47 protein-coding genes (1 of these 47 only partly in view) are annotated in these 57,671 nt (G+C 29.8%); 9 read left to right on the forward strand and 38 right to left on the reverse strand.

Features of this window, described 5'->3' with window-relative positions:
- Nucleotides 1-482, forward strand: partial view of a Kdo domain containing protein gene (locus tag C4S75_RS02200; protein ID WP_105296695.1) — the 3' portion only. 274 nt of this gene lie to the left of the window's left edge; only the last 482 of its 756 coding nucleotides appear in the window; its start codon lies off the left edge, out of view; it ends in the stop codon at nt 480-482.
- 7 nt (nt 483-489) lie between these two features.
- On the opposite strand, the gene C4S75_RS02205 is transcribed toward C4S75_RS02200, so the two are convergent.
- From C4S75_RS02205 to C4S75_RS02215, 3 genes are all read right to left on the reverse strand, one after another.
- Nucleotides 490-2,145 carry a glycosyltransferase family 39 protein gene (locus C4S75_RS02205; RefSeq protein WP_105296696.1) on the reverse strand — a complete coding sequence of 552 codons (1,656 nt, stop codon included), beginning with the start codon at nt 2,143-2,145 and terminating at the stop codon, nt 490-492.
- Between the two features lie 97 nt (nt 2,146-2,242).
- Nucleotides 2,243-2,908 (reverse strand): lipid-A-disaccharide synthase N-terminal domain-containing protein, encoded by a 666-nt coding sequence (locus C4S75_RS02210; protein WP_105296697.1) that lies wholly within the window; start codon nt 2,906-2,908, stop codon nt 2,243-2,245.
- Nucleotides 2,905-3,621, reverse strand: coding sequence for a glycosyltransferase (locus tag C4S75_RS02215; protein ID WP_105296698.1), 717 nt, complete (start codon nt 3,619-3,621; stop codon nt 2,905-2,907). The genes C4S75_RS02210 and C4S75_RS02215 overlap by 4 nt, the downstream gene beginning before the upstream one ends.
- A 156-nt stretch (nt 3,622-3,777) precedes the next feature.
- On the opposite strand from C4S75_RS02215, the gene mdh reads away from it, so the two are divergent.
- Together mdh and murF are read left to right on the forward strand one after the other, a co-directional pair.
- The gene (gene mdh / locus C4S75_RS02220) at nt 3,778-4,716 is read left to right on the forward strand and encodes a malate dehydrogenase (protein WP_105296699.1); all 939 of its coding nucleotides are present in this window, start codon (nt 3,778-3,780) and stop codon (nt 4,714-4,716) included.
- 327 nt (nt 4,717-5,043) lie between these two features.
- Nucleotides 5,044-6,321: a UDP-N-acetylmuramoyl-tripeptide--D-alanyl-D-alanine ligase gene (gene murF / locus C4S75_RS02225; RefSeq protein WP_105296700.1), complete on the forward strand. Its 1,278-nt coding sequence runs from the start codon at nt 5,044-5,046 to the stop codon at nt 6,319-6,321.
- Nucleotides 6,322-6,481: 160 nt separating this feature from the next.
- Here murF and C4S75_RS02230 read toward each other — a convergent pair whose 3' ends face one another.
- The 5 genes from C4S75_RS02230 to C4S75_RS02250 form a co-directional block, all read right to left on the reverse strand.
- The gene (locus tag C4S75_RS02230) at nt 6,482-7,006 is read right to left on the reverse strand and encodes an OmpH family outer membrane protein (protein WP_158254198.1); all 525 of its coding nucleotides are present in this window, start codon (nt 7,004-7,006) and stop codon (nt 6,482-6,484) included.
- Between the two features lie 16 nt (nt 7,007-7,022).
- Complete coding sequence (locus tag C4S75_RS02235; protein WP_105296702.1) at nt 7,023-7,991, reverse strand: OmpH family outer membrane protein; 969 nt, start codon at nt 7,989-7,991, stop codon at nt 7,023-7,025.
- Between the two features lie 99 nt (nt 7,992-8,090).
- Nucleotides 8,091-10,655 carry an outer membrane protein assembly factor BamA gene (gene bamA, locus C4S75_RS02240; protein ID WP_105296703.1) on the reverse strand — a complete coding sequence of 855 codons (2,565 nt, stop codon included), beginning with the start codon at nt 10,653-10,655 and terminating at the stop codon, nt 8,091-8,093.
- An 18-nt stretch (nt 10,656-10,673) separates the two neighbouring features.
- A complete protein-coding gene (locus C4S75_RS02245) occupies nt 10,674-11,423 on the reverse strand; it encodes an isoprenyl transferase (RefSeq protein WP_105296704.1) in 750 nt (249 codons plus the stop codon).
- Between the two features lie 13 nt (nt 11,424-11,436).
- Entirely contained in the window at nt 11,437-12,303 is an 867-nt protein-coding gene (locus C4S75_RS02250) for a DUF6089 family protein (protein WP_146105546.1), read from the reverse strand.
- A 262-nt stretch (nt 12,304-12,565) separates the two neighbouring features.
- On the opposite strand from C4S75_RS02250, the gene C4S75_RS02255 reads away from it, so the two are divergent.
- Nucleotides 12,566-13,543, forward strand: coding sequence for a polyprenyl synthetase family protein (locus C4S75_RS02255; RefSeq protein WP_105296706.1), 978 nt, complete (start codon nt 12,566-12,568; stop codon nt 13,541-13,543).
- 178 nt (nt 13,544-13,721) lie between these two features.
- Here C4S75_RS02255 and C4S75_RS02260 read toward each other — a convergent pair whose 3' ends face one another.
- Nucleotides 13,722-15,767: a S9 family peptidase gene (locus C4S75_RS02260; protein ID WP_105296707.1), complete on the reverse strand. Its 2,046-nt coding sequence runs from the start codon at nt 15,765-15,767 to the stop codon at nt 13,722-13,724.
- Between the two features lie 264 nt (nt 15,768-16,031).
- Here C4S75_RS02260 and C4S75_RS02265 point away from each other — a divergent pair, with 264 nt between their 5' ends.
- Nucleotides 16,032-16,349 (forward strand): heavy metal-binding domain-containing protein, encoded by a 318-nt coding sequence (locus C4S75_RS02265; protein ID WP_105296708.1) that lies wholly within the window; start codon nt 16,032-16,034, stop codon nt 16,347-16,349.
- A 551-nt stretch (nt 16,350-16,900) separates the two neighbouring features.
- Here the strand turns inward: C4S75_RS02265 and C4S75_RS02270 are convergent.
- From C4S75_RS02270 to C4S75_RS02290, 5 genes are all read right to left on the reverse strand, one after another.
- The gene (locus C4S75_RS02270) at nt 16,901-18,295 is read right to left on the reverse strand and encodes a DUF6056 family protein (RefSeq protein ID WP_105296709.1); all 1,395 of its coding nucleotides are present in this window, start codon (nt 18,293-18,295) and stop codon (nt 16,901-16,903) included.
- A gap of 355 nt (nt 18,296-18,650) precedes the next feature.
- Nucleotides 18,651-19,895, reverse strand: a complete 1,245-nt coding sequence (locus C4S75_RS02275; RefSeq protein WP_105296710.1) for an NADH-quinone oxidoreductase subunit D — start codon at nt 19,893-19,895, stop codon at nt 18,651-18,653.
- Between the two features lie 30 nt (nt 19,896-19,925).
- Nucleotides 19,926-20,420, reverse strand: coding sequence for an NADH-quinone oxidoreductase subunit C (locus C4S75_RS02280; RefSeq protein WP_105296884.1), 495 nt, complete (start codon nt 20,418-20,420; stop codon nt 19,926-19,928).
- 17 nt (nt 20,421-20,437) lie between these two features.
- Nucleotides 20,438-20,986 carry an NADH-quinone oxidoreductase subunit B gene (locus tag C4S75_RS02285; protein WP_105296711.1) on the reverse strand — a complete coding sequence of 183 codons (549 nt, stop codon included), beginning with the start codon at nt 20,984-20,986 and terminating at the stop codon, nt 20,438-20,440.
- Nucleotides 20,987-21,024: 38 nt separating this feature from the next.
- Complete coding sequence (locus tag C4S75_RS02290; RefSeq protein WP_105296712.1) at nt 21,025-21,390, reverse strand: NADH-quinone oxidoreductase subunit A; 366 nt, start codon at nt 21,388-21,390, stop codon at nt 21,025-21,027.
- A 244-nt stretch (nt 21,391-21,634) separates the two neighbouring features.
- Between C4S75_RS02290 and C4S75_RS02295 the strand changes: the two genes are divergently transcribed.
- Nucleotides 21,635-24,112, forward strand: coding sequence for a TonB-dependent siderophore receptor (locus C4S75_RS02295; protein ID WP_105296713.1), 2,478 nt, complete (start codon nt 21,635-21,637; stop codon nt 24,110-24,112).
- A 324-nt stretch (nt 24,113-24,436) separates the two neighbouring features.
- Here C4S75_RS02295 and C4S75_RS02300 read toward each other — a convergent pair whose 3' ends face one another.
- The 6 genes from C4S75_RS02300 to C4S75_RS02325 form a co-directional block, all read right to left on the reverse strand.
- Nucleotides 24,437-25,201, reverse strand: coding sequence for a TIGR03915 family putative DNA repair protein (locus C4S75_RS02300; protein WP_105296714.1), 765 nt, complete (start codon nt 25,199-25,201; stop codon nt 24,437-24,439).
- Between the two features lie 16 nt (nt 25,202-25,217).
- The gene (locus C4S75_RS02305; protein WP_105296715.1) at nt 25,218-26,474 is read right to left on the reverse strand and encodes a putative DNA modification/repair radical SAM protein; all 1,257 of its coding nucleotides are present in this window, start codon (nt 26,472-26,474) and stop codon (nt 25,218-25,220) included.
- 249 nt (nt 26,475-26,723) lie between these two features.
- A complete protein-coding gene (locus C4S75_RS02310) occupies nt 26,724-27,866 on the reverse strand; it encodes an efflux RND transporter periplasmic adaptor subunit (RefSeq protein ID WP_105296716.1) in 1,143 nt (380 codons plus the stop codon).
- Between the two features lie 10 nt (nt 27,867-27,876).
- The gene (locus C4S75_RS02315) at nt 27,877-32,184 is read right to left on the reverse strand and encodes a CusA/CzcA family heavy metal efflux RND transporter (RefSeq protein ID WP_105296717.1); all 4,308 of its coding nucleotides are present in this window, start codon (nt 32,182-32,184) and stop codon (nt 27,877-27,879) included.
- Nucleotides 32,185-32,385: 201 nt separating this feature from the next.
- Complete coding sequence (locus C4S75_RS02320) at nt 32,386-32,793, reverse strand: hypothetical protein (protein WP_105296718.1); 408 nt, start codon at nt 32,791-32,793, stop codon at nt 32,386-32,388.
- Between the two features lie 67 nt (nt 32,794-32,860).
- Nucleotides 32,861-34,276 (reverse strand): exopolysaccharide biosynthesis polyprenyl glycosylphosphotransferase, encoded by a 1,416-nt coding sequence (locus tag C4S75_RS02325; protein WP_105296719.1) that lies wholly within the window; start codon nt 34,274-34,276, stop codon nt 32,861-32,863.
- A gap of 147 nt (nt 34,277-34,423) precedes the next feature.
- On the opposite strand from C4S75_RS02325, the gene C4S75_RS02330 reads away from it, so the two are divergent.
- Nucleotides 34,424-35,527 (forward strand): glycosyltransferase, encoded by a 1,104-nt coding sequence (locus C4S75_RS02330; protein ID WP_255410564.1) that lies wholly within the window; start codon nt 34,424-34,426, stop codon nt 35,525-35,527.
- Here the strand turns inward: C4S75_RS02330 and C4S75_RS02335 are convergent.
- Complete coding sequence (locus tag C4S75_RS02335) at nt 35,493-36,566, reverse strand: O-antigen ligase (RefSeq protein WP_158254199.1); 1,074 nt, start codon at nt 36,564-36,566, stop codon at nt 35,493-35,495. The two genes, C4S75_RS02330 and C4S75_RS02335, sit on opposite strands and share 35 nt — an antisense overlap.
- Before the next feature lie 163 nt (nt 36,567-36,729).
- Nucleotides 36,730-37,152 carry a hypothetical protein gene (locus C4S75_RS10005; protein WP_146105547.1) on the reverse strand — a complete coding sequence of 141 codons (423 nt, stop codon included), beginning with the start codon at nt 37,150-37,152 and terminating at the stop codon, nt 36,730-36,732.
- Nucleotides 37,153-37,471: 319 nt separating this feature from the next.
- Between C4S75_RS10005 and C4S75_RS10170 the strand changes: the two genes are divergently transcribed.
- Nucleotides 37,472-37,606 (forward strand): hypothetical protein, encoded by a 135-nt coding sequence (locus tag C4S75_RS10170; RefSeq protein ID WP_255410565.1) that lies wholly within the window; start codon nt 37,472-37,474, stop codon nt 37,604-37,606.
- 177 nt (nt 37,607-37,783) lie between these two features.
- On the opposite strand, the gene C4S75_RS02345 is transcribed toward C4S75_RS10170, so the two are convergent.
- The 9 genes from C4S75_RS02345 to C4S75_RS02385 form a co-directional block, all read right to left on the reverse strand.
- On the reverse strand, nt 37,784-38,845 hold the full coding sequence (locus C4S75_RS02345) for a glycosyltransferase family 4 protein (protein WP_105296722.1): 1,062 nt from the start codon (nt 38,843-38,845) through the stop codon (nt 37,784-37,786).
- Nucleotides 38,842-39,858, reverse strand: a complete 1,017-nt coding sequence (locus tag C4S75_RS02350; RefSeq protein WP_158254200.1) for a glycosyltransferase family 2 protein — start codon at nt 39,856-39,858, stop codon at nt 38,842-38,844. Before C4S75_RS02350 ends, C4S75_RS02345 begins: the two co-directional genes overlap by 4 nt.
- Nucleotides 39,848-41,002, reverse strand: a complete 1,155-nt coding sequence (locus C4S75_RS02355; RefSeq protein WP_105296724.1) for a glycosyltransferase — start codon at nt 41,000-41,002, stop codon at nt 39,848-39,850. The genes C4S75_RS02350 and C4S75_RS02355 overlap by 11 nt, the downstream gene beginning before the upstream one ends.
- The gene (locus tag C4S75_RS02360) at nt 40,984-42,501 is read right to left on the reverse strand and encodes a lipid II flippase MurJ (RefSeq protein WP_105296725.1); all 1,518 of its coding nucleotides are present in this window, start codon (nt 42,499-42,501) and stop codon (nt 40,984-40,986) included. The genes C4S75_RS02355 and C4S75_RS02360 overlap by 19 nt, the downstream gene beginning before the upstream one ends.
- Nucleotides 42,502-42,762: 261 nt before the next feature.
- A complete protein-coding gene (locus tag C4S75_RS02365; RefSeq protein WP_105296726.1) occupies nt 42,763-42,978 on the reverse strand; it encodes a hypothetical protein in 216 nt (71 codons plus the stop codon).
- Between the two features lie 64 nt (nt 42,979-43,042).
- On the reverse strand, nt 43,043-43,897 hold the full coding sequence (gene rfbD / locus C4S75_RS02370; RefSeq protein WP_105296727.1) for a dTDP-4-dehydrorhamnose reductase: 855 nt from the start codon (nt 43,895-43,897) through the stop codon (nt 43,043-43,045).
- A gap of 6 nt (nt 43,898-43,903) precedes the next feature.
- A complete protein-coding gene (gene rfbC, locus C4S75_RS02375; RefSeq protein ID WP_105296728.1) occupies nt 43,904-44,458 on the reverse strand; it encodes a dTDP-4-dehydrorhamnose 3,5-epimerase in 555 nt (184 codons plus the stop codon).
- 8 nt (nt 44,459-44,466) lie between these two features.
- The gene (locus tag C4S75_RS02380; protein WP_105296729.1) at nt 44,467-44,955 is read right to left on the reverse strand and encodes a thioesterase family protein; all 489 of its coding nucleotides are present in this window, start codon (nt 44,953-44,955) and stop codon (nt 44,467-44,469) included.
- A 155-nt stretch (nt 44,956-45,110) separates the two neighbouring features.
- Nucleotides 45,111-46,202 (reverse strand): DegT/DnrJ/EryC1/StrS aminotransferase family protein, encoded by a 1,092-nt coding sequence (locus C4S75_RS02385; RefSeq protein ID WP_105296730.1) that lies wholly within the window; start codon nt 46,200-46,202, stop codon nt 45,111-45,113.
- Between the two features lie 206 nt (nt 46,203-46,408).
- On the opposite strand from C4S75_RS02385, the gene der reads away from it, so the two are divergent.
- Nucleotides 46,409-47,716: a ribosome biogenesis GTPase Der gene (gene der, locus C4S75_RS02390; protein ID WP_105296731.1), complete on the forward strand. Its 1,308-nt coding sequence runs from the start codon at nt 46,409-46,411 to the stop codon at nt 47,714-47,716.
- A gap of 66 nt (nt 47,717-47,782) precedes the next feature.
- On the opposite strand, the gene C4S75_RS02395 is transcribed toward der, so the two are convergent.
- From C4S75_RS02395 to C4S75_RS02425, 7 genes are all read right to left on the reverse strand, one after another.
- On the reverse strand, nt 47,783-49,123 hold the full coding sequence (locus C4S75_RS02395; protein WP_105296732.1) for a quinol:cytochrome C oxidoreductase: 1,341 nt from the start codon (nt 49,121-49,123) through the stop codon (nt 47,783-47,785).
- 7 nt (nt 49,124-49,130) lie between these two features.
- Nucleotides 49,131-49,772, reverse strand: a complete 642-nt coding sequence (locus C4S75_RS02400; RefSeq protein ID WP_105296733.1) for a cytochrome c — start codon at nt 49,770-49,772, stop codon at nt 49,131-49,133.
- A complete protein-coding gene (locus tag C4S75_RS02405) occupies nt 49,756-50,298 on the reverse strand; it encodes a DUF3341 domain-containing protein (RefSeq protein WP_105296734.1) in 543 nt (180 codons plus the stop codon). Before C4S75_RS02405 ends, C4S75_RS02400 begins: the two co-directional genes overlap by 17 nt.
- Entirely contained in the window at nt 50,285-51,685 is a 1,401-nt protein-coding gene (gene nrfD, locus C4S75_RS02410; RefSeq protein ID WP_105296886.1) for an NrfD/PsrC family molybdoenzyme membrane anchor subunit, read from the reverse strand. Before nrfD ends, C4S75_RS02405 begins: the two co-directional genes overlap by 14 nt.
- Nucleotides 51,686-51,704: 19 nt before the next feature.
- Entirely contained in the window at nt 51,705-54,896 is a 3,192-nt protein-coding gene (locus C4S75_RS02415; RefSeq protein ID WP_105296735.1) for a TAT-variant-translocated molybdopterin oxidoreductase, read from the reverse strand.
- A 26-nt stretch (nt 54,897-54,922) separates the two neighbouring features.
- On the reverse strand, nt 54,923-56,245 hold the full coding sequence (locus C4S75_RS02420; RefSeq protein ID WP_105296736.1) for a c-type cytochrome: 1,323 nt from the start codon (nt 56,243-56,245) through the stop codon (nt 54,923-54,925).
- Between the two features lie 260 nt (nt 56,246-56,505).
- Nucleotides 56,506-57,636: a DNA polymerase III subunit delta' gene (locus tag C4S75_RS02425; protein WP_105296737.1), complete on the reverse strand. Its 1,131-nt coding sequence runs from the start codon at nt 57,634-57,636 to the stop codon at nt 56,506-56,508.
- Nucleotides 57,637-57,671 lie beyond the last annotated feature (35 nt).

Consider the following 57,671-nt stretch of genomic DNA (forward strand, 5'->3'; position numbering starts at 1 on the left):
AACCTCTGGCTTATATTGAAAATTTTGATATCATGGGTATAACTTCCAGTTATTACATATCAAAATACGTTTCCTATGATTTTACCTTGCGAGAATTATACGATCAACCGGATGGTTTTGAATGTGTGAAAGCCTTTGCTCGGTTTTCCTACTATGTTCATACTAAAGGGGTTTATATTAAAGATAATACACCCGGAAATACTCTTATTATCCGTAAAAATAATGATTACGAAATGTATTTGGTAGATTTAAACAGAATGGAATTTCATGAAGAGTTATCTTTTGATATTAAGATGAAAAGTTTATCAAATAATATTAAGGAGCAACCCTATTTAGACTTATTAATTGAAGAATATTCTAAAGTTTCCGGATATCCTTTACATGAAGTAAAATCTAAAATTGCTCATTATCAGAAAGAATTTAATCGTAAAATTGAATCCAAAGCAAAATTTAAACGTTTTTTAAAAAAAATATTTAAATAGTTATTATTTATTCTTGATTAGGATTTGATTTTTTATAAATAACAAGGAAGTCACGAGCTAATCTCTCTTTGTATGATTTGCCGGAAGGAGCCACAGTATTTAAATCAACATACGAAACTTTTTTAACGTTATAAATTGAGCTTAATTCTTTAATTAAATTTTCCGTATCTTTTTGAAAGCAAAGGACTCCGACATAATTTTTATTTTTTAATACCAATTGATCTCTAATTCCTGCCTTGTCAATAGATGGAATCTTATCATCGTAATCCCAAACAATTTCGGGTGACATGTATTTATAATCATACAAGGTCATTTTATTTGCAGTAAATCTATGCAAATCTTTTACAGACTTATAATTGGGATTATACAAAAAACTCTTGGCTAGAGGGAAAACAAAAATTATAACCACACATTGTAATAGTATAATTGAATTAAATACACGATACCAAGATTTTTTAATAAGGAAATACATAATACTTATTCCTACTATAAATAAAACCAGGGATGAGTATAATGCCCAATCGGATTGTCGCGTAATTTTTTCTTTAAAAAATAAATATATTACCAAAGGATAAACAACTCCTACTAAACCTAATAACCCAAAGTTTATCTTAATCAACACAGAATCTTTTTTATTTTTAATTCCCTTAAGAATGAATTCTATATAGAATCCTGTATTCAAAGCAAGGGGAATTAAGGTGGGCAAAATATACCGTACTTTTTTTTCCGGAATAAAACTGAGTAAAAGCAAGGAAAATAGTGTCCACAGTAAGGTAAATTGATAGGCTTTAAGGTTGGAAACCTTATTTTTCATATAAGGATAAAAGAGAGCTACTAAGGAAGATATAGTCCATACTCCGGATTGAGTAAAAAAGCTCCAATAATAAAAAAAGGATTTGGAGTTATAATCATTAATCCATCGGGCCGTTTCTTTTTTTGCCATTGAATTCAAATGTTCCGGATCCATCCAATGTACATAAGCCGACCAGGAAAGGCCTCCTATAAGACCAATAAGCATATATATACATAGTGGTTTTAAAATCTTTTTATTTTTAAAATTAAATTTGTAAATAAACCCATAAGAAATTAAAAACGGAAGAAGCAATGCATATAATGAAACTGGACCTTTACTAAGCATGGAAAAGGCAAGAAAAATTCCTCCCGGTATTGAATTTTTTATTGCACCGTTTTTCAAACGTAACAGATTCCATAGATAAAATATGGAAACAATCATAAAGCTGTGACAATAAATATCCCATTGGTTATCTCTACCTGCAAAATAAACGTAAAAAGAAGTTAATAAAATTAATCCGTTTTGAAAACCGGTTTGTCCCGTAAGCCCTAATTTCAGTGAAAATTTATAGATATAAAATACGAGGAGCATGGTCACAAGAACTACGGATATACGTAAAATTGCCACCGAATGAAATCCGAATAAATACCCAAAAAAAGCAGTCATCCAAGTTGGAAGAGGTGGTTTTTCATACCTTGGTTCTCCGTTTAATGTAGTCAAAAACCAATGTCCGTCTTGCACCATTTCTCTTGCAGTGATAAAGTTTCGTGCCTCCATTATATTAACCGGCATGACTCCTAAGTTTATCCCTAATATAATCAGAGAAGTGCAAAACAATATTGTTATATGCTTAGTGTTATTATTTTTCATGCATATTTTATTTTATTTAAAATGATATTTTTAAATAAAAAATTTTCATTACTATATAATCGAAAAATAGTCAAATATATTTTATTAACTATTTTATTTAACTATCACTTTTCTTCAAAATAATTATGTTTCTTGTATAAACAATAATTCCTATGATATGCCCGGCAAATAAAACAGGGTCTTTTCTGATAATTGAATAAATAAAGATCATCAATGATCCGGTAAGGCTTAAAATCCAAAAGCCCATAGGTAATTCCGATTTCTTAATTTTTTCCGAATAAATCCATTGATAGATAAATCGCATAGTAAACAAAACTTGTCCGAGGCTTCCCCATATAAGTAACCATAAGGGTATATTTTCCCTGCTAAAAAGTTTATGTAAATCAAAAGCACTGTTCCAAAGGCTAAATATAATTGCCACTACAGGAAATAAATATAAAATATATCTAAAAACTACATGATATTTCATCCAGGCATCATGAAGCTGAATATTCCTAATGTAAATGTAATAAGTTATCAACTGCCCTAACATAATTGAAAAATCATGTCTTAAATATCCGTAAACGAATAAAAAGAAGGAAGCAACAAGACTTACCTGCCAAAAGATGAGATCAGAAGTAACCTTTTTATTTTTTTCTGCTGAAATCCATTGAATTATCATTCTACTTGAAAAAAGTATTTGTGCAAGAAAACCTAAACTTAAGGTAAAATACTTTGCAAATAGATCATTAAAAAAAAGATTCTCAGCTAAGATATTTTTCATATTTTTTTCTCAGCTACTTTATAATTGATATATTTATTTTTCATCCAAATGTAAGCAAAGCAATCACTTAGAGGCCCAATCAGACGATTCCATAAATGAAATTTGGATTTACCGGCAATTCTTTCGAAATGCTGTACCGGAAGTTGTTTAATTTTACCGTTTTGAAGTAATATCATTGCCGGAAGAAAACGATGCAATCCTTTAAACATCGGAATTTTTTTCGCATATTCAGTTTGAATAATTTTTAAAGGACACCCCGTATCATCCATCCCGTCATGAGTAAAAGCACGTCGGATTCCATTCGCAATTTTCGATGAAAGATTCTTAACTTTACTGTCTTTCCTGTTGGACCGAACTCCTGTAACTAATTGGTATTGATCTGCATAATCTAAAAGAATGTTGAAATCCATGGGAGATGTTTGAAGATCTGCATCAATATATCCGACCCAATGAGTATCGGCATAATCAAATCCGGCCTTTATTGCGGCACTTAATCCATAATTTTTATCGAATGATATATAAAAGAATTCTTGATTCTCGTTGCAAATTTTTTGAATTACCGAAAGACTTGAATCTTTAGAACCATCGTTAACAAAAAGTACTTTTGACTTTTTCTTAGCAGCATGTAGAAATGCCAACATTTCTTCTTTAACTCGTTCAAGATTATCTTCTTCATTAAAAACCGGTATTATTACCGTTAATTCATATTCCATGTATGTGGGATGTAAAATAATTATCAAATTTATTAAAAAAAATAGTGAATTTAAAATTGGAGAGTTATGTTTTAAAAGATGATAAACGACATTTTATTATAATTAAACTTATTATACCTTTGAGAAGATTATTAACAATAAATTAAGTATAAAAATATGAAAGTAACTGTAGTAGGCGCCGGAGCCGTAGGGGCTACTTGTGCTGATAACATTGCAAGGAAAGAAATAGTTGACGAACTAGTAATCGTTGATATAAAAGAAGGTTTTGCTGAAGGTAAAGCTTTAGATTTAACACAAACCACATCACTTTTAGGATTTGACACTACTATTACGGGAAGTACTAACGATTATTCTAAAACTGCCGGATCTCATGTTGCCGTGATTACTTCAGGTATTCCCAGAAAACCGGGAATGAGTCGTGAAGATCTTATTGGTACTAATGCAGGAATCGTTAAAGACGTTGCAACTAATATATTAAAATATTCTCCGGAAGCTATATTGGTAATTATTTCGAATCCTATGGATACCATGACCTATTTAGCTCTTAAATCTTTAGGATTACCTAAATCTAGAGTTATTGGTATGGGAGGAGCATTGGATTCATCTCGTTTCAAAACCTACTTATCTTTAGCTAGTGGAGCTTCTCAAAACGATATTCAAGCTACGGTTATAGGGGGACACGGGGATACAACGATGATTCCTTTAACTCGTTTTGCTTCTTGCCAAGGGGTACCTTTTTCAAAAATATTATCTGCAGATAAATTAGAAAAAGTTGCTTCTGATACAATGGTTGGTGGTGCTACATTAACTAAACTATTAGGAACTTCAGCATGGTATGCTCCCGGAGCTGCCGGAGCTGCAGTGGTTGAATCCATTATTAGAGACGAGAAAAAAGTAATTCCTTGTTCCGTTTACCTAGACGGTGAATATGGTGAAACCGATATTTGTATTGGAGTACCTGTAGTTTTAGGTAAAAACGGTATTGAAAAAATTGTTGAACTAGAACTCAATGACACTGAAAAAGCTAAATTTAAAGCTTCAGCTGATGCGGTAAGGAATATGAATAATGTTTTATACGAAATGAAGGTTCTATAAAGTTGTAAAAACTAAATATGTTTAAAACAGCTTATTATTAGTAAGCTGTTTTTTTATTATATCTCCTTTCACATTAATTTTAAAATTAATCCCTACATTACAAATTAGAAAATTTAACTTCAATTTAATTAACCGTTCTTTAACTTCATAAACCTATTTATTTGAAATTTTTGATTTTTTTTAAATAAAACATATATCAAAAACGACTTTTGTTTGTTCTGACTATATTTATATAATTGAATTATTAAAGATTGATTATTGATCTATGTAGCTAACAATTATTTATTTTTGTATAGTAAATTTCAAAGTAAACCAGGAAGATTATATATGACAATTATTGAATTATATTCCATTTTTTTGCAATCTTCAGGAATTGCAACGGACACCAGAAAAATTGAAAAAGGCAATTTATTTTTTGCTTTAAAAGGAAATAATTTTGATGGAAATAGATTTGCTGAACAAGCAATAAAAAATGGCGCTTTAGCTGCCGTTGTAGATGATATTGATGTATCAAATCCTGAAAAAGGCATTTTCTATTTTGAAAATTCTTTAGTTGCTTTACAAAATTTAGCAAGATATCACAGAAATCAAATAAACATTCCTGTTATTGGTTTAACCGGAAGTAATGGTAAAACTACTTCTAAAGAACTAATAGCTTCCGTTTTAAGTGAAAAATTTAATGTTTTATACACACAGGGCAATCTAAATAACCATATTGGAGTGCCGCTTACCATCTTATCTATAAATCCCGAGCATGAAATTGCTATCATTGAAATGGGGGCCAATCATCTTAAAGAAATTGAATTATTAAGCGGTATTTCACAACCAACTATTGGCTATATAACAAATTTTGGTAAAGCTCATTTAGAAGGCTTTGGAGGAAAAGAAGGAGTAATTAAAGGAAAATCAGAACTTTATGCTTTCTTGAGAGAATATAAGAAAACAGCTCTGATAAATACCGATGATCCTTTACAAGTTTCCTTGAGTCAAGGAATAGAAAAAATAACTTTCGGTTCTCATGGCTCATATACTTTCTCTTTATTAGAAAATAACCATCGGGTTAGTATTCAATATAAAGACCTTGTAATTAATTCTCAACTTACCGGTCAATACAATTTTACAAATATTTGCGTTGCTTTTTCCTTAGGGCTTTATTTTGGCATAGATACGAATACGATTAAAAAAGGGATTGAAAATTATACCCCTCAAAATCAACGTTCACAAGTTGTGGAAAAGGAAAACGTAGTTTTAGTAGTAGACACCTATAATGCTAATCCGAGCAGTATGGAAGTATCCTTAGAAAATTTTTCTCATTTTAAAGGAACTAAATCTATAATTATTGGAGATATGTATGAATTGGGCAGCGAATCGGTTTTAGAACATCAAAAGATTGTAAATCTTGCAGAAAAGTTAAATTTTGATTTTATTTATTTAGTTGGTGAAAATTTTTATTCAACCAACACGACGACTACCAGAGTTCAAAAATTTCATACGACTAATGATATGAAAGAATATCTTAAAAGCCATACCCTACCAACGCAAAATATTTTATTGAAAGGTTCTCGCGCCATGGCTTTAGAAAGGCTCATCGATTTTTTACCTTAAAATTTTTTAGGTGTAATTTCTAGGGTAAATTATTATCATATAAAGTGTTTATTACATCATAAATTTTTTACCATTTATTTAAAGTTTTAATCAATTTTTTTGTTTTTATACATAAAAAAAGAGGCTAATAAGCCTCTTTTATCTTGTTCTATCTTAATTCTTATTTTATTCCTAATTTAGCTTTAACATCATTTAGAATATTTGGTCCTTCAGCATATAAAAGAGATGGTTGAGAAGTATCAAAAACATAAAGGTAACCTTTAGCTTTAGCAACACTATCAATCGCATCTTGTGCTTTTTTCATGATAGGCTCATATAAATCTGCTTGTTTTTTATCTAAAGCTTTTGCTGCTTCTTCTCTTAAAGCTACTAGACTTTGTTGATCTTTTTGGAAATCTTCTTCGTATTTTTGAAGTTGATCTTTCATCTTTTCAAGATCAGCTTGTGATTTTCCTTGCAAATCTTTTTGAATTTTTTCATACTTAGCAGAAAAACTGTCTTCTTGTTTTTTAATTTCTGCCTTTTTTTGGTCTGCTAATGTTTTTAATTGATCATCAGCTGCTTTTTTTTCCGGCATCAGGCTTAATAATTCCATTGAATTAACATGAGCTATATTTTGAGCTTTAACTAATTGAAAAGCTCCAACAAATGCAGTTAAGAGGAATACTAATGTGATTTTCTTCATTTTTATTCTAATTTTATTATTTACTTGTTTTATCATTAGTTTGATTATTATTTTGAGTTTTTTTCTTAGGTATATATTTACTACCATATCCTGATTTTGGTTGCGATTTAATGGTAGTTTTAGATTCTTTATTATTTACTGTTTTACTTTCTTTATTCTTAGGAGCCGGTGCAGTTATTTCATGTACATCTTCCTCCTTAGGATAATCTTTACTTTTTACATTATTTATATTTTTTTCCTCTGAAACTTCATTTACTTCCTCTTTTTGAACATGTTCCTTTTTAGTTTGTTTGTTTTTAGGAACATACTTTCTTCCCCATCCTGATTTTTGTTGCTTTTTAGTAGATTCTTTATCTTTTTTATCTATTGCATTTTCATCAGAATTCTTAGCATTTTTAATTTTAGCTTCTTTATCATCAACTTCATCTGAATTGGATATCATAGAAGATGATTTACCATTTTTATCCTCTTTCTTTTTGGTTGCAATTCCTAATTGTTTCAACACTTTATCTGTGATGTCATATTTGGAATCTGTATAAACCATAATTAAATCTGACGATTTGTCTAAGATTAAATTATATTTATCTTTTATGGCTATGGCATTTATTGCGTTCCAAATTTGATCTTGTATAGGTTTAACCAAATTAATTCTTAGATTGACTGATTCTCCTTTTGATCCGAATTTTTTTTCAATAAATTCATGGAGCGCCTTATCTGTACTATCAATTGACATCAACCTTGACTTTTGCTGATCCTCTGTTAATAAAACTTTTTCGTTCTCATACTCAATACGAAGTTTTTCTAACATGGATTGTCTGTTAACAATCTCTTCCTGCCATTTTTTAACTTCATGGTCAAGTCTTTGTTCTGATTGTTGATATTGCGGCAATTGTTTTAAAATATACTGCGTATCTACGTAAGCCATTTTTTGAGCAATGCCAAAACTAAAAAGCAAGAGCAGAGCATATGTCAATGTTTTCTTCATGGTAACTATATATAAGGCTTTTCTAAAATCATACCAAGTTTTTATAAACTTTATTTTGCTATAAATATATTATTATAATTCAATATAAGCAAAAATCATCTAAAATTGTTGACCAAATATGAAATGGGTTTCCCATCCATTGGCACTGTTTGAATTAATGGTTGAATCAAATCCTTTAGCAAAATCAAAACCTAACATTCCGAATTGTGGCATAAAAATTCTAATACCAAAACCGGCAGATCTTTTTAGCTCAAACGGATTAAATGATTTATTATTGCTCCAAGTATTTCCTCCTTCCGCAAATGTTAATGCATAAATTTTCGTAGCTCCTCCTAATAATACCGGATAACGCAATTCCAACATAAACCTTGAATATGAGGTACCCCCTCCTAATGGGGTAATGTCTTCACCGGAAACTCCTCCGAAGGATGTAGCATCTCTATATCCACGTAAAGGGATAATTTCTCTACCATCAAATCTATTTCCGTATAGTCCGGTTCCTCCTAAATAGAATCTTTCAAAAGGAGGAATTCCTACTTTGGAATTATAATTACTTAAAAATCCGAATTCTCCTCCTGCTTTTAAAACAAATTTACCTACTAATTCCTGATACCAATAGGCTTTCATCTTTATTTTATAATATTCCAGCCATTTGTATTTTTCCTTATCGGTTTTTTTGCTGTAATCTTCATTGTTAAATGCGGAATATGGGGGAGTAAATTTTACTGAAAGCTCAAATTCAGAACCCATTGTAGGGAATATAGGATCAAATCCTGCTGAATATCTACCTAAACTTGCATAAAAACTGAAATTGTTACTTTCTCCATTATCCCATGTTGTATATCCTAAGGCATTTTCATCTGCTATATTAAACGGATAATTTCTAAAAGAGTATAATTGATAATTGATACCATAGGATAGTCTGAAATAATTATCCGGCCAATTTAAACGAGTGGTTAATCCCACTTGACCTCCATATATATTTAGTTTGTTTCTTCCTTCTGCATAATAGTTATTGTAATTCAATATCGTGCTGTAAAGAGAAACAGTCATGGAAGTAGGCCTTTTACCTGTAATCCATGGCTCTGTGAATGAAATGCTGTAATTCTGATAATTACTTCCTGCTTGAGCTCTTAAAGATATACTTTGTCCATCGCCGGAAGGAATAGGTTTCCAAGCTTTTTTCTTGAAAAAATCATTAAATGAGAAATTACCAAAAGTTAAGCCTAATGTTCCAATAAAACGATTTCCACCATAACCTCCTTGTAATTCTATTTGACTGTTTGTTCCTTTTTCTTCTAATTTATAATTAACGTCTACCGTACGAGTTTCAACATTCGGTGTAATATCAGGGCGCAAAGTCTGTGCTTCAAAGTATCCCATTTGGGCTAATTCCATAATGGTTCTTTGTATATCTTCTTTTGAGAAAAGATCTCCGGGTCTTGTGCTCAATGATCGTTGGATCACGTGATCGTGGGTTTTGGTATTTCCTGAGAAAGTAACTTTGTCCCAATAAGCCTGTTCTCCTTCTCTTATTTTTATTTCTATATCTATCGTATCATTTCTAACTGCTTTTTCAATAGGAACTACATTGGCAAAAACATACCCGTTATTATAATATAGTGTTGAAATATCATCGTTTTTTTCTGATCCTGATACTTTTTTATTGAAACCTACCGCATCATAAGGTTCTCCTTTTTTATATCCGATAACTTTTGAAAGTGTCTCACTAGAATATGCAGAATTTCCTGAGAAAGTTACATTTCCCAGATAATATCTTTTTCCTTCTGAAACATGAACATCTATATCAAAATTCTTTTTATTGGCTCTGAGTACAGTATCTGAAGTTATTTTTGCGTCTCTAAATCCATAGGATTGAAAAGTTTCAACAACTCTATTTAAATCTTCCAGGTATTTTTCAGGGACATATTTTGACTTCTTCCAAAAGCGATAAAATCTTTTTTGTTTAGTATTTTTGAAAGCTCGTGATCTGACGGTTGAAGCTTTTAATACTTTAGTACCTTCTATTTTAATTGTTTTAACTTTAACTCTAGGACCTTTATCTATGGTTACATTCCAATTGACTAAGTTAGGATCTGTTGGATTGGTCGATTCTTTTATAATTGCTTTGGCATCCGGAAATCCTTTGTCTGTATATTCATTTCTTATGGAGTTTTGAAGTTTAGAACGCAGATCATCGGTAATTTTAGCCTTTGTTTTAAGACCATTGTCTTTTATTAATTTTTCGCCTTTAGATTTACTGATTCCATGAAATTTTACAGTACCTAAATCCGGAAGTGCTACCAAATTTATACGAAGGTACACCTCTTTGTTGATTACTTTAGTTAAAAAAATTTCTACGTTTGCGAAAAGCTTAGAATCCCAAAGTTTTTTTACAGCTGTATTAATTTGCATTCCCGGTATTTCTACAAAATCTCCTTCATACAACCCCGTGTATCTCATGATTTGATTCTTAGAATATTTATCGGTTCCGGTAATTTTGATTTCTTTAATACGTAAAGCAGAATCGTCTTTTTTAATAGGGTCTATATCTTTTTGAACATCAGCCTTTGGTTCTTGTGGTGATATCTGAACACTGTCTGCAACCTGACCAAATATAAATATGTTTACTGAGAATAAAACGGCCGCTAATAATTTCTTCATGTACACTTTTTACTTCTTTTACTTTACTTTTAATTGTTCACTTATTTTCCCGAATCTTCTTTCTCTGCTCTGATAAAAATCTATTGCTTTTAAAAATTCTTCTTTATTAAAATCAGGCCATAATGTATCTGTAAAATATAATTCTGCATATGCTATTTGCCAAAGTAAAAAATTACTTATTCTTTGCTCTCCACTCGTTCTAATGAGAAGATCTACATCCGGTAGATCGTTTGTATATAAATATTGATTAAAGGTATCTTCATTTAATTGTTCCAAAGATATTTCGTTATTTGAATAATCCAGAGCAATTTTTTTGGCAGCATCGAGAATTTCATTTTTAGCCCCATAACTTAATGCCAATGTCAATGTGCCCCTTTGATTATTGCATGTATCTGTAGTAAGCAGGATTAATTCCTCTCGGACGTTAGTTGGAAATTTATCAATATTGCCGATAACTTTAACTCTAATACCTTTTTCTTTTAATTTTTTTGTTTCTTTTTTTATAGTGTTAATCAATAGACTCATCAAAGAATTCACTTCTAATATGGGTCTATTCCAATTTTCTGTTGAAAAAGCATATAAGGTAAGATAGGGAATATTTGCATCATCACAAAATTCAATCGCCTCTCGAACTGCTTTAATAGCATTTTGATGGCCAAGACTACGAATCATACCTCTTTTTTTAGCCCATCTTCCATTACCATCCATAATAATGGCAACGTGTTTAGGCATTTTATTTTCTTCTATAAATATATCTTTTTTAGACATTAATAATTATAATTTAATAACAATAACATGGAGGTCTTCCAAATGTGTAAGTAAGATTTATCCCCCATATTAAATACCAATCGTTACTTTTATATGTATTACCTGTTTGATGTTTTCCTATGATTTTAGCATTTCTTCTATTTATCTCATCCTTAAGCTTAGGGTCTACAGTACTTATATTGTTTAATTGAGGATCTATGTTTATAGTTATATTTTTGTTTTTTATAGAACTATAATCAAGATTATCCTGGAATGTATATCTTGCTCCTATTTCAAGAGATAATAACCAATCGTATTTAATTTTAAATTTATATCCCACGCCAAAAGGAATATTAAAATCGAATTTCATAGATTTCTTATAATTTTCTTCTGTTACAAAATCCTGAAAATTTAAAGGATCCCTGTAAGAACCATTATAATCTTTAGCTCTCGTATGATTGATTGTATATTTCCTGTCATAAAACCCATATCCGCCTACTCCGGCAAATATATATGGAGAAGAACCAGAATATTTTATATCATTGATATCAAAGAAATAATATTCAAATAAAACTGAGGTTTCAAAAATGGTATTACTTCCTGATATTTTTCTTTTAAATCTATAATCTTCACTTGCTTTCTCATCGTCAAAATAGACTCTGTTATAAATTAAATTTAAACGTAAACTTTGTCTATTATCTAAATTATACCTATAAAGTACTCCTAATGAAATTGGAATTCTATACCTATCCATAGGAAATATTTCAATATAATCGGTTTTACCTATATCACCAATTATATTGGCTCTTCCAATAGATATTCCTACTTCATTACGTTGAGCTTTTATATGCATTAAACAACAAGTACAAATCAGAATAATCAGTAAGAAAACTTTTTTCATTTTAATTTAATATTATTTCACGTAATTGCATAATTGCTTTAAACGTGAAATAAAGTCATTTTGTTGCATTATCCTCTGCAATATTATGTATCTTCTCAAGCAACAAAGATAATAATTCTTTTTATGTTTATACTCTTTATTTTGTTATTAACTTATTTTTAGTATATAACCTTTATTTTAATTATCTTTTTACCTCTTCTTTATAAAATAAAATGGAAATTTCAAATTAAAATATGTAAAATTTGATTATTTTTGAAACCTAATGTCCAAAGTTACTGAACAAATTAAAATTCCAATAGCAGATGAAATGAAGCTTTTCGAAAAAAGGTTCTATGAATCCATGAAAAGTAAAGTTCCGTTATTGGATAGAATCACCCAGTTTATAGTTAGAAGAAAAGGTAAGCAAATGCGTCCCATGTTTGTTTTTTTAACAGCTAAGCTTACGGGTACTGTAACGGATAAAACGTATCGGGCGGCTTCATTGATAGAACTTATCCATACAGCCACTCTTGTTCATGACGATGTAGTAGATGAAAGCTACATGAGACGAGGTTTTTTTTCAATAAACGCTTTATGGAAAAATAAAATTGCTGTTTTAGTGGGCGATTATCTTCTATCAAAAAGTGTATTATTAGCTACTGATAATCAAGATTTTGATTTATTATCTATTATTTCCAGAACTATACGAGAAATGTCTGAGGGAGAATTGCTGCAATTGGAAAAAAGTAGAAAACTTGATATTACGGAAGAGGTCTATTTTGAAATTATACGTCAAAAAACAGCTGTATTAATATCTGCTTGTTGTGAATCCGGAGCACGTTCTACCTATGCTTCGGATGAAAATGCTGAAAAACTTCGACTTTTTGGAGAATATACCGGAATTGCATTTCAAATAAAAGATGATTTGTTTGATTATACAAGTACTAATTTAATCGGGAAACCGGTAGGTATTGATATTCAAGAAAGGAAAATGACGCTTCCATTAATTTATGTGCTTAACAACGCAAGTAAAGAAAATAAAAAATGGTTGATAAATTCCATTAAAAATCACAATAAAGATAAAAAAAGAGTTGCTGAAATAATCAAATTTGTAAAGGAAAACGGGGGGATTAATTATACGATTGATAAGATGAATGAGTATAAGCAAAAAGCGCTCGATATTTTAGTTAATTTTCCAAAAAATGAAAATAGAGATTCATTGGAATTGATGCTTAAATACGTTATTGAAAGAAAACACTAAATTACCTCGACTTATTTCTTCAATTTGCAATTATTTTTATACTAATAAAATCCAAAAAATTATTGATTTTTTACTTTACCTCTCACTAGCATTTAAATATATATACAATTATATTTGAATAAGATTAGGAAATTTAAAAAATAATTAAATCATTTTTCAAATTTCCTAAAGTCATTTACTAGTTTAATTTATTTTCTAAAAATAAATAAAAGGCATATTCCAAGGCTACTTCTTTTAAGGATTCAAAACGTCCGCTAGATCCTCCATGACCAGCATCCATATTAGTTTGAAGTAATAAAAGGTTAGAATCTGTTTTCATATCCCTAAGTTTAGCCACCCACTTGGCCGGTTCCCAGTATTGTACTTGAGAATCATGTAAGCCGGTTGTTACCAACATATTGGGATATTCTTTATTTTCAACATTATCATAAGGTGAATAGGATTTCATATAATTATAGTATTCAAGTTGATTCGGATTTCCCCATTCATCGTATTCTCCTGTCGTTAAGGGAATACTGTCATCTAACATAGTTGTTACTACATCTACAAACGGTACATCTGCCACTACTCCATGAAATAGTTTGGAGGCATAATTAATAACCGCTCCAATTAATAATCCACCGGCACTACCTCCATTGGCATATAAATGATTAGACGATGTATATTCTTTTTTGATTAAATATTCAGCACAGTCTATAAAATCGAAAAAGGTATTTTTCTTTTTTAACATTTTTCCATTTTCATACCAAGGCCTTCCTAAATCTTCTCCTCCTCTCACGTGAGCAATTACATAAATAAAGCCCCGATCTAACAAGGACAATCGTATGGAGCTAAATGTTGCATCCATAGAATATCCATAGGATCCATAAGCATACAATAACAAAGGGGTATTTTTAGATGGCTGAGTGTCTTTCTTCATCACTAATGACAAAGGGATTTGTTCTCCGTCTCGTGATTGAACCCAAATTCTTTTAGTAACATAGTTATCTTTATCAAAATTACCCAAAACTTCTTGCTCTTTTAAAACCTTTTTTTCTTTGGTGCGCATATTAAAATCAATATCGCTCCATGGGGTGGTCATTGAAGTATAACGATATCTGATAATATCTGTATCGAAATCTCTGTTTACAGAAGTTCCTACTGTATAAACTTCTTCTTCGAAAGGTATCTCATAATAAATTGAATTATCCCAACTCTTAATTTTTATATGAGTTAACCCTCTTTCTCGTTCTTCGGTTACTAAATAATTTTTAAATAGTTCAAAACCCTCCAATAAAATTTCCTTATTGTGTGGTATTACTTCAATCCAATTTTCAATTGAAGTATCCGATATAGGGGTCTTCATTAATTTGAAATTAGTTGCCCCGTCTTTGTTCGTAAGAATATAAAAAAATCCTTCATAATGATCAAAAGAATATTCCAATCCCCTGATCCTTTCTTGAAATATTTTCCATTCAGCTTCGGGATGATCGGCAGGAATAAATCTATACTCATCTGTTAAGGTACTTCCGGAGGCTATTACAATATATTTTAAGGATTTAGTTTTGGTTACATAGACATTAAATGTTTCGTCATGTTCTTCAAAGACCAATAGGTCTTCCTTTTGAGAAGTTCCTAAAATATGTTTATATATTTTAGATGAACGTAAAGTTTTAGGATCTTGTACAGAATAAAAAATGGTTCGGTTATCATTAGCCCATACTACATTTCCTGTGGTATCTTTTAATTCATCGGAAAGTATTTCGCCGGTTACCAAATTTTTTATTTGAATGGCATATATTCTTCGACTCACTGTATCAACTGAATAACAAGCCATGGTATTATCCGGACTAACGCTAACACTTCCAATTTGGTAAAATTTATGTCCTTTGGCCATCGCATTGACATCAAACATAATTTCTTCTTTGGCTTCTAAAGAGTCTTTTTTTCTTATATAGAGAGGATATTCTCCTCCTTTTATGTATTTGGTTGTATACCAATATTGATTGAATTTATAGGGAACGGACTCATCATCTTCTTTTATCCTGGACTTCATTTCCTCAAATAATTTTTTTTGCAATAAGTCGGTAGACCTCATCTGCTCTTTTGTATAAGCATTTTCTTCCTCCAAATATTGTATTACTTCAGGGTTTTCTCTATCGTTAAGCCAATAATAATTATCAATTCGAATATCGTTATGAGTAATTAATTTTTTAGGAATTTTTTTTGCTACCGGTGCCTTCATAGATATTTTAATTATATAAAGATCAAAAATAAGGGTAATACTATAGAAAATCAATTATATTATTCATTTTATTTAAAAACATATTTAATTAAAACAGATCTATTGTATTTGTAAGTAATTGTTATTAATTTAACAATTAACTTATCTCATTGGGCTAGAAAATTATCCTAAACATCATACGTATAAATTGGTAATCTGTGCAATTATATTTTGACATTATAAGAATAACCATATATTTACATTTATTTTTAAATTTAATAATCAATGATTTTAACTACAACTAACTCTATTGAAGGATTTACAATCAAAGAGTACAAAGGTATTGTTACCGGAGAAACCATAATTGGTGCTAATTTTATTAAGGATTTTAAAGCCAATCTTACCGATTTTTTCGGTGGCCGATCTAACGCTTATGAAAAAGTATTAGTTGAAGCTAAACAAACCGCATTAAAAGAATTGGAAGAAAAAGCAATTCTTTTGGGAGCTAACGCTGTAATTGGTATTCATATTGATTATGAAGCCTTAGGAGCTAAAGGCAGTATGTTAATGGTTTCGATCTGTGGCACTGCAGTTATAATTTAAAACCCTGTTATTTATTAGATTTATTTTAATATTTTTCTTTTATGGGTCCTTTTATAGCAATTCCCAAATGGAAATAGATTATAAAATGTTACCATATTATTTAAAATAAAAAATTTACACAGAGCTTAGACTTTAAAATCTGTTTCGGGATTTTCAGGAAAAAATTTTAATGAATGGGTAAAATATGAAATGAAACATTAGAGTTCAACTATTTTACTCATTTATTTTTATTTATAAAAAAGCCTGTATCATCTACAAGTACCTACGCAGGATGTTTTAACTTAAATAAAAAAGTGGAATTCTAACTAATGAATCTTTCTCTGAACCATCCGAAATAACTTTCCCGAAAAATAAAACAGCTAAATTTTAAAAAAAATGTATAAATTCTCTATATAACCCGATTGAAGACAGCTTTTATTTATATAAATTAGATTCTGAGCATATGATTATTTATAAGTTTGTACCTCTTGATAAAAATAATGAATTATATCGAACGCTGTTTATAAATTACATGAAAATTCATTTTTGATTATCCACTATTTTAAGAATTTTCATTTTCTAAGTATTATTGCACTTTTACCAAAGAAATTTGCCATATTTTTGTTATAAAAATGGTCATTAATTTCCTTTAAATCACTTCTAAAAATAGTTTCTGGTTTAATCTTAATAGGCTTAACATAGATTGTATCTTCTTTAGAATTGCGTATAACTTCATACCTTTCCTCCATTTCTTTTTTATATTTTATCATATCACCACTTACTATGTCTTTATAAGAATGATATAGATTATTTGTTAAATCATAACTTTTCTTATCTTGAATAGCAAATACATAACTAAAAATAGTTACAAATAAGATTACTACCAAAAAATAGGGTGAAATTTTAATAGTATCGAAATAGGGCATTATAACTATTTTGTGTGCTATAATCATGGAGAAGATTAACATCTCGAAGAAAATCACATTTACCGTTCGCAAAGGCGGAAAAAAACCCACAGACCATAAACTTGGAAAAGAACCTAAAAATAAAACAGCTAGTAAAAGAAATATAAAAAATGCTATGGAATGTTTTAAATATGGAAAATTTCTTTTTTTTAGCCATTCCCTTATATTAAATAATACTAAAAGTTGAATTATAAAAACTAATATAAAATACCTTACTATGATCGTTATAGACTTTTTTATAGTTTTTAAAATACATTGAGACAGAGACAAATGATGAGCAATTGTTGATGAAGACCTAAGTTGATTTCCGGGAGATGCAAAAATGAGCAATGTTAATGCCCCCGCAAATATAAACAATGACAAATATAATACATCTATTTTCTTATTATTAAAATATGAATAGACGAACAATAGGAAAATAAAAACATCTATATAGATCATGGATATTTCATTGCATCCAATAATTAAAAATACTAATACAAAAGCAATGATCTTATAAAAATAACTATCGCATTTTTTTGCCTTTATTATGCTTCCTATAAAAAATAAAGAAAGAATATTACCTAAATTATAGGTAGCTGAACCCGCCAACCAGTAAAAAGCCGAGGTTATATCCGGTAACATAAAAAAATAGGTAAAGCAAAATGCAGCCATCAAAACGACTGTCATTTTTTTATTCCCTGAAATCTGATAAAACATAAAATTTGATCCCAAGACAAATAAAAATATCATTAAGAATGAAAGTACGTGATATCCACCAAACCATCCAAAATATATTGGATTAGTAATTAATATTCCGGTTGCTGTATACCTACTACCCCAATACATATATTCATAAACTTGTACATCTAAAAAAGATCTCGATAAAAGTTTAATGGCATATACATAATCATCAAGTATGGGTTCTGAATAAAAACTTAAAAGTAATAAGGGAAATAAAGTTGCTAAAAATAATATTATTATACTCCAATTAAAAAATTTGTAGGGAAAGGTTGATTTCATAAAATATGCTTACACGCTATATACCCCGCAAAATTATTAAATTTAAACTAAAAATAAATAATTTTGTCCCATATTGAAATATATATAATAATTATATGATATTTATATTATAATATACAATTAATGTAAACCACATTATTATTAACACATAAAAAACAACAATTATTATCTATTAAGCCATAATTCAATAAAAATTATAATATATAATGTTATTATTTTTTATTAACAAAGTATCTTAGAGCAATAATAAAGAATATAATTATAAAACATTAAATTATAATGTCAACTATTTCAAAATGAAAAAACTCTCGATAATGAGAGTTTTATATTAATTTAATTTTGTGTTGAGTAACTTTTACGCATCAAGTTCACCCGCAATCACGTTTAAACTTCCTAACGTAATAATAGCATCAGACAGCATTTGGTCTTTGATCAATTCCGGATAGGCTTGGTAGTAAATAAAGCAAGGTCTTCTAAAATGTAATCTATAAGGACTTCTTCCTCCGTCACTAACCATATAAAATCCTAATTCACCATTTCCCCCTTCAACTGAATGAAAAACTTCACCGGTAGGAATATCTGTTTCTCCCATGATAATTTTAAAATGATAGATAAGAGCTTCCATACTGGTATAAACATCCAGCTTATCCGGTAGATAATATTCGGGAACCTCTACATGATAATTTCCTTCAGGTAAATTTTCATAAGCATTTTTAACCAATTTGAAACTTTCCCTCATTTCTTGCAAACGAACCATGAAACGATCGTAAGCATCTCCTGAAGTCCCAATAGGAATAATAAAATCAAAGTCATCATAAGAAGAATAAGGGCTCATGACTCTCACATCATAGTCTACCCCTGCTGCACGTAAGTTTGGACCGGTAAATCCATAATTCAAAGCTCTTTCAGCTGAAATACCTCCTACCCCGATCGTACGATCCATAAAGATTCGGTTTCTTTCCAATAATTTAGCGAATTCTTCCAATCTTTTTGGAAATTCTGCAATAAATTCTTTAATTAATTGATGGAATTTTGGACTAAAATCACGCTCAAACCCTCCAATTCTTCCAATATTAGTAGTCATTCGAGCTCCGCAAACCTGTTCATATAGGTCATATATCTTTTCTCTATCCTGAAATACATAAGTAAATCCGGTTAAAGCACCTGTATCAACTCCCATTACTGAATCGCAAACCAAATGGTCCGCAATTCTTGCCAACTCCATAATAATGATACGCATATAATCAATCTTTTTGGATACTTTCACGCCCAAAAATTTTTCCATGGTCATATGCCATCCCATATTATTTATAGGAGAAGAGCAATAATTAAGTCTATCGGTTAAGGTGGTTATTTGCGAATATGTTCTTCTTTCAGAGATTTTTTCAAATGCACGGTGAATATATCCAACGGTTGATTTTGCTGAAACAATCCTTTCCCCATCCATTAATATTTTATTTTCAAAAATACCATGAGTAGATGGGTGTGTTGGTCCTAAATTTATTTTTTGTAATTCTCCATCGACTTGTTCCTTCACAATGTATTTGTCCACTGAATTGGATAAATCGACCAAATCACTTATATTTTTTTGTTTAGACATTTTTTAATTCTAACTTTTTTAGTTTACTAATTATCTGCCGAACATGGCATCATTCTTATCTGTACGGGTAGTATCTTCCAGCGTATATTGTTTTAAAAGCGGATGATAGTCCATATCATCCCTGTTTAAAATCCTTGTTAAATTAGGATGACCTTTAAATACTATTCCGTAAAAATCAAAAGTTTCTCTTTCCTGCCAGTTAGCTGCAGAATAAATTGAGGTAACCGAATCAATTTCAGGATTCTCAATAGAAAAGAATGCTTTAATCCGTATTCTAAAGTTGTTTATGAAACTATGTAAATGATAAATAACTCCTAATTCCGATCCTTTATTATTGGGATAATGTATTCCGCACACATCAGTTAGAAAATCAATTTTTATCTCATGATTTTTAATAAATGTTAGCAAGGAAAGTACAATATCTTTTTTTATTTCAATGGTTAAAATACCATCCGGCTCATATGCTCTTATAATACCATCACCAAACTCATCAGATATGAGTTGTAATACCAATTGATTATCTATAATTTTTCCTTCCATGATTACGATATTTCATAGGATTTTAACAACTCTTTATATTCAGTAGATTCTCTTCTTCGTAAGCTTTCATTTCTAGCTATTTCTTGTATCTGCATAAAACCTTCTATAATTTGTTCGGGTCTTGGAGGACAACCGGGTACATATACATCTACAGGTATGACTTTATCTATTCCTTGCAATACAGAATAGGTATCAAAAATTCCACCGCTGGAAGCACAAGCTCCGACAGCCATTACCCATTTAGGTTCTGCCATTTGAGTATATACTCGTTTTAAAACCGGTGCTAATTTTTTGGATATTGTTCCGCAAACCATTAAAAGGTCTGCCTGTCTTGGCGAAAAACACATATTCTCTGCTCCAAAACGCGATAAATCATAATTGGCAGCTTGTATAGCCATAAACTCAATTCCGCAACAAGAGGTAGCAAACGGTAATGGCCATAAAGAATATGACCTTGCCAATCCTATAATTTTATCAAAACTTCCGGCAAAATATCCGGGCCCACTTACTCCTTCAGGAGCATCAACAATCTTAACTTTTTTTTCTGCCATGTCTTTTTTAAAAAATATTTAAAATAGATATTTTATTCCTATTTTTCCCAATCTAACGCTCCTTTTTTAACTACATATACGAATCCTAAAAGAAAAACCGAGATAAAGGTTAATACTGCTAAAAAGCCTTCAACTCCAAAATCTCTGATGTTTAACGCATAAGGATAAAAGAAGATAATCTCAATATCAAATAGTACAAATAATATTGCTGTTAAAAAATATTTAACTGAAAAAGGCGAACGGGCATCACCTTCATAAGCAATCCCGCATTCAAAGGTATCATCCTTAACTTTACCGTGTACTCTCGAACCTAACATTGCTGAACCGACCAGCGCTATCACACTGAAACCCAAAGCAACTGCAACCTGTATAAGTACCGGAACATAATCTATAGGTAAACTCATCCTTTCTAATTTATTATACTTTCTAATTTAGATTGCAAAGTTAATATATTTTTTAGAGTTGATCTCTATTTAAACCTGTAAACATCACCTAATTAGTCCTAATTTTATTCATATTAAAAAATCCTTAAAAAAACACATATCTTATTATATTTTAACTATTTACAAAAAAAGATAATATAAAACATCCTTTTTATTTGTAATTGGTCTAAATTAAAATTATATTTGCCTAAAAATAAAAATTATTATGAAAAAAACATACATAGCTTTTGTTCTTTTATGTTTAGGGCAGCTTCTATTAGCGCAATATACGTCAGGGATCAAAGGATATTTATTTGATGTAGAAGACAAACCGATAAAAAAAGCAACTTTCTACATTGACGGTGAAAAAATTTCTGAGATCGACAATCAAACCGGTTTTTTTGAAATATCGGGATTAAGTGATGGATTTCATAAATTGACCATTTCTTCTCCTAAATTCAATGATTATAACGAATCCTTTATTATCAATCCTGATGAGGTAAAAGAAATTAATATAACATTATACGGTAAAGGAGATATTGATGATGTTACCATATACGGAACTAAACAAATACATGGTTTAGACATGATTACTCGTTTGCCGGTTGCTCCCAGAGAATTACCACAAAATATATCCGTAATTTCCAGTGAAATTATTAACGAACAGGGCGCACTTACTATAACCGACGCGGTTAGAAATGTTCCTGGGGTTAATTTATTCGGTACTTATGGGGGGTCTTCGGAAAGTATGTCTATCAGGGGATATCGTGGAACTCCTGTATTGAAAAACGGAGTTCAGGTTGATTCCGATTTTCGTTCTGCTTCTCTTTTGACTGATATGCAAGGGGTATCAAGCATCCAAGTTTTACGTGGATCAGCTGCTATAACTCAAGGTATTGGTAACGGATTAGGAAGTCCGGGAGGTGTAATAAATGTAGTTACCAAGACTCCATTATTTTTAACCGGTGGAAATGTTGCTATTGAAACCGGTAGCTGGGGGTTATTTCGACCAACTTTTGATTATCAAACCATTTTGGACAAAAAAGGTACTGCTGCATTCCGTTTAAATGGTGCATATCAAAGAGCGGACAGCTATAAACCAAGAGTTGACAATAATAGAGTTTATATAAATCCTTCTTTTGAATGGAGACCGGATGATAGAACGACTGTTACTTTAGAAATGGATTATATTAATAACAATATAACTCCAGACAGAGGTACTGTAAATTCAACTGATGCCGATAAAAATAATTTATTAGATACTACCCATAAATTTTATGGTTGGACAACTGATAATCAAAATACTAGGACTACTACCTATAGCGCCAAAATTGTACGAAAATTAAATGAAGTATTAAGTTTACGTGCCTTATATGCGGCCTCTATAAATAACGAAGAAACCTATGGATTAGGTTCTTTAGCTAGTCCTTATACTTTTACTGATAAATCTACAGGTCGAAAAGTTTCGGATTTTTCAAGACGTACAAGAACTCTAACTTGGTCTGAAAGTGAAGATAAAAACAAAGTGATTCAGATTGATTTAATTGGAAAAAATTTATATACCGGCAAGGTAAAACATACGTTTCAAACAGGATTTGATTACAAGATCAATAATACGAATTCTACCACTCACGGAAAATACAGAAAAGATAAAGACGGAAAAGTTATTTTAGATCCAAAAACCGGTTTGCCTCTTATTGACAGATCCATTGAAGTAGATGTTATTAATATATTTGACAAAATACCTAACGTATTACCTAAGGGAATCAATAAATCATCTTTTGATGCCATAGCTTCTACCAGCTCCAGCGAATCTGAAGTTTATGGTATTATGATTCAAGATGCTGTTGAAATTAATGAATATATAAGAGCCAATGTTGGATTACGTTATAGTCAAGATGCTAAAAAACCCAATATAGGAGCTGCTAATGAAGCATGGGATCCTTTTGTAGGAATTATGGTTAGTCCTGTAAAAAATATAAGTCTTTTTGGTAATTATGCTACTACAACCAATTTGCGTTCAGCAAGTAATCCTACTAAAGATGGAGGAACTATTGGATCTTCAGTTACTAACCAATTTGAAGTTGGAGTGAAATCTGATTGGTTTAATAAAAAATTGGATTTCAATGTAACCTATTACTTTATTAAAAATAATGATATTTCATATCAGATATACGAAAATGGAGTGGGAACAGGCTTTTACTCTAAAGCAGGTGATTTACGAAGAAACGGTGTTGAAATTGAGGCAAACGGGCATATTTTGGAAAATTTACAAGTAATTTTAGGATATTCTTATTCGGATGTTCAATATAAAAACAGCGTTGCTTATGTAAACGGTTCCAGACCAATGAATGCTCCTTATTCTACCGCTAACGGATGGGTACAATATTTATTTAACCGAGGAACATTAAAAAATCTTGTTTTGGGTGTAGGTGTTTATTATGTGGGAGATCGCCCTATTAATGACTACAGTTCAAACTTAAGAGCAGATGGACACGGTTCAACACCGGGTATTAAACCTTTTAACATGCCGGATTATACAACTGTTAATGCTCAATTGGGATACACGTATAAAAAAGTTGGTTTGAAATTCTTCTTTAATAATATATTCGACAAAATTGGTTATACTTCATATTATAGAGGAGGTTATATTAATCAAATTGATCCTAGAAATTTTAAACTTCAACTTTCATATAATTTCTAATTTTTTCATAAAATAATTTTTAATTACACTATAAAAACTACCTGTTTTACAGGTAGTTTTTTGTTTAAAAAAATTTTTATTTCTTGATAATTCAATATGATATAAATAGGATTGATAATTTTTGAAAATTAACTTATGACTTATACAACTTTTGCCAGGTTTAAAATTCTGTATGTATTGCCTATTTTTTCATCTGTATATTAAAAACATGTTTTCATTTTCTGAAACAAAATTGAATATATGAGTTATTCTTAAAATAGAATGCTTTCTCTTTTTCAATTCATATACGACCTAAGAAATTAGAGTTCAAATACCTTTTTATATTTATTGCATTTCTGTGAGATATTTCCAATACCTTTTAGGCATATGTTGTTTTTGTAGTTTCAAATTAATTCTCTCTTTTATAGATAAAGCTTGAAAGTATTTTTTCCACGATTCTTGAAATAAAATTTCTTTTGAATCTAATAATATTTCGTTAGGTTGATCTGAATTAAAATATTCATTATCGCTTTCCAAAGTCATTTCAATCACTACTTTTCCATCATAATAAAATCCATAATTGCGGTTTAAATCATAAATAATCCAAGACTGTGAAGAAAATCGATCTTTAAAATGAGGAATCGCCAATGGTAAACTATTATAAATTGGATATACAGAAGCAAAATAAATTCCGTCTTTAGACTTTTTAAATCTTACAAATTGTTTCCAATTATAACCTTCTTTATATACTTTTTTAGCCAAATTATGAATGTTTATAATGACTTCATCCCCAAAATCAGTATGTCCTGTAAATTTTGTATCAATGGCTTTTTTAATAAATTTATATAATAGCCAATCTCTATCTTCTTGTTCTGATAACCATACAGCTTGCATTATATTAAGAGATTCTTTAGACATCTTTTTCTCTAAATATGCCCAAGTTTTACTAACAATTTCTTCTCGTGTTTGTATTTCAAGTAATTGATCAACGAACAACGGGGGTATTTCTCCCGATTGAATTAATAGTTCAGGAAAAATTTTTCTTTCGTATGCTTCATAAATTACACATAAAAGTCCATCCAACGATTTATCGTAAGAGAATATTATCATAATTTTAATAGCTTTTTTAAGGGAAAATCAAAGATATTTGATTGGTGTTTTGGGAAGTATGTTTTTTATTTACAAGTATTTTTTTTACAAATTCAGGCTTTAATTCATTAATTGTTGTTCCTGACGAATCTCTACAAGTAATAAAATATTGGGCTCTTTTTATGATAACACCTATTTTTTTTAATTGATACCTATCTAATTTACCAAACTTACGGGAGGCTATAATCAATTTAGCCGATTTAATTCCGATGCCGGGCACTCGTACTATTTGCCTGTATTCTGCTGTATTTACATCGACAGGAAACATTTCGGGATGACGAAGAGCCCAGGATAATTTTGGATCTACTTCCAAATCAAGGTTTGGGTTTGTATCATCAATTATTTCATCAGCCGTGAAATGATAAAATCTCATTAACCAATCCGCCTGATATAATCGATTTTCTCTTACTAAAGGCGCTTGTTGTAAAGCAGGAAGCCTGTTATCGTGAGGATTGACCGGTATGAATCCCGAATAATACACTCTTCTCATGCTTGATTGCATATATAAAAGTGAAGAAACTTTCAATATATCCTGATCGGTTTCATTAGTCGCTCCAATAATCATTTGTGTACTCTGCCCGGCAGGGGTGAATTTAGGAATAGATTTATATTTTTTCTTTTCTTCTTTATATTCTAATACCCCGTTTTGAATGTACTTCATAGGTGCAAAGACACTTTTATGGTCTTTTTCGGGAGCTAAAAATTTGAGATTTTTTTCTGTGGGTATTTCAATATTTACACTGAGCCTGTCTGCATATAATCCGGCTTGTGTAACTAATTCTTTACTGGCGCCAGGAATGCTCTTCATATGGATATATCCATTATATTTATGAACCGTTCGGAGTTCTTTTATTACCCGCACCATTCTTTCCATTGTATGATCCGGACTTTTAACCACTCCCGAACTTAAAAATAAGCCTTCTATGTAATTCCTTTTATAAAATTCCAGGGTTAACTCCACCAATTCCTTAACGCTAAACGAAGCTCTTTTTATATCATTGCTTTTACGACTAATGCAGTAGGCACAATCGTACATGCAATAATTGGTCATCATAATTTTTAATAAGGAAACACATCGTCCATCTTCAGTAAATGTATGACAAATTCCTGAAGATGAAGTTGAGCCTATACCTCCGACTTTACTCTTTCTTCCAACTCCACTTGAGGAACAAGAAACATCATATTTAGCTGATTCTGCTAAAGTTGCGAGTTTATTGATAATTTGTTCATTCATATATAACAAAATTACAAATACTGCTATTTTTAAGGAAATATTAAATCATAAAAGAAACTTAAATATTTAATTAACAACTACTTAAGATAAATTATTTATTTAGTTTTTTTTAAATTTAGCCATTAAAAATACTATTTTCATAATTGGATGTTATTGATCATTTAATTATGCCAAGTTGTGTTTATTAACTTGCCATAATCAAAAGATTGATTTTTATTATTTATTCAATAAGTTTAGTAATTTTTTTAATCAGTGATTATGTCCGGATTCCATTTCTCCGGATTGTAGATAATAAACTCCTGAAATTACAAGTTCTTGATGAGGATCTAAATTAGTCACCTCCACAAAATTATTATTTGAATTTCCAATTAGTATTTCTTTTTGTTCTATTTGATTATTTTTTCTAATAAATACATAATTTTTGCCTTCTTCTTCAAATACAGCCTCTTTAGGTACAGTTAGCACTTCCTTACTTTTATTAATTATATATGCATTTACAAATCGATTTTCATAGAAATTTGTGTCAGGCAATTTTGTTTGAATATCTGCATGAACCTGTATGGTGTTGTTTTCGGTACTTGTTACTTTTCCTATGATGTGAATAGTTCCTTGTAAGGTATCTTTGATTTCAGGCAATGTGAATTCAATTTTTTGTCCTACAAAGAGGGTTGAAGCATATTTTGCTGGTACATTTAATTCTACATGTAGTTTTTCCTGATTTATTATTAAGAATAATTCTTCTGTGGTAGTTATTTGTTTACCTGGAGAAATTTCCTTTGCTTGAATAAATCCGCTTAAAGGACTTATAATTTTTAATTCCGGATTAATTTTTCCTGTTTTAATTATAGTAGCAGGAGAAAATCCCAGTAATTGTAATTCTGATTTTAGACTTTCATATTCTGCAGTTGAAACTTGGTATGCTGCTAAAGATTGTTCATACGATTTTCTGCTAATTGCATCACTTTCTAATAGGGCATTTTTTCGCTGATAATCCTTATATGCCAAGTTCATTGTATAATAACTCTCTAAAAATTGTTTTTGTAAAGAGATAAATGAAGGGTTATTTACCGTAGCCAATTCTTGCCCCTTACGAACGAAATCTCCGGTTATGAAGTTTATTTTTCCAATAAATCCATCTACTTTACTATGTATTGATGCCTTATTTTGAGGCAAGGCATGTATTACGCCGGTAACCATAATTTTGGATTCAATGGGACGTAATTCTGCAGTACCGAATTTTATATCATTGGTTTTAATCTGTTCTTCGCTCAAGGTAATTCCTGAATGTACACGGGATTCTTTTTCAATAGAGTTTTCATTATTTTTGGATGAACAGGAATAACCAAGCAATATTGAAATAAAAAGTAGGATTATATGAGTTATTATTTTCATGATGGATAAATTAATTGGATTGTGTTAAATAGTTTAGCTCAATTAGGGTTTGATTGTAGTTGTTTAATAAATCTAAATAGGTGGTTTGAGCATCTATAGAAGATTTTAATATACTGCAATATTGCAAATAGTCTATTTCGCCGTATTGGTATTTAATCGTTGCTATTTTTATCATTTTTTGTAGTTCTTCTGAATGTGAATTTCCAAATATGCTTAATTCTTTATCTAAATATTTTTGCTGCTTTTTTAATTGCCTGATTCTTAAATTTAAATTTCGTGTGATCTCCTTTTTTTTAAATTCAACATTGTTATTTTCAAGAAGAGTCTGTTCTTTAATTTTTTTGTAAACATTGTTAAATAAGGGTATGTTTATATTAACTACACCCGCAAAATAACTGTTTTTGTGTTCAATGCTTTGCATTAATCCTCCAATTGAAAATTCAGGTAATTTTTTGGCTTTTTCCAGAATCAATGTTTTGTTATTAACATGCAGCTCTTTATCTAATTCATTCAAGTATAGATTATTCAAACTATCCGTCAAGGGATTTTTTTCTAACTTTTTAAATGATTCAAGAGGTACTATATTTTCATCAGCACTTATTCCACATAATGAATATATCTTATTTTCAACTTCCATATTTTCTTGCTCATTTATAGTTTTTTGCTGAATTACTTGTTCTAATTCTGCCTTAAAAAATTGTTTTTCCATATAATCCGTCTCTCCTTTTACATACTTTAATTCAGCTTTCTTTAATCCTTCTCTATATATAGAATCTATTCGGATAAATAAATTATTCTTTTCTAAGATGTAAATCCATTTATTATATAATTGTTCTAATTGATAGGTTATTATATGTTTTTGTAAGTTAGATTTAGCCGTTAACCATTCTAACCGGCTTTCAATAAGGCTCTTTTTTTTAGTTTGTGAAAATAGATTTCCTAAATCTTGTGACACTTCCCATTGATAATCAGCATCTTTATTGTTGAATTGTCCAAAACCGATAGTCATTGAAGTAGAATTGACTGTATAGGCATATTTTTTTTCAATTTTTTCTTTCTGAATTTGCAATTGACTTGATTTAAGCTCTCTATTTTCCTTATAAGCTCTTTCTACAAGGTAGGAAAGAGAAACTTTTTTTTGAGCACTCACTGAGCCAATACTGCCTAAAAAAATTAGTATGATTAGCATTTTTTTTACATTTATATTCTTTTGAAAATTTTTATTTTCAAAAACATAATATAAAGCCGGAATAACGAGTAAGGTTAATAAAGTTGAGGTTACTAATCCTCCGATAACTACAGTAGCCAAGGGTCTTTGTACCTCTGCTCCGTTTGATGTTGACATGGCCATTGGAATAAAGCCTAACGTTGCAACCATTGCTGTTATAACCACCGGACGCAGACGATTTAGTCCTCCTTTTTTAATTATTTCTTTGAGTGAAGTATAGTTGCCCGAATTTTTCAGTCTATTTAATTCACTTACTAACACGATTCCATTTAAGACAGCTACTCCAAAAAGGGCAATAAAACCTATTCCTGCTGAAATGCTGAACGGCAATTCACGTATCCATAAAGCTATAATTCCTCCTATGGAAGCCAGGGGTACGGAGGTAAAAATTAATATTGCATCTTTAAAGCTTTTAAAGGTTGTATACAATAATATAAGTATGATTACTAAAGCTATGGGAATTGCAATGCTCAGTCTTGAAGTTGCTTCTTGTAAATTTTTAAATGCTCCACCATATTCAATGGAATATCCCGGAGGTAATTTGATGTTATCTTCTACTCTTGATTGAATTTTTTGTACCAGGGAATTTATATCGGAATTACGCACATTTACTCCTATATTAATTTTTCTTTGTGCTTGTTCCCTTGAAATCATCATTGGTCCGGATTCATAATTCACGGTTGCCACTTCGGAAACGGGAATTAAATTTTGGGTAGCCGTACGTATGGGTAATTGATCTAAATTTAAATCTCTTCTATATTTTTCATCCAGTCGCATTACTAAATCAAAACGGCGTTCTCCTTCCATTATAACCCCTGATTTTACTCCTGCTACCCAAGATCGGATTACTTCATTTAAGGTAGTTATATCCAATCCATATTGTGCTAACTTATTTCTATCATAACTTATTTTCATTTGTTTTAGCCCTTCGGTTTGTTCTACTTTTACATCGGCTGCTCCTTCTATTTTATTTATAATCTGAGCCGTTTGATCTGCCAACTTTTTTAATTCTCTTGCATCTTCTCCATAAATTTTAATTACTATGTCTGATTTTGCTCCTGTCATAAGCTCATTAAATCTTAATTGTATTGGTTGAGAAAATTCAAAAGAAGCCCCTAATATTGTCGACAACTTTTCTTTTATTTTTTCCACTAATTCATCTTGTGTTTTGGCTGAAACCCATTGTTTTTTTTCTTTTAAAACAATCATGATATCTGAATCTTCTATACCCATTGGATCCGTTGGTATTTCGGCCGTTCCTATTTTTGAAATTACATGTACTACCTCCGGAAAATTGTCTTTAATTATCTTTTCAACTTTTGAAGTAGTGCGTATACTCTCTTCTAATGAACTTCCGGGCTGTATGCTCATTTGCATAGCTATATTTCCTTCTTGCAAGGTAGGTACAAATTCGGCTCCCATATTGGCGAAAACAAAGAGAAAAAAAAGCCAGATTATAAAAATGCTACCTATGAGAATATAGGGTATTTGCAGCACTTTATCTAAAACAGGCAAATAAATTGATTTTAATTTATTCATGATTTTATCTGCGAAGGTTACTTTGTTTTCAATATTTTTTTTAAGGACAAATGTTGATAATACAGGCACATAGGTCAATGATAGTATAAAAGCTCCAATTATGGCAAAACTAACTGTGAAGGACATGGGCCTAAACATTTTACCCTCTATTCCCTGTAAAGTCATAATGGGAATAAACACTAAAATGATAATAATGATTCCGAAAGCTGCTGATTTATATATTTCCCCTGCTGTTTTAGATACTACGTTATCTAATTTTTTTTGAGTAAGCTTTTTTCCTAAATAGTTTGCATGTAAAACTGAAATGACCGATTCTATAATTATAATTGCTCCGTCTACAACTATTCCAAAATCTATAGCTCCTAAGGAAAGTAAATTTGCTGAAACTCCGAATAAATTCATCAGTATCAGCGCAAATAATAATGAAAGTGGAATAATGGATGCTACAATTAGCCCCGCTCTTATATCGCCTATTAAGATAATTACAACAAACATTACTATTATTCCACCTTCTAGTAAATTTTTTTTAACGGTTGAAATAGTCTTTTCTATAAGATTTGCTCTATCTAAATAAATATAAAGATCTATGCCTTCGGGTAATGTTTTTTTTATCTGATTGATTCTTTCTTTTACCTTGTTAACTGTTTTATAAGAGTTTTCTCCTTTTAACATCAACGTGATTCCTCCAACCACTTCGCCCTTTCCATCCATTGTCATAGCTCCAAATCTTTGGGCTGAAGCATATTTTACAACCGCTATATCTGAAATTTTAATAGGTACTTGATCTTTTACTGTTATAACCGTATTTTCAATATCTTGAAAATTTTTTAGCCTTCCTTCTGTTCTTATGTAGAACAAATTATGTTTTTGTTGAATGTAACCGGATCCGGAATTTTGATTATTTTTCTCTAGTGCATTATTAACTTCTTCTAAAGTGATGTTATAACTTTGTAATAAGATAGGATCTATAGCTACTTCATATTCTTTTACTTTTCCTCCAAAACTTGAAATTTCTATTATTCCTTCGATTCCGTTGAGTTGCTTTTTAATTATCCACTCTTGAATTGTCCTTAATTCCTCAAGATTATAAGTAGATTCATATCCGGGATTAACTTTAATTATATATTGACAAATTTCTCCTAATCCTGTAGTAATAGGCATTAATTGCGGTTCTCCTATTCCATCGGGAATTTCGCTTTTAGCGATATCTATTTGTTCTTTAACCAGTTGTCTGGCTTGTATTATGGGAATGTCTTCTTTAAATACAACGGTAATTATGGATAAACCAAATCTTGAAATAGATCGTACTTCTATAGCTCCGGGAATATTTCTTAATTCTGATTCAAGGGGTATGGTTAATAATTGTTCCACTTCTTGTGGAGCTAAGGTAGGTGAGGTAGTTACTACCTGCACTTGATTATTGGTTATGTCAGGGGTAGCATCTATGGGTATATTTTTAAGAGAATAAAGTCCCCATACCATTAATGCTACTACTCCCAATGCAACCAATAATTTATATTTTATTGATAAATCAATTATGGTTTGAAACATGATTAAATTGTTTGAATTATGAATTGAAATGGATCATTATTCTCATTAAACAATAATTTAAATAATGAGTTGTAATACATCTATATTATTTTTTATGTAAAAATTAACTGTTACTTAATTTTTTGAATAGAAACTTTAGTTAAGGAGAATAAGAATCAATAATATATTTATTATCTCCAAATACTTAAATCAGTTGGAAATTTAGGGATTTACTAATGGGGGAGCTCTCAAACCTTTTCCTAAAAATTTTTCAGAAGTGGTTTTTGTATATGCATAGTAGAAATTTGAATCTTTATTCGAAGAATTTAATAATATAAAATTATGCCCCAAAAAAGATTCTGGTATAATATAATAAATGAATTGTTGAGAAAATTCATAATTAGAGATAGATAATTTAAAATCGTCTAAATTTTTTTCTCCTAAATTTATATGTTTGATTATATCTTCGAGTTTCTCGAATAAGTTTATAGAATGAGTATTTTTAGCCTCAGATAAAAAACATTCGTGAAAAACAATTTCAAATTTAACCTTGTGCTGATGAGGAACAAAGGAATGTGCTACAATTAGTAACGTAGCAAAAAATATGAATATTTTACTTATTTTTTTCAAACATTACAAAAATATATATTTTATTAAAATAAATTATATGTTTTATGTATTATTTTACTATAAAAAATTAAATTGCTTTCTTATCTCCTCCAATAGTCTTAAATACGGTTCTCAAGATTATAATCATATCTAAATAAAAAGTCCATTTTCTAACATAATAAATGTCTGCTATTATTCTTTTTTGCATATCTTCTCTGGAATTTATTTCCCCTCTAAAACCTTTTACTTGAGCTAATCCGGTAATTCCAGGTTTAACATGGTGTCTACGACTATATCTTAATAAAAGATCATTATAATAATTATCTTGAACAACCATATGAGGTCTAGGTCCAACAACAGACATATTTCCTTTCAATACATTAAAAAACTGAGGCATTTCATCTAAACTTGATTTTCGTAATATTCTACCTAATTGAGTAACTCTGGAATCATCTTTCACAGTAGCTTTAATGTCATTATCTTTACTGTTTTTCATCGTTCGGAATTTATAGCAATAAAATATATTCCCTCCTAATCCCACTCTTTTTTGAGCATAGATTACAGGTTTGCCCGATTCTAGAAAAATTGCTATTGCAATAAGAGGGTATAGCCAACTTAAAATAAAAATTATAACAAACAATGAAAATAGAATATCAAATAGCCTTTTGATAAATTGATTCCAAAAATCATCTAAAGGAAATTTTTTAAATAACAATATTGGATACGTATCATAATATTCTAAATCCAGACTATAAAATGAATTGTATAAAGTGCTTGGAATAAATCTAATTTCTATATGAAGTTTTTGTGCTAATACGACTAATTGATCATGAACAGAATGCGAAAGTTTACCGTTTAATGAAAAAAATATTATTAATATTTCTTCTTCAAGTATAAAACTTTTTAACTTTTCTAAATCAAATTTGTATTTATTTTTTTCTATATCATCTTCAATGTTTGCTAAAAAACTTCCACAATTTACATATCCATAATCTTTTCTTTTAGACAAAAATTTTATAAATGATGGGGTATTATTATTCTCATCAATAAAAATAACTCTTATATAATTTCCTCCTAAAGTTCTATAAATTTTTAAAAATAGAAAAAGAACAGCTCTAATAAAAAAAGTAATCAGAAATAGAGATATTAAAAAATATATAGTCACTTTATTTGAAAATAGATCATCCTTTTTTAATCCGGACACAAAAAAGGTTATGACACCAAATAAAATAATCTGAAAAATGTTGTTTTTTAAAATTATTCCAATACCGGTATTCCTTTTAATCTCATATAAATGGGTTTTCAGTGAAATAAAATACCAGCTCATCAAAAGTAATATTAACGCCTTATAATGTGCATCTAATAATTCTCTTAATGAAACAACATATATACCTAAATGATAATATTGAATTTTTAAAAAATGAAAGAATAAAATAATTATGAAAACTATATCGAACAATAGTTGTAAAAAATAACTATTTTTTAAATATCGAGTATACCTCATACATCCTATAATTTATAAAAAAAAAATAAATTTATTAATCGATAAAAATAGTTATTTTTTCTTAAACCAATATTTTTTATTTTAGTATTTTAGTTTGTTTTAATATGAACATAATATTTACATAAAAATTATTAATTTCACAAAATTATGGATAAAATAAAAGTTTTACATGTTGTTGAGGCCCTTGGTGGGGGTATTTATACGTATATCAAAGACTTAACGATTTTTTTTGGAAAACAATCTAATTTATTTGATACTACTATTGCATATTGTGGAAAACGTCGTGAAGTTGCTAATATAGATATTAAAAAGGAATTATCTAACGGGGTTTCATTAATTGAATTAGATATTAATAAAGAAATTTCTTTAAAAGATTTTAAAAGCATATATGAATTATTAAGTATATGTAAATCATTAAAACCTGACATTATACACCTTCATTCATCTAAAGCGGGAGTAATTGGAAGATTTGTATCCTTATTTTACAAAAAAGCAGTTGTATTTTATACTCCTCATGCTTATTCTTTTTTACGTAAAGATATTTCTTATTTAAAAAAAGAATTTTTCTATTATATAGAAAAATATACTTCCAAATTTTTTGGGGGAACGACAATTGCATGTGGAGATAGTGAATTCGAATATGGAAAAAAATTCGGCAAAACATTATTGGTGAGAAATGGGATTAATATTGAAACTATATCAAATAAATTTAAACGCAAAAAGATTAATAATAAACGGTTAGTTATAGGTATCATTGGAAGAATTTCACATATTAAAAATCCTTGGTTATTTAATAATGTTGCCAAAAATAACCCCGATATAGATTTTTTATGGATCGGAGACGGTGAATTACGAGATGCTATTACTTCCCAAAATATAACTATAACGGGTTGGTTAAATCGTGAAAATATTTTTGATTATTTAAACCAATTAGATATATATATTCAAACATCCTTATGGGAGGGACTACCTATTGCCCCTTTAGAAGCTATGGCATTTCAAAAGCCGATTCTAGCAACAAATATAATTGGAAATAAAGATATCGTAAAACACGGAGAAACCGGATTTTTATTTACGAATGAAAATGACATTCAAGAATTTATTAATATCTTAAAAGATCATTTAACCCGTGAAAAAATGGGAAAATTAGGATTAGAAAGATGTATGAAATATTTTGATCTTAATAAAAATTTTACTCTTTTAAAAAATATTTATCTTAATTCCTTACATATAAATACCCAAAAAAACTAATTAAAATACAGCTAAATACGATTCCATCAAAACGAATTAAAAAATCATCTGTTATATTGGCTACTATAAATGATAGAGAATAATAAATTATTAAAGAGTTATGTAATTTAAATCCAATATAAAGTGGTAATGTCATAAAAATAATTAACAATACTAGACCTACAATTCCAAACCTTACTAAATAATCTAAGTATTGATTGTGAACCGGAAATTTATATTTAAACAAAAACATTTGGTCTGTTTCATAGTAGTAATCGAATAGTTTTCTTTTTCCGTCAGAAGCTCCCACTCCAAACCAGATATTCCTTTTAGACAAGTCCAAAGCTGATTTCCAAATACTTATTCTTGTTACTAACGAATTGTAAATTTCACCTTCAGGATTTTCAACCTCATCCAGTTTTCCAATTTTATCCATGTTTCCAAATGAAACAGTTGTATATTTCTTTATTGTATATGGGAAAAGTGTTATAAAAATGATTATAAAGATAAAAACTATGGCTGCAATTAAAACGCTTTGTTTAATAGTAAATGAAGATTTGAATTTATATAAGGTTATAAATATTGAACCCAGTATTGAACTACAAACAGCTATCCGCGTATTGATTAAGAAAACAAAACCCAACAACATTATATAGGTTATAAAATTAATAACTTTTTCGAAACGCCTTTTTGACGAGATTTTATAAAAATTATATAAGGAACTAATACAACAAAACGATACAATTAAATTAAGTGCCGGTGCATGATTATTGTCTATACTTCTAGAAAAACTATATCCCATATCCCATACATCAATTCCATTAATATAATTAATTATATTATCTTGATATAAAAATACATACCTAATTAAAAAACAGATTAATATTAAGCATAAAATTTTCGCCCAATAATTAATTATTTTAAACACATCAATTTTAAAAGGTGATAAAAGAATAAAAAAAGGAAAAAATAAATAGATAATTTTTTTTTCTAAAGATTTAAAACCATAATAAGCATAATCATTGTTCCAAAACATTAAAACTTCAATTAGAAAAGGCATCGATAATAAAATTATCAACCCATTTATTTTTATTTTGATTTTAAATTTAATAGAAATAAAAAATTGAAAAACGATATAGGCAATAATTAAAATCGTACAAATCGATCTGAATAGTATAGTACTTAATATTAATATTAAAAAAATAAAATTTATCTGTTGAAAATTATTTTTTTTTAGCATCATAAAATAAAATAAAATAAATCAATGGAAATATACCTGCTTTATGTCTTATGGAGGATCCTAAGTCTGGCTCAAATAAGCCTTGAACAATAAAAAATGAAAATGTTATATAATATGCCCAACTAATATTATTATTTTTTTTAACCCTCAAGATTTGGTCAAATTTTAAAGATAAACAAAAAAATAATCCTAGTTGCCAAATTGCAAATATAATTATCTGGGGTGATGTAGAGAAAATTGATGTGATAGGAATATTTACTACTATAAAACCATATAATATTGACACGACTTCCCCATACCATGTATTGGTCGGTAAAGGAGGAATTATAGCTGATCTTGATTCTTCTTTTATTTTAGGATCATCTAATCTCTCTTCATTTAATTCCGTGCGGGTTTTATCAGACATATATCCCTTATTACCAATATTATGCACAAAACTTATAAGAATGATAACTAACAATCCGAAGATAATAATTAAAATTGTATTAAACTTAAATTTTAAAAAACTTAAAAAACTAAAAGATATACATAAAATTAAAATTGCATAAAAATAAGTCCTAAATATCATTGCAAATAATATTAATGATGAACATATTATTATTCTATTTTTTAAAATATCTTTTTTATTCCTAATTAAAAAAACAAGAAATGCACAAAATATAAATGAAATAAATTCCTTCGTTTGCATTGATATATATATACCAATTACAAAAAAAGAAAAATACATGATAATATTGGTCATTTTTGCTTTATCAAAATTTGAAGGAATTCCTATTTTAGTTAAAATATATATTAGAATCGGATATTGTATTAAAGCAACTAAAGGAAAAGGCATCCATCTCATCCCTGTAATGGAATAAAAAAAAATTGAAAACTGAAAACCTCCTATTATCCCACTTAAATTCCATGGATTATGAATAATCGTTAATGCATCGGAAAAATATTTTTTAGGTAATATAAAGCTACTGCTAATGGCTAAAATTAAACCTAAAAAAGCAAAACTAAAAAATATGAATTTACTTTTTGTAATCTTCAGATTATTCATTAGTATTTAAAAATTTAAATATTTGTAATGAAATAGTATCCCATTTAAGAGATAGTTTCTTTTTATGCATTTTCTTAATTAAATAATCTCTTTGAGATTGATTTTCAATTAAATGTACTAAACCTTTCTTTAATGAATCTTTATTGGGCTCAACCCAAATACATTCATCTTGATCTAATTGTTCATTAAAACCTCCAACATTTGTACAAACCATAGGTAATTCTGAACTAATCCCGAGAGTTATAACTCCCGATTGTGTCGCTTCCAAATAAGGTAAAACTAAAATATCTGCCCAATTTAAAAGTCCACCTATTTCGATATCAGATAGGTATTTATCCTGAATTTTTAATTTATCTGTATCTTTAATTTTTAATTCATAAATGCTTTTTCCGGCAATTACACATTTATCTATTTTATCCCTTATATCTTCAATGACCTCAGCTAAAAGCTCTACCCCTTTATAAGGACTAATTCTTCCTATAAAAAGTATATTTTTTCCCCTATTTATTTTAGAAGGAGAATCAACTAATGATATTGTTTCAATCAATCCATGAGGAACTATAATACTCGTTTTAATTAATTTTAACGTTTTTTCTACATTAACTTTAACATAGTTTGTCAAAAAAATTAATTTAGAGCTCAATCTAATATTTAAATTAGAATATTGCTGAAGCAAAAAACCGTTTTCACCTTTATGCAAAATACCATCATGTACTGTCAATATTACGTCGCGACCTAATAATCTAAAGAGCAAAATAAACGGTAAATTCCATAAATGAAAATATGGTAAATATAGTATTCTGTAATTTTTCACTATTTTAGGTAAAAGAACTAAACTATAAAATGGGAGTATAAAAAGTGTATTTAAAATAAAGGAAAAAGCTGATTTATAGGTTATTAATGATTTTTGATTAGGTATTGAAATACCTTCTATAGCATATTTAGATTTATAGTAATCGTAACTATTTTCAGGAAAATGCAAAACTATATTATCAGAATATAGTGGTAAACTTCCTGTCCTACCTAAAGATAAGATCATAATCTTACTACTCATTTCACATCATATTTTATTCCTAAAATTATTTTAAATATCATCTTCACCCTATCCCATTGCCCTCGTCTTATTCTATTAATTATGACGGGTGCATAACTTAAATAAACTGATGGTAAATGATACCATTTTAAGTTTTTCTTTGCAAAAACCAGTTTATTAATTAACAAATAATAATCTGAAAATAAAGTTTTTGATTTACCTTCATTATTTCCGTTATCTATAGTTGTTCCGTGTTTATGATAAATATATAAATCAGTAAATATTATTGATTTCCAATCTTTTTTCTTTGCTCTACTAGTATAATCCCACTCTTCAAAATACAAAAAATAATCTTCTTCGAGAAATCCTATTTCCATAAAACATTCTTTTTTTATAAACATTGAAGCTCCTATGGGGATTAAATTATAAATTGCCTTTTTTGGAATATCCGAATAATTCATGCATTCATATAAAGGAAAGGTATGAGCAAGCCAATCACTATATTTATTAGCTACACATTGTAATATTTCCGGCTGATTATAATAACACAAAGAGTTTCCTATTATACCGATATATTTGGATATTTTTTCAAATTTTTTCGAAATATTATTCAAAAAATCTACGGGTACTACTGTATCATTATTTAAGAGCCAAATATAGTCATATTTATCCTGTTTTTTTAAATATTTTAAAACAATATTATTTGCAGCTGAAAATCCTTTGTTTTCATTTGCTCTAATAAAAACAATTTTTTGTTCAATATCTTTTAACTCATAAAATTCTTCTTCATTTAAATACAACAAATCTTGACTCGACTTTTCTGAAATTGGAAAAACTAATTCTGGGAATTTAGTTTCTATATCCATGAAAATGTTTTGACCCCATTTCTTAAATATTTCATAATCATCATTTTTTGATGAATTATCTACAATAAACAATTGAAAGTTTTGATTGGTAGATTTTAATAATGATTCCAAACATTCTATAGTGTCTGAACATCCATTATAATTTACTATAATAATTTTATACTCCAATTTTATTATTTTTAATACTATCAACTAATGATTTTAAACATATTTGCCAAGAATTATCAGAATGATCCTTATCAGGATATTTTAAAAAATAATCATTATCATTAATTATTTGTTCTAAAATAGATTTTAATTCTTCATCATTATTTTGTCCCACTAATTTTCCAAAATTTTGATTTTTTTCTATGGTATCTTTTGCCCCACCTACATCCGTTGAAATAATATAATTATTAAATCTATATGCTTCCGTATATACTAAAGCAAAACTTTCCGTAATCGAAGTTAAAACAAATACTTTTGCTTTATTATAATACTCCCATAAATTCTTTTTCTCATAAATTGATCCTGTAAAAATAATTTTATCTTTTAATTTTGGATTTTTAATATAAAACTCATTTATACTATTTTTAAACTTATCTTCAATTGGGCCTATTAAAAAAAATTTCCAATCCTTTAATTCAGATAATTTTTCAATAGCTTTTAAAAACATTAATGTATTTTTTTCAACCGCACCTATTCGTCCAACCGTGATAACTATATTTTCTTTTTTTGTAAAAGGAATAAATTTAATTGACGATTTTTCAAGCTCCATTTCATCGAATCCATTTCTAACTAAAAATATTTTTTCTTGAATATTTAAGTGATCTATCCACAATTTATATACTTTACTCGTTTCTAATGAAATATAATCACTTTGATTTAGCAATTTATTATATAATATATTTTTAAAATATGATGCTTTTTTTCTTACTTCGACAATATCTTTTCCTCCATCCACTTTTAAATAAAACTTCCCATTTGGATTAATCATTTTATATAAAATGCATAATATGGCACTTGTAAACCTGAAATGAAAAGTCATTAATAGATCAATCTTTTTACCATTCTTAATAACATAAAGCAAAGAAGATAAAAAAAATGATGCATTTTGTAATTTATTTAACTTAAATATATTTATTAAGGAACGTAATTTAACTCCCTTGTAGGTATTATTTTTAAATAAATTGTTTGTTTTAGTTTTTTTATATACTATGGTTACTTCATAGGATAATTCTTTTCCTAGATAATAAGGGACTAGAAAAACATCTTTTCCTAAATGTTCTTTTTCAAAATGAGCAAAAATTAAGGTTAAATTTTTAAATTCCATTTATTTAAGTGTTGATTAAAATAAAATAAAACATTTATTCCTAACAAAGGAGTGAAAGCTAAAATAATAATTGACATTATCCCGGTTTTAAATAAGAGTGAAAAATAAATATTATTAAAATGGATAAAATGGTTTATGATTTCTCCAATTACTAATAATAATATTAATAATAAGATAGATTTAAATAGATATAAAAATATTCTCTTCTTATTATGAATAGATATTATATAAAGCATTATAAAAGCTATTAATAAATGAAAAAGACCTATAGATACGGGAAACGTAAATTGATAATATAGTTTATAAAAATAACAATTAAATATAATAATTCCTATTTGAGTTAAAACTCCCAATACCGCTTGTTGTTTATTTTTTAATTGAGAAATCATTACCGGTGATATATAAACATATAAACAAATGGCTATAAAAGATATGGAATATAATTTAGTTAAATGCGAAATTTGTTCTATGTTACTTATGCTAACTACTCCTTTTTTAAAAAATATATAATTAATCTCATAAGCATTTAAATATAGTAAGGGAACAAAAAAACTCACTATTAAAATTATAAATTTCAAGTAATTATAAAAGGAAGTATAATATTCTTCCCATTCCTTTCTATAAAAATTTTTAGTAAGTTGGGGAATTATGACTGTTAATATAATACTAGTAAAAACAACCTGAAATAATAAAGTGAATTTTTGTGCATAATCAATCATTGAAACAATACCTACTCCCATTTTATTGGATAAACTTTTTTCAATTAATGAATTTATTTGACCAACTATATAAGGAAAATAAAAAGGGATACCAAATACTATAAATACCTTCGCTTGAGATATAAAAGTTTTATTCCATTTAAAAATAGGTAATAATTTATTTTTTCTTAAAAAATAAATTATTACTAAAGATAAAATTAGTAAATTAAAGTATTGACCCACATATAAAGAGAAAATACCTATATATGATGTACCAAAATATATTATCCCTAAGTTAAAAAATGATGTAAAAAATGATGTTATTTCTGGTATATAAAATATATTATTTGCATTTAAGATACCTATACCGATTGAAGTAAATTGCGTAAACAAAATACTATAAAGTAAAATATTAACAAATAAACAATATCTATTTAGTAATAAACCATCCACAGTGAATAAACTATGAATAATATTTTTACCGTAAAAGAAAAAAATAACTACTAGTAAAATAACCATAATAGTATAGACAAGCAATAAAGAACCCGTTTTAATTAATGCTGATTGAACCGATTCTTCCTCTATAACTTGAACATATTTTATCCTAAAAACATCTGATATAGGATTAAAAAATGTATTGTTTAAATTGACTATAAATGCAGTAGCTATAATCCAGATATCCCTATCTAAAGATAATCCAAAATACTTTGCAGAAACACTAACAATTAATAAATTTATAACAAGAGTAAGTGCCTTTATAATAAAGATGTTTAAACTAATTTTGCGTGATGAAATCGCCATTTCCTATTGAATAATTTACAATCAAATAAAAGAACTTTTATATCTCTACCCATAAAATAGAAATAATTTATTGCCCATATAATATTTATTAAAATATAGTCTATAAATATGATTGATTAAAATATTTCATTATAATATATATAAATAGCAAACTATATGTAAATATATTTTTAATAAATTAATACTTTGAAGATTTAACCAATTAAAAACTCTTAATTAGTAAAAAGTATAATTAAGAGTTTTATAGAAGTATTTATCTTCTTATTTGCTTTTTTGTGCAGTTTTAATACCAGAATCATTCCACCATTTTCCGTCAGGGGTTCTAACGAAAACGTCTCCAGTTTTACCATCAAAAACATAGGTTCTTAATCCTTCAGCAGACTCAATAACTTGGAAAGAATACCTGTTTGGTGGCGCCACTTCTTGACCGTTAACCGGTTTATCACAACTAGTAAGTAGTAGAGTTAGCCCTAACATGAAGATTGAAATAAATTTTATCATATTTTTTTTATACAAATATAGATAATTTAAATTATTATATTCATCTATTGAGCAATTCTTTTAAACTATCTTTCCATTCAGGGATTGAAATTCCAAATGTATTTTTAATTTTAGTTTTATCTAACAAGCTATACTGCGGTCGTTTTGCGGGAGTAGGATAGTCTGAAGTAGGAATAGGATTGATTTTAATTTTAGATTTACTTATTTTTTTTATTTCTTCACTAAATTGATACCAAGAACATTCGCCTTCATTTGAAAAATTGTATATTCCATAAGCTCCTATATCATTTTGTATAATAGTTAAGATAGCATCTGCTAAATCTAATGCATTTGTAGGAGATCCTATTTGATCGTTAATAACATTTATTTCTTCTTTTTCTTTAAATAATTTTAACATCGTTTTCACAAAATTATTCCCAAAAGGAGAATATAGCCAAGCCGTTCTTATTATATATGTTTTTGGATTATAGTATTGAGCTAGTATCTCTCCATTTAATTTGGTTTTACCGTAAATACCTAAAGGTGCTACTGGATCATCTTCTTTGCGTGGTGTTGATTCATCTCCTGAAAACACATAATCTGTTGAAATATGTATGAAAGTAGCTTTTTGAGAAGCACTTGCTTTTGCTAAGAACTTAACAGCATCAGCATTAAGTTTTTCGGCCATTTCAATATCTGTTTCTGCTTTATCAACAGCAGTATAGGCAGCACAATTAATTACGTAATCAAACTTGTTTGAAAAAAAATACGTTTTTACAAATATTTCATCTAATATATCTAACTCTTGAACATCTGTAAATGTAAAACTATAATTTGCAAGAGGTTTCTCTTTTAATCTTTGCTTTAAAGATCTTCCTAATTGCCCATCCCCCCCTGTAACTAATATTTTTTTCATAATCTATTATAATTCAATGGGTTTGAATTCTTTAAAAGAAATCGCATTTAAGTCTTTTTCAGAAATAATTCTATCCCCAGCATCAATCCCCCAATCAATATTTAAATCTTTATCTAAAGGATTAACACCCAGTTCACTTTCCTTATGATAAAATCCTTCACATTTATAAGCAAAAATAACTGATTCTGATATTACTGAAAATCCATGTAAAAAACCTTTCGGTATAAACAGTTGTTTCTTATTGGTTGCCGATAATTCAACTGATATATATTGCCCGAAAGTCGGAGAATTTTTTCGTACATCAACGGCAACATCAATTACCTTACCTTGCAATACGTATACTAATTTAGCTTGAGAATAGGGGGGTAACTGCTGATGTAAACCTCGTATAACCCCGTATGAAGACTTAGAGACATTATCTTGAACAAAATTGGGTTTATATCCTACTTTTTTTTCAAATGTATCAAGATTAAATGTTTCCATAAAAAATCCGCGTGAATCTTCAAAAAATTGCGGTTTTAAAATATAGCATCCTTTAAGTGTGGTTTCAGTTACTATCATCTATTTTTTTAACTAATTTTTTTATTTTGTTTTCTTAAACTTTCCACTCGTTCCTCAAACAAATTTTCCGGTATACTTACACATATTTCTTGAAACAAATCCAAAAAATTTTGCGGTTGAACTTCAGATTTTCGGGTAGATAAATTAAAATATATTAAAGTAACCCATAAAACTGCATGTGTCAAACTTTTGTCTTTATTTAACATTAACACTTCAACTGTGTTAGTCCTGTCTGTATATTTTACTATTTTACTAGTAATTATAATATCTTTATTATATCTAACTTCTTTGATATAAGCAATCTGATTTTGTAAAGCAACCCATAAACATCCGGTTTTTTTAGATTGTTCAAAATTATCTAACTGATAATTATCTAAACAGTGATCTTCCCTAGCATTTAGCATATAATCAAAATAACGAAGATTAGAAAGATGACCTATAGGGTCACAATCTGCAAATCGTACTCTGTATTTAGACTCAGGTTCTTTTACTTTCATAATGTGAATTTTATGATTTACTATTTGATCATATTATTAAATTAAAATTAAATACAATTTAATTTGAAAGTTACTAAATATCTATAACCAACAAAAATTTTTAAAGAATCCCGTTTTAATTTATAAATGATTACTTTTTTAAAAATATAAAATTATTATTCACTATACCTATTTACAAGTTTTGTTATTATTTCTAAATCACTATTTTCTAAACCAACATATAAAGGCAAACATAAAATTTTTTCTGATATGGACTCTGATACTGGCATTTTATTACCTTTAACATAATTTATTGTATTTAATGAAGGGTAAAAATAACGTCTGGGTACAATATTTTGTTCTGCTAATTTTTGTAATACCTGTAATAGTATCTTTTCAGAATTAAATATAACGGGATAATAGCTGTAATTCCACTTAGTATTTTCTCTTATTTGAATTGATTTTAATTTACTAAAATCTAGTGATTCATTGTAAAAATCTACTACTTTCTTCCTTTCAGCAATTATATAATCAATATAATGTAATACGGACAAGCCCATCGCAGCTTGTAGTTCAGATATTTTAGCATTAATTCCTACACCATAAATATCATTGGTTTCAGTGTATCCAAAATTATGACTATAATTTAACCTTTTCATCAATTCGGAATCTTTGCAAAATAAAGCTCCTCCTTCTCCTGTATGAAATAATTTGGTAGCATGAAAACTACAGGTACTTATATCACCATATTCGAATACGGATTTGCTGTCATGCTCTACTCCAAAACAATGCGCTGCATCATAAATAACCTTTATTTGATATTTCTTTGCAATTTTTTCAATTATTTTTACATTGCAAGGATTACCAAACACATGGGTTGCTAATATTGCCGTAGTTTTATCTGTAATTGCTTCTTCAATCTTATTTTCATCTATAGTCAGATGATCCGGATCAATATCCACAAACACCGGTTTACAGCTTTCCCATATAATGGCGGAAGTAGTGGCCACAAAGCTAAAAGGTGTAGTAATAACTTCTCCACCCTCAGCAATATTTTTCAATGCTATTTGTATAGGGACGGTACCGTTATTAGTAACTAATATATTAGTAATATTTAAATACTTCTTGAGTTTCTCTTCAAGTTTTAAAACTAATTCACCTCTATTGGTCAGCCATTGATTTTTCCAAACTTTATCTAAATATGTATTATATTCAGATAAAGGAGGTAAAAATACCTTAGTTACATTAATTCTTTTTTCCAAAATCAAAAAACGCCTTTAATTATTAAAATTTAAAAATCAAAAATATAACAAAATTTATAATTCTCACAATGAATATACATAATTTTATATTTAGAGCATAATTTATTGAATACAAACATTTAAAACAATTATTATAATAGCGTCAATAACGTTTATATACTCCATATATAAATCTGCTATTTATTTTTATTTACCTTTGCAAAAAATATGATATGTCAAATATTATAGCGCTTGTAGGAAGGCCTAATGTAGGAAAATCTACTCTTTTTAATCGATTACTACAAAAGAGAGAAGCAATTGTTGATAGTGTGGCCGGGGTTACTCGTGATCGGCATTATGGAAAAAGTGACTGGAACGGAGTCGATTTTACTGTTATTGATACCGGAGGTTACGTAGTTGGATCAGAAGATATTTTCGAAGAAGAAATAAGAAAACAAGTTGAACTTGCCGTAGATGAAGCTTCTGCGATTATATTTTTAGTTGATGTAACAGAAGGCATCACCGATATGGATAAAGAAGTTTCCAATCTTTTAAGAAAGACTGACAAACCTGTCTTTTTAGTTGTTAACAAAGTGGACAATGCTATGTTGGAAACGGAAGCCATGGAGTTTTATTCATTGGGAATGGAGAAATATTATACTATATCAGGAATGACAGGTAGCGGTACAGGAGACCTGCTGGATGATATAGTTGCCACATTTAAAGAAGATGATTATGTAGACCCTTTTGAAGGCTTGCCGAGAATAACCATTGCAGGAAGGCCTAATGTGGGAAAATCAACGTTTACCAATGCTTTATTGGAAAACGAGCGTAATATCGTAACAGATATAGCCGGTACTACCAGAGACAGTATCGAAACCTTATATGAAAAATTCGGATATAAATTTGTATTGATTGATACCGCCGGTATGCGGAAAAAAACTAAAGTAAATGAAAACCTTGAGTTTTATTCCGTAATGCGTTCCATACGTTCAATTGAGGATTCAGATGTTGTAATCTTAATGATAGATGCAACCTTAGGTTGGGAAAAACAAGATATGAACATCTTATTTTTAGCCCAAAAATACCGAAAAGGAGTTGTTATCGTCGTTAACAAATGGGATTTAGTTGAAAAAGAAACCAATACCTTAAAACAATTTGAAAATTTTATAAAAGAAAAGATTGCTCCATTTACGGATGTACCCGTCATTTTTACCTCGGCTATTACTAAACAGCGTGTGTATAAAACGGTAGAAACTGCCATGAAAGTTTATGAAAATCGTTCACGCAGGATCAAAACCAGTAAATTAAATGAAGTTATGCTTCCTATAATTGAATCTACCCCCCCGCCAAGTATAAAGGGCAAATATATAAAAATTAAATACTGTACTCAGCTTCCCACCAGAACTCCACAATTTGCATTTTTTGCAAATCTGCCGCAATATATCAAAGAACCCTATAAACGATTTATTGAAAATAAATTACGTCAAAATTTTGAATTGACAGGTGTTCCGATTGAAATATATTTTAGACAAAAATAAATTCCATTATAAATAAAAAGCATCTCATGATAGAGATGCTTTTTTTATAATAAATACTTTTAATGATTAGAAAGGATATTCAAATAATTCACTTTCATGATAGTATGGATTACCTTTAGCTTCTAAATTAAGCTTACTTATAGAATACATTACAGTAAATATGAATAGTCCCAACATAAAAATGAAAGCACCAATTTCTAATAGTCCTATACCCCAGAAAGCACCAACAGTTCCAGGCATAATAATATTAAACATATCTAAATAATGACCGAATAGTACCACACAAGCCATAATAGGGACAATGACATAATTTCTCTTCACTTTACTGCTTACTAATATCAAAAACGGTAAAACTAAATTCGGAATCAACATGGTAAAATAAGTAGGTCCATATAACTTGTATCTTCCAAAGAAATATACCGTTTCCTCAGGAATATTAGCATACCAATACAACATAAATTGCGCAAACCACAGATAAGACCATAAAAGACTAAATCCAAACAAAAATTTAGCAAGATCATGCATATGATTATCGTTAAATGCCGGTAAAAAACCTTTCTTTTTCAGATATATGGAAATAATCAACATCACTCCAACGGAAGAAACCAAACAGCTAATTAATACATACCACATATATAAAGTGGAATACCAATGAGGATCAATGGACATTAACCAATCCCATGCCCAGCAAGCGGAAGCCAAAGCAAAGAAAACAATAGCACCTACACTCCAATTGTATACTTTTTTATAATCGGAAACTTCTTTAGTTTCATCCAACTTTCTAGTTAAAGATTTTATTTTCCATAAAAAGAAAATACATCCGGCTACATAAATCAGTGTTCTAATAACAAAAAACGGTCTATTTAAAAACGGTTCCTTAGATTTTATAAGTAAATCGAAATGCGAAGAATTAGGATCGGTTAAAGACGGATCCATCCAATGATATAAATGATTAAGTCCTCCGTGTTCACCACCATATGATGAAAGAAGAATAAATATGACCATTAATAAGCCGCCAACAGGTAAAAATGAAGCTATACCTTCCATTACTCTGATAACAACAATAGACCAACCGGCATTACCTGCATGTTGCACAGCAGCAAAAAACAAGGCGGTAGCTGAAATACCGAAAAATAACATCAAAGAAACAAAAAATGCCGACCACGGTCTGTTATGAATTTGATGTTCAGCATGTTCAATATGTTCTTTAGAATGCGCAACATCCCCTTTATAAACTGAATTCATGGGTTGAGCTCCCGCTAATTCTTCATTATGATGCAAAATTTCCTTAACAGCATGTTCATCTATACGTGAATTCTGATAATACCCTATACCAAAGGCTATCAATCCTACTACGATTAATACTATGGACGTTAATTTAAGACTTGATGAAAATGTATATCTCATAGCTGTATTATTGTTCTGTTGTTTGTGTCTGTTCTGCAGAGTTTGATGTTGCAGAAGGTTTAAATTCGTTTATTACATATTCTGCAACTCTCCACATATCTCCGGGTAAAAGTTGCCCCGCATAAGATCCCATGGCATTTCTTCCATGTTCCATAACATAATGTACAGATCCGACTGTTATATCCCTATCCTTATAATTAGGTACTCCCGAAAATGCTCCGGATTGAACAATATCACCTTGTCCGTCTCCGGCTGTACCATGACAAGCCGAACATGTTTTTATATATAAATCTTTTCCTCTGGCTAAGTCCTTATCTTTGTTTAAAGGGTTTAGCGGTGAAACCGTTATTTTTTTAGAAGCATCATATCCTTCAGGGGTATTTGGCAAATCCATAGGTAGAATTCCTTCGGGATTTTGAGCTATGGTTCCGGGTACAGGCGCTAATGCGGTTGCTCCTCCTTGTTTTGAAAATAAAGGAACCGTCGTGCCTTGTTCCCCATAAGCAATTACTGCCTCTTGATAAGGATCATAGGCTACCGGATAGTACATATCTGGAAAATAAACCAAACTGGGTTTTTTCTTACTACAAGAAATTATAAATAAACTTCCTGTTATAGCAAAAAGAATATATTTAGTTATTTTTTTCATCTTCAATTTTTTTTACAGTTATTTCCTCAACACCTGTAGCTATCAAAATTTCCTTTACTTGGTCATAATTTTGATTAGAAATTTCAACTAAAAATTTATCATCGGTAGTCCTTGGATCAGGATTTTGAGCTTTTTGTCCCGGATAATGCTTGTTTAAAATAAGGTATGTTATGGACATAAGGTGAGCGGCAAAAAATACAGTCAGCTCAAACATAATTGGAATAAAAGCCGGCATATTTTCTGTCCAAGTAAAACTCGGTTTTCCTCCTATATTTTGCTGCCAATCATAATTCATCGTATACCAAGTAAGCACAGAAGCAACAGCTAACCCTAAAGCTCCATAGAAAAAAGCAAATTCAGACATTCTCGATTCTTTTAATCCCATTGCCTTATCTAATCCATGTACCGGAAAAGGTGTATAAACTTCATTAATTTCAATTCCTCTATCACGAAGTTGCTTAACCCCATCTATAAGGAGATCATCATCTCCGTATAAACCGTAAATAATTGTCTTAGTGGTGCTCATTTTCTAAATGATGTTTTTTATACCCTTCACTTGATGTTTTTATAATTGTCTTCAATTCTGCCTGCGCTATAACAGGGAAAGTCCTTGCATATAATAGATATAATACTGAAAAGAAACCTATCGTTCCAATGAATATTCCTACGTCTACAAAAGAAGGTTGGAACATTGTCCATGCACTCGGTAAATAATCACGTGACAGATTGATAACAATAATGTCAAATCTTTCAAACCACATACCGATATTTATAACAATGGAAACAATGAAGGTCCATAGAAAATTTCTTCTTAATTTTTTTATCCAAAGAGAAGCAGGAATTAATACATTACAAAGGATTAATAACCAAAATGCCCACCAATATGGTCCAGTGGCAGCTCCAACTGAGAAATAAGTAAAATCTTCATATCTGCTACCTGAATACCATCCGATAAAGAATTCTGTAATATAAGCTACTGTTACCATACCTCCTGTCACAACAATTACAATATTCATATATTCGATATGCTTTTGAGTGATATAATCCTCTAAATGACATACTTTTCTCACCACGCTAAGCAAGGTTTGAACCATAGCAAAACCGGAAAATATAGCACCCGCAACAAAATACGGCGGATATACTGTTGAATGCCATCCTTTAATAACTGAAGTTGCAAAGTCAAAGGAAACAATGGTATGAACAGAAAATACTAAAGGAGTTGCAAGACCTGCCAAAACTAATGAAACTTCCTCAAATCTTTGCCAATGCTTGGCTTTTCCTCCCCATCCAAAACTCAATATAGTATAAATCTTTTTAGTTACCGGTTTAACCGCTCGATCTCTAACCATGGCAAAATCAGGAATTAGTCCGATATACCAAAAAACCACAGATACCGAAAAATAGGTACTGATGGCAAATACGTCCCATAATAAGGGAGAGTTGAAATTGGGCCATAAAGTTCCGAACTGGTTAGTTATAGGAAATACAAAATAAGCTAACCATATACGCCCCATATGAATACATGGGAACATGGCAGCCTGAACCACCGCAAAAATAGTCATGGCTTCCGCAGAACGGTTAATGGAAAGTCTCCATTTTTGACGGAAAAGCAATAATACAGCAGAAATCAATGTTCCTGCATGACCTATTCCTACCCACCAAACGAAATTTGTAATATCCCATCCCCAATTTATCGTTCTGTTTAGTCCCCATACCCCTATTCCGGTACCTATCGTATAAGCGATACACCCTACACCATAGATAAAGGCTACTAAAGCAATATAAAAAGCAAACCACCAAAGTTTCCCGGCTTTGGTTTCAATAGGACGGGCAATATCTTCCGTAATGTCATGATAGGTTTTATCCCCTAAAATTAACGGCTCGCGAATAGGTGCTTCGTAATGTCCTGACATAGTAACTTTCTTAAAATTTTTATGATTCTTTTCTATTCCTAATTTTGTGCTGATAGAATACATTAGGTTTAGTACCTACTTCTTCTAACAATACATATTTCCTTTTATCTTTTGATAGCCTTGCAATTTCTGATGAAGGATCATTAATATCTCCAAATTTAATTGCTCCGCTAGAACAAGCCAGTGAACATGCTACCTGGAATTCTCCATCTTCCACTTTTCTGCCTTGTTTTTTAGCCTCTAAGATGGTAGCCTGAGTCATTTGTATACACATGGAACATTTTTCCATAACTCCTCTGGAACGAACAACGACATCAGGATTTAATACCATTCTTCCTAAATCATTATTCATATTATAGTCAAACTTATTGTTAAGCGCGTAGTTGAACCAATTGAAACGACGTACTTTATACGGACAGTTATTGGCACAATAGCGTGTTCCTACACATCGATTATAAGCCATATGATTTTGTCCTTGTTTTCCATGAGAGGTAGCCGCTACCGGGCAAACCGTTTCACAAGGTGCATGATTACAATGTTGACACATCACCGGTTGGAAAATTACATCCGGATTAGTTGAATTAGGCTCAATTAATTCCTTATACATAGGAACTTGATCCAAATTTTCCAAAATTTCTTCTTTTTGCTCTATTTGCTTTTTAGAAGAATAATATCTGTCTATCCGTAACCAATACATGTCTCTTGACATCCTTATTTCTTCTTTTCCAACTACGGGAACATTATTTTCGGCTTGACATGCTATAATACAAGCACCACATCCGGTACATGCATTTAAATCAACTGAAAGGTTAAAATGTGGACCGTCTGTACTGTCATAATCTCTCCATAGATCTACTTTATTCATAGGAACTTCTCCTACGTATGAATCCATTTTTAACGGCTCATTCCATTCTTTAGGATCCTCGTTTAAGTAAGTATCTAAGGAAACTTCTCTTGCTATTTCATACCTGCCCATTAAGGTGCCTTGCATTTGCATTGACGCAAATTCATGAATTCCTTGAGTCGGTTTAATAGTTATATTATATTGAATTAAATTAGAGTTAAGATAAAAAGGATAGGCATTTATTCCGGTTTGACCTACTTTTCCTGATTTTGATTGACCGTATCCTAAGGCTAATCCAATCGATCCTTTAGCTTGTCCCGGTTGAATTAATGCCGGAACACTTTTTATTACTTTTCCATTAACCGTTAAATCTACTAAGGAACCATCCAATTGCATTCTGCCATTGGTCTCATTCTTAATTCCTAATTGTTTAGCATCTTCTAATGAAATTGTAATATAGTTATCCCATGCTAGACGAGAGATAGGATCCGGCAACTCTTGCAACCAAGGATTATTTGCTTGAACTCCGTCTCCAATAGCTGTTTTAAGATATAAGTTTAATTCAAATGTTCCCGCTTTAATAGCTGCTAAGTTAGATAATGCCTGTTCCGCATTTCCTCCGATTACATTTAATTCTGTAATTTCGGATGTTTCATTGTATCCATTATATAAAGCCTGATTAAAACTATAACCTAATTTAGTTCCTAACTGCGTTTGCCAGTATTGTTTTAAATAATTATAATAAGCATTGGTTTGCTGAGGTGTTGCTGTAGTAGTATAGGTAGAATTAAACGGAGTGGTTGCATCTTGAACCGTATCTTTTTTAGATTGAGTAGCTAAAGAATCAACCGAAGGAGTCGAACCAACGGGAGCAATTGTGATATTTTCTTTAACCGCATTTGTTTGTAATCCCGCATTCCTCCAAACCAATAATGAATCTTGGAATTGACGTGTATCAAAAATTCTTTGGATGGTTGGTTGTGATAATAAGTAAACCCCTGTTGCCGGATTTAAATCTCCCCATGATTCTAACCAATGAGGAACAGGTGCAATGGCTTTACATATAGAAGCTGTTTCATTTTCATATTCTGAAAGAGATACAGAACAATTCACTTTTTTAAATAAATCTTTCAGTTTTTCTCCCTCTGAGTATGAATAAATCGGATTGGTATTAAAGTTAAGTAATACTCCAACTTGTCCGGTTGACAACCAAGATAGTAGTTCCGAAAAACGAGCATCATTGGATTCTTTAGTCAATAATACTTTATCTTTTCTAACTGCTAATGAATTTAATTTTTGATTTATCAGATTGGCTATCACATAGGCTGATTTATCGCCTTCCGCAAATACAACCGCTTTTGAACCTTTTTTTGTAAGTTCTTTAGCTATTTTTTGAGCAGTAGGATTGGAAGAAGTTCCATCCAATGCTTTGTACACTTCGCCCAATAATTTTTGAACTTCCGAAGGTTTTAACGGCATTCTTTCATCGGAACTAGCCCCTGATAAACTTAAATTGGATTCAATTTGAATATGCTTAAGCATAGTTTTCCCCGGGGTTTTGGCTTTCGCATAATCTGCCTCAAAATGCCCTCCATTCCAATCATTCAAAAAATCAGCACCAAAAGAAACCAATAATTCAACTTTAGTTAGATCATATAATGGTAAAGCTCTTACTCCATAAACCTCTTCTGCAGCATCTAAAGCCGGTGAATAGGAAATCGCATCGTAAACGACATGTTCTGTGCTTGGGTATATGGTTGTAAAATCTTCAATGATTTTTTTAGTGGAGGGAGAAGGAAAAGATGGTGTTAAAATTACAATCTTTTTACCCGAAACCTTAGCTGCCTGTAATTCTTTATTTACATAGTCATCTAATGATTTCCAATCGGTTTCAGATCCATTCAGTTTAGGCGCTTTAGCTCTGTTATTGTCATATAATGAAAGAACAGAAGCTTGACTTCTGGCTGTGCTTTCACCAAAAAAGGCAGCATTTTTATTACTTTCAATTTTAATGGGTCTTCCTTCCCTTGTTTTAACTAAAACACTGGCAATGTCAAATCCATTGTAAAGAGTTGAGGCGTAATAACTGGGTACCCCCGGAATGATACCTTCGGGTTTAACCACATATGGTACCGATTTAATAATTGGAGCTTCGCAGGCTGCTAAAGTTACAGCTGCTGTTCCAAAACCTAAGAATTTTAAGAAATCTCTTCGAGAGGTTTTTGTAGAATACATTGCTTGATCATCTCCTAAAAATTCATCGATAGGAAGCTCTTCTACAAATTCATTTGCTGCTAATTTCTCTGGTAGTGAAGGATCTTGTAATTCTTCTAAACTCCTAAATTTTATTTTATCTTTTGAAGCCATAATGATCTTCTGATGATTTTAATTAATTAATAATGACATTTACCACATTCTAAACCTCCTATGGCATCTACCGTTATTTTAGATTTATCTTCTCCATATTCTTTCTTCAATTTTTCATGAAGCTTGTTGAAGTAAGCTGCATTATATCCATTGGTCATATCGACTTCTGTAGTACGGTGGCAATCTACACACCATCCCATTGTGAAATCATTCGCCATTCTTACTACATTCATGGTATCTATGGAACCATGACAGGCTTTACATACCACGTCAATTTGATGATTCGGGTTCTTTTTATTGAAATCGGCTATTATTGTTTTTTCTCCTGCCACTACGTGTTGTGAGTGATTAAAATATACGAAATCCGGCATATTATGAATTCTTTCCCATTTCACCGGTTTTTGTATACCTGTGTATTTTTGGTTTTCTTCATCCCAACCAATATGATCATAAATTTTCTTTATTTCAGCAGTATAGAATTCTTTAGATTTCCCCGGTTCAATATATTTTCCGGTATATTCGCTAATATTTCTATGACAATTCATACATACACTTAGAGAAGGAATTTCGGAAACTTTTCCATATTTTGCTCCGGAATGACACAATTGACAATTGATTTTATTTTCTCCTGCATGAATTTTATGTGAAAAATAAATAGGTTGATCCGGTTCATAACCTTTATCTACCCCTATTCCCATCAACCAAGCCCATAATCCGTAAAAGGATAAGGCTAATAGTAAAGTTACCAATCCATACAAAACCCCTTTGTATTGCACATAAAATTGTGAAAAAGTTCTAATTCTTGTAGATTCAAGTTCTGATAATTCAGCGCTGGAGGTTTTTAGTTTTACTAGTTTATTGATTTTAAGTAAGGTAAAAATCAATATTACTCCAATTGAGGCAAAGGAAAGTAAAATATAGTTAAGATCATTTGATGGTTTCTGTTCAACTACGGCAGGAGCAGCTTCTTCCGGTGGAGCCGGTGGATTTTCAAGATAGGCTAAAATATCATCGATATTTTGTACTGATAATCTGCCTTCGAAAACATCCATAGCAATTTGATTGTTCTCTTCGAAGATTTTATTCGCACGCTTATCTCCACTTTTTCTTAAGGCTTCATTATTCATGATCCATTTTTGGATCCATTCTACATCAGCGCCTTCTTCAGTTAATTTTGTTACAATTCCTTTTAGTGCAGGTCCTGTAAGTTTTCGGTCTAACGCGTGACAAGCGGTACAATTGTCTTTGAATAATTTCTCTCCATTCTTTACATCTCCATTTACTTTCTGCGCTAAAACAGAAACACTTGTAAAGAGAGTCAGCATACAGACTGCTATAATTTTATTCATAATAATTGATTTCAATTGAATGAAACTTATTTATAATATAATTGTCCCATTAAAAGCGACTTATGCAAAAATAAAAATATGCTCTATATTGCCAAATGTTTTTTTTAACATATCTTTTAGTTTTTGTTAATTTGTAATTATTCTAAATAACGATCGCTTTTATCTAGCTGTTAAACAGCTTATTAAATTGAAATACACGCAAATAACCATTCTAAAAACCGGATGAAAAATCAACTTTTTTTTATCTTATATGGCAAAAATTACTCATTTTTTCTAGCCAAAAATCGTGTTAATTTTATACCCATATCTAAAAAAATGATTTTAGCACTTCCATTTCTTTCAATATGAAAAAATGCGTTATTAATTTCTTCTAAAATATCTTCTATATTTTTCCCATGAACAAAATGACTAAAATTATCCCATTTAAAGTTTTCATATGTTAATGGATTATTTACTAAGCTTGAGGATTCGTAATTTTGAAGTAAGGCTTGTCTAAAAGTTTCGGCACAAAATTGTAAGAAATTCTTTTGTTTTTCTCTACCCCAAGCAGATATTTCTAAAGACCAATCTACTATTTCTCTTAAAAATTGTGGTTTTTTAGGTGCCATGACCGCTGCACGGTTCCATCGAATAAAATATTTCTCGAATTCTTCTTGTAAGGTATTGTTTTTTATTAGCTTACAAGCTACATCCCAATCGCCATCAGCTCTTTTTGCTAAAGTATCGGCCGTTTCTTTGTCTAAGGAAAACCTATTTTGTAAATGATCAGATATTTCATTGTTTTCCAAAGAATTAACAGTTATTTTTTGGCAACGAGACAATATGGTTGGAAGAATTTTTTTATCATCTTCAGCAATGAGTATAAACAAAGTTTTAGCAGGCGGTTCTTCCAATATTTTAAGTAATTTATTGGCAGCTTCTACTCTCATAGTTTCTACCATCCAAATTATTTGAACTTTATATCCTCCTTCAAAACTTTTTAAGTTTAAGTTATCAATTATATTTTCTATTTCTTTAACAGAAATGATCCCTTGCTTTTTATCTTCATTAATATATGCATACCACTGGTTTATATCCCTATAAGGATCTTCGATAATAAACTCCCTAAACTGTTTAATGTAGTCAGAACTTATGGCTTCTTTTTTTTCTGTTGAATTATTAATGGTAGGAAAAGATAAATGCAAATCGGGATGTTGCAATCGATTGATCTGTAATAAACATTTTTCAGATTGTTTACAAATAACTTCAGAAGCATAAGCAAGTGCAAGCGGTAAAACTCCGTAACCAGGTTTTCCTATATACAGTTGCGCATGGCTAATTCTATCTTCCTTGATTGAATTTTGCAATTGCTTTATTAAATTTTGCTGGCCTATTATTTCATCCCATTTCATGTAAACAAAGATAGATCAACTTTTCTAATTCACTT

This window comes from Apibacter sp. wkB309 (assembly GCF_002964915.1).
Taxonomy (GTDB): Bacteria; Bacteroidota; Bacteroidia; order Flavobacteriales; family Weeksellaceae; genus Apibacter.

Excerpts from the sequence above, each read along its gene's own strand:
- C4S75_RS02425 (WP_105296737.1), bottom strand. The coding sequence starts at position 57,636 with ATGAAATGGGATGAAATAATAGGCCAGCAAAATTTAATAAAGCAATTG.
- C4S75_RS02365 (WP_105296726.1), bottom strand. The coding sequence starts at position 42,978 with ATGTTAGGGCTAACTCTACTACTTACTAGTTGTGATAAACCGGTTAAC.
- C4S75_RS02325 (WP_105296719.1), bottom strand. The coding sequence starts at position 34,276 with ATGAGGTATACTCGATATTTAAAAAATAGTTATTTTTTACAACTATTG.
- C4S75_RS02230 (WP_158254198.1), bottom strand. The coding sequence starts at position 7,006 with ATGAAGAAAATCACATTAGTATTCCTCTTAACTGCATTTGTTGGAGCT.
- C4S75_RS02380 (WP_105296729.1), bottom strand. The coding sequence starts at position 44,955 with ATGAAAGTAAAAGAACCTGAGTCTAAATACAGAGTACGATTTGCAGAT.
- C4S75_RS02275 (WP_105296710.1), bottom strand. The coding sequence starts at position 19,895 with ATGTCTAAACAAAAAAATATAAGTGATTTGGTCGATTTATCCAATTCA.
- C4S75_RS02270 (WP_105296709.1), bottom strand. The coding sequence starts at position 18,295 with ATGAAATCAACCTTTCCCTACAAATTTTTTAATTGGAGTATAATAATA.
- nrfD (WP_105296886.1), bottom strand. The coding sequence starts at position 51,685 with ATGTCAGGACATTACGAAGCACCTATTCGCGAGCCGTTAATTTTAGGG.
- C4S75_RS02355 (WP_105296724.1), bottom strand. The coding sequence starts at position 41,002 with ATGGAATTTAAAAATTTAACCTTAATTTTTGCTCATTTTGAAAAAGAA.
- C4S75_RS02245 (WP_105296704.1), bottom strand. The coding sequence starts at position 11,423 with ATGTCTAAAAAAGATATATTTATAGAAGAAAATAAAATGCCTAAACAC.
- murF (WP_105296700.1), top strand. The coding sequence starts at position 5,044 with ATGACAATTATTGAATTATATTCCATTTTTTTGCAATCTTCAGGAATT.
- C4S75_RS02335 (WP_158254199.1), bottom strand. The coding sequence starts at position 36,566 with ATGCCTTTTCTAATTGAAGTTTTAATGTTTTGGAACAATGATTATGCT.
- C4S75_RS02310 (WP_105296716.1), bottom strand. The coding sequence starts at position 27,866 with ATGAAAATAATAACTCATATAATCCTACTTTTTATTTCAATATTGCTT.
- der (WP_105296731.1), top strand. The coding sequence starts at position 46,409 with ATGTCAAATATTATAGCGCTTGTAGGAAGGCCTAATGTAGGAAAATCT.
- C4S75_RS02290 (WP_105296712.1), bottom strand. The coding sequence starts at position 21,390 with ATGAGTTTACCTATAGATTATGTTCCGGTACTTATACAGGTTGCAGTT.
- C4S75_RS02235 (WP_105296702.1), bottom strand. The coding sequence starts at position 7,991 with ATGAAGAAAACATTGACATATGCTCTGCTCTTGCTTTTTAGTTTTGGC.
- C4S75_RS02210 (WP_105296697.1), bottom strand. The coding sequence starts at position 2,908 with ATGAAAAATATCTTAGCTGAGAATCTTTTTTTTAATGATCTATTTGCA.
- C4S75_RS02315 (WP_105296717.1), bottom strand. The coding sequence starts at position 32,184 with ATGTTTCAAACCATAATTGATTTATCAATAAAATATAAATTATTGGTT.
- C4S75_RS02345 (WP_105296722.1), bottom strand. The coding sequence starts at position 38,845 with ATGAGTAGTAAGATTATGATCTTATCTTTAGGTAGGACAGGAAGTTTA.
- C4S75_RS10005 (WP_146105547.1), bottom strand. The coding sequence starts at position 37,152 with ATGTCTGATAAAACCCGCACGGAATTAAATGAAGAGAGATTAGATGAT.
- C4S75_RS02420 (WP_105296736.1), bottom strand. The coding sequence starts at position 56,245 with ATGAATAAAATTATAGCAGTCTGTATGCTGACTCTCTTTACAAGTGTT.
- C4S75_RS02305 (WP_105296715.1), bottom strand. The coding sequence starts at position 26,474 with ATGAATGAACAAATTATCAATAAACTCGCAACTTTAGCAGAATCAGCT.
- C4S75_RS10170 (WP_255410565.1), top strand. The coding sequence starts at position 37,472 with ATGATAATATTGGTCATTTTTGCTTTATCAAAATTTGAAGGAATTCCT.
- mdh (WP_105296699.1), top strand. The coding sequence starts at position 3,778 with ATGAAAGTAACTGTAGTAGGCGCCGGAGCCGTAGGGGCTACTTGTGCT.
- C4S75_RS02405 (WP_105296734.1), bottom strand. The coding sequence starts at position 50,298 with ATGAGCACCACTAAGACAATTATTTACGGTTTATACGGAGATGATGAT.
- C4S75_RS02300 (WP_105296714.1), bottom strand. The coding sequence starts at position 25,201 with ATGATAATATTCTCTTACGATAAATCGTTGGATGGACTTTTATGTGTA.
- C4S75_RS02250 (WP_146105546.1), bottom strand. The coding sequence starts at position 12,303 with ATGAAAAAAGTTTTCTTACTGATTATTCTGATTTGTACTTGTTGTTTA.
- C4S75_RS02395 (WP_105296732.1), bottom strand. The coding sequence starts at position 49,123 with ATGAGATATACATTTTCATCAAGTCTTAAATTAACGTCCATAGTATTA.
- C4S75_RS02285 (WP_105296711.1), bottom strand. The coding sequence starts at position 20,986 with ATGGCAGAAAAAAAAGTTAAGATTGTTGATGCTCCTGAAGGAGTAAGT.
- C4S75_RS02260 (WP_105296707.1), bottom strand. The coding sequence starts at position 15,767 with ATGAAGGCACCGGTAGCAAAAAAAATTCCTAAAAAATTAATTACTCAT.
- C4S75_RS02215 (WP_105296698.1), bottom strand. The coding sequence starts at position 3,621 with ATGGAATATGAATTAACGGTAATAATACCGGTTTTTAATGAAGAAGAT.
- C4S75_RS02265 (WP_105296708.1), top strand. The coding sequence starts at position 16,032 with ATGATTTTAACTACAACTAACTCTATTGAAGGATTTACAATCAAAGAG.
- C4S75_RS02360 (WP_105296725.1), bottom strand. The coding sequence starts at position 42,501 with ATGGCGATTTCATCACGCAAAATTAGTTTAAACATCTTTATTATAAAG.
- rfbD (WP_105296727.1), bottom strand. The coding sequence starts at position 43,897 with ATGAAAAAAATATTAGTTACAGGGGGGGATGGGCAATTAGGAAGATCT.
- C4S75_RS02415 (WP_105296735.1), bottom strand. The coding sequence starts at position 54,896 with ATGGCTTCAAAAGATAAAATAAAATTTAGGAGTTTAGAAGAATTACAA.
- bamA (WP_105296703.1), bottom strand. The coding sequence starts at position 10,655 with ATGAAGAAATTATTAGCGGCCGTTTTATTCTCAGTAAACATATTTATA.
- C4S75_RS02205 (WP_105296696.1), bottom strand. The coding sequence starts at position 2,145 with ATGAAAAATAATAACACTAAGCATATAACAATATTGTTTTGCACTTCT.
- C4S75_RS02400 (WP_105296733.1), bottom strand. The coding sequence starts at position 49,772 with ATGAAAAAAATAACTAAATATATTCTTTTTGCTATAACAGGAAGTTTA.
- rfbC (WP_105296728.1), bottom strand. The coding sequence starts at position 44,458 with ATGATAGTAACTGAAACCACACTTAAAGGATGCTATATTTTAAAACCG.
- C4S75_RS02295 (WP_105296713.1), top strand. The coding sequence starts at position 21,635 with ATGAAAAAAACATACATAGCTTTTGTTCTTTTATGTTTAGGGCAGCTT.
- C4S75_RS02330 (WP_255410564.1), top strand. The coding sequence starts at position 34,424 with ATGGATAAAATAAAAGTTTTACATGTTGTTGAGGCCCTTGGTGGGGGT.
- C4S75_RS02255 (WP_105296706.1), top strand. The coding sequence starts at position 12,566 with ATGTCCAAAGTTACTGAACAAATTAAAATTCCAATAGCAGATGAAATG.